The sequence below is a fragment of the Mycolicibacterium austroafricanum genome, assembly GCF_000612725.1.
GTDB classification, from domain to species: Bacteria; Actinomycetota; Actinomycetes; order Mycobacteriales; family Mycobacteriaceae; genus Mycobacterium; species Mycobacterium austroafricanum.
This window is the reverse complement of record NZ_HG964453.1, coordinates 368,229-417,320: the sequence shown is the minus strand read 5'-3', so window position 1 is coordinate 417,320 and position 49,092 is coordinate 368,229. Positions and strand designations below refer to the sequence as shown.

Genomic DNA, 49,092 nt, shown 5'->3' with positions numbered 1-49,092 from the left:
GAAGGACTCATCGTCGGCCTGGTCACCGGCCTCGTCGGCGCCGGCGGCGGCTTCCTCGTCGTCCCCGCCCTCGCCCTGCTCGGCGGACTCCCCATGCCCATCGCCGTGGGCACCTCACTGATCGTCATCGCCATGAAATCCTTCGCCGGCCTGGCCGGCTACCTGTCCAGCGTCCACATCAACTGGACCCTCGCCCTGGCCGTCACCGCCGCCGCCGTCATCGGCGCCCTCATCGGCGCCCGACTCACCGCCATGATCAACCCCGACTCACTACGCAAAACCTTCGGCTGGTTCGTCCTGGTCATGTCCTCAGTCATCCTCGCCCAAGAAATCCACCCCGCCGTCGGCATCACCGCCGCCGCACTCACCACCCTCGCCGCAGCCACAACATTCGCCTGCCAGCGCTACGCCCACTGCCCACTGAGCCGACTCACCACACGACTCACCACACCCAAAGCAGCCGCATGACCCGGCTCGCGAAACACACCACATGACCATTGGGGACACAGGAAAGGAGGACCCGGCAATGACCGGAGAAAAGGATCCCGCCAGTGCGGTTCTCAATCGGTTGCGGCGCGCCCAGGGCCAATTGGCCGGGGTGATCACCATGATCGAACAAGGCCGCGACTGCAAAGACGTCGTCACACAGTTGGCGGCGGTATCGAAGGCGCTCGACAAGGCCGGCTTCAAGATCGTCGCGACCGGATTGCGGGAATGCGCCACCGGCACCACCGCACGCGGAGACCATCCACCGATGACCGAGGCCGAGCTGGAAAAGCTCTTCCTCTCACTGTCGTAACCCCGCCGAACGCGGGAACTCGACCCTCGATGAAAGGCCGCAGCGATGGATTCGTCTGTGTGGGATGAGCGCTACGCCAGCGTCGAACACCCTTGGGGCTCAACGCCGCCATGCGCACTGATGGCACGCTACGCAGCGCTGCGGCCTGGGCGTGCCATCGATCTCGCCTGCGGCGATGGCCGCAACGCGCGGTACCTGGCCGAGTCCGGTTGGGACGTCGAGGCGGTCGACTTCTCGCCGGTGGCCATCGAAGTGGCGAAAGGCGTGGATGACAGCGAGAACATCTCGTACACCGTCGGCGACGTCAGAAACTGGCAACCCGAGAAGCGTGCGGACCTGGTGGTCATCAGCTTCCTGCATCTACCGATCGACGAACTGGTCGCGGTCATCGCCACCGCGGCGACCTGGCTGCGCCCCGGCGGGCATCTGCTCTACCTCGGCCACGCCCTGGAGAACTTCGTCTACGGCGTCGGAGGACCGGCAGACCCCGCGATCCTGCCCGGCCTGGCCGATCTCGCGCGGGCAAGCCAGGGGCTGCGCGTCGTCGAAATGGCGCATCTGCTCAGGCCACAGGGCGACCGTCAGGCCGTCGACGTGCTCCTCCACGTCCAACCGTGGGACCCCGACCAAGGTTGGTCTCCGCAGGCGCCGGGTCAAGCGGCCACAGCGGTCACCGACACAGAATCGAAGTGAAATGACTTGACGAACAACGCAATTCCCATCGCTGCACCACGCAGATGTCCGAAGCCGACATTGAGTCTGCAATCCGCATGAAAGGAAAGGCCCGACAAATGGACGTACTTGAAGTCGATCCGACCGGGGCGACGGGGCTTGTCGACGGCGCCGGCGCCATCCTGCTCGACGTCCGCGAGGACAACGAGTGGTCAGCCGGACATGCTCCCGGCGCAGTTCACGTGCGACTGGGTGACCTCGACCCGCGCAGCTTCGACACCACCTCGCCAGTTGTCGCGGTGTGCCGGTCGGGCAACAGATCAAGTTCAGCGGCAAAGAAACTTGCGGCCGCCGGGGTCACCGTCTACAACCTCGTCGGCGGCATGAAGGCATGGCGGGAGGCAGGACGACCCGTGATCCGCGACGACGGCTCGGCCGGCACCGTCGTCTGATCGAGAAGGATCACGGTCGGCTCAGCCGAAGACGTGGTCGACGAATGCCTCCGTGTCCCCTTTCCAGGCGATGACGAAGTTGCCGACGTCGTCGCGGCTGATGGCCAGGCTGGGGCAGAACCAGCTTCCGCCGTCTTCGGTGAAGAAGTGCGGCGAGCCGACCACCCCGCGGGTGCGGCCCTCGTCCCAGTCGGCGCGGACCGCGGTGGACGTGGCCTCGGCGTCGAGCGGTTGCAGGCCGAAGCGGCCGGCGATCTCCTCGACGACCTCGGGTCGACCGATGTCGAGCCCCTCCTCGAAGACGGCGTTGCGCAACGCCAGGCCGACCTGCTCGATCAGCACGGAATCGCCGGTGCGGTCTGCCGCGGCCGTCACCGCGAACGCCGCCATCGAGGTGGTCGGGAAGGCGTCGACAGAGAACCCGGCGAACAGGTCGGGCCGTACCGACGCGCGCAGCGCGGAGATCTCCGCTTCGACGTGGTGCGGGTCGAGCGGCTTGCCGTTGATCAGCTCGAGCGGCCAGGCCCGGATCCGCAGGTGCGGTTCGGTGAGGCCGTGACGGTCGCGCCGGTCGACCAGCGTGCGCAGCCCGGCGTGGGTGAACGGACACAAGACGTCGGCGAAGACCTCGACAGTGCGCATGGCGGCGACGTTACGCGGCCGAACACCGCGCCGCGACGTCGCCCTGCCCGCCCTACCCTCCGGCGGCCCCGGATGCCCGGGGCCGCCGGATTCGGACAAGGCGGCCTCAGAGGATGTAGAGCATCTCCTGGTAGGTCGGCAGTGGCCAGAGATCGTCGGCGACAACGGTTTCCAGCGTGTCGGCGGCAGTACGGACTGCCTCCATCGCCGGTAGCAGCGCCTGCTGGGCGTGCGTGGCCTCGTCGAGCGCGGCCTCGCCGGCGTGCCCCGACAATGCGGCCTTGAGCGCTCCCAGAGCGGTGGTCAGCTCGGCGATGGGCGCCGAAACCGCCTGCAGCAGCGTGGTATCGGCATCCATGCCGGCCGCCTTGAGCGTGGCGACGTTCTGCGCCAGCTCGGTCTGGTAGCGGATCGCCGCGGGCAGGATCACCGTCGTTCCGAGCTCCAGCGCGAGCTTCGCCTCGACCGCGATCGTCAGCGCGTACTGCTCCAGACGCACCTCGTACCGACTGTGCAGCTCACGCTCGCTGAACACGCCGTAGCGCTCGAACACCTCGACGGCGGCGGGCTTGATCAGCTCGGGAATCGCGTCGAGCGTGGTCTTGAGATTCGGCAAACCGCGCTCGGCCGCTTCGATCTGCCAGTTCTCCGAGTAACCGTCCCCGTTGAACACGACCGCGCCGTGCTCGGTGATGATCTCGGTGAGCAGCGTCTGCACGGCGCTGTCGAAATCCACCCCGCCGGCAACGGCCTTCTCCAGCGCGGTCGCCATGTAGTCGAACGAATCCGCCATGATCGTGTTGAGGATGATCATCGGCACGGCGACGGTCTGACCGGAGCCGGGGGCGCGGAACTCGAACCGGTTGCCGGTGAACGCGAACGGGCTGGTGCGGTTGCGGTCACCCGGATCGGTCGGCAGCGTGGGCAGCGTGTCGACGCCGATGTGCATGACGCCCTTGCCCTTCGACGACGTCGCCGCGCCCTTGGCGATCTGATCGAACACGTCGGCCAGCTGCTCGCCGAGGAAGATCGAGATGATCGCCGGGGGCGCCTCGTTGGCGCCGAGGCGGTGATCATTGGTCGCCGAGGCCACGGAGACCCTGAGCAACCCGCCGAATTTGTGCACCGCACGGATGATCGCGGCGCAGAACACCAGGAATTGCGCGTTCTCGTGCGGGGTGTCGCCGGGCACCAGCAGTGACCCCAGGTCGGCGTTGCCGACCGAGAAGTTGACGTGCTTGCCCGACCCGTTGACACCGGCGAACGGCTTCTCGTGGAACAGGCATTCCATGCCGTGCTTCTTGGCGACCGTCTTGAACACCGTCATCAGCAGCTGCTGGTGGTCGGAGGCGATGTTGGCGCGCTCGAACATCGGCGCCACCTCGAACTGCGCCGGGGCGACCTCGTTGTGGCGGGTCTTGGCCGGGATCCCGAGCTTGAACAGTTCCCGCTCGGTGTCCATCATGAAGCCGAGCACCCGCTCGGGGACGGCGCCGAAGTAGTGGTCGTCGAACTCCTGACCCTTGGGCGGTTTGGCGCCGAACAACGTCCGGCCGGAGTTCACCAGGTCGGGCCGGGCCAGGAAGAAGTGCCGGTCGACGAGGAAGTACTCCTGCTCGGGGCCGCAGAACGACACCACCTTCTGCAGGTTGTCGTGGCCGAACAGCGCCAGGATCCGCTCGGCGTGGACGCCCATCGCCTGCTGGCTGCGCAGCAGCGGGGTCTTGTAGTCGAGTGCCTCGCCGGTCATCGACACGAACACCGTCGGGATGCACAGCGTGTTGCCGTTCGGGTTCTCCAGAATGTAGGCGGGGCTGGTGACGTCCCAGCCCGTGTAGCCGCGCGCCTCGAACGTGCTCCGCAGGCCCCCGGACGGGAAGCTCGACGCGTCCGGCTCACCCTGGATCAGCGTCTTGCCCGCGAACTCGGCGAGGGTCTCGCCGTCGGAGATGGGTTCGAGGAAGCTGTCGTGCTTCTCGGCGGTCAGGCCGGTCATGGGATAGAAGACGTGGGCGTAGTGGGTGGCCCCCTTCGACAGCGCCCAGTCCTTCATCGCCGAGGCGACGGCGTCGGCGATCGCCGGGTCGAGCTTGGCGCCCTTCTCGATCGTCGCGACGACGGACTTGTACACCGACTTGGGCAGCCGTAGCTGCATCTCGGCCTTGGTGAACACGTTGGAGCCGAAGATCTGGCCGGGCGCCTCGGTCGGGTCGAAGCTGATCGCCGGGGGAACATAGGCCTCAACGTTGTTGATCGCCTGCAGACGGACTGCATTACCGCTCAATGGACTTCCTCATCGGTGCGTCGTCCGCAGCTGCTTTCTCGGACGGTTGACCGACCCACCCTAGGAACGGTCGATGCCGAACTTGTTACGTGAGCGTCAAAGCCTCGGTCCGCGTGTTACAGCGGTCATCTCACTCCACATGTTGCCGATCCGGCTTCCCAGGTCGATGTCGGCGGCCACCGCGACGAGCGCGGCCGCCACGATCGACGTCGGCGCGCGGTCCAGTACGACCAACCCGATCGCCGGACGAGGACCGTGCTGGACCATCGGCCGCGCGGCGAAACCCTGCGGCACACCCAGCTGCGGCAGCCAAGCCGTGGAGGCGATCGTCGCCCGGCGCGAGTGCGTCAGGTGGGCGTAGAGAGCATCGACCGAGTCGGCTTCCACTGCGGGACGGTAGCTGACGCCCTCGGCGGCCATGTTGGCATCGAGGATGCGCCGGTTGCGCATCGTGGTGGTCAGTACGCACAGCTCCATCGTTGCGGCGTCCGTCCAGGTCACCTCGGGGTGCTCCATCAGCCGGTGATCCTCGGGGGCCACCAGGACGTACTGCTCCCGGTACAGCTCGACCGATCGCGTGCCCGGGGGCGCTTCGTCATCGAGATACGTCAACCCGGCATCGATCTCGAAATCGGCCAACCGCCTGGCGATCTCGCGTGACGACAGCGCCTCGATGCGCACCGAGGCCGCCGGGTTCCGGTGCAGAAACTCCGCGGTGATGAACGGACTGGCGGGCACCGCGGTCGGAATCGCACCGACCCGGGCCGTGACGGTCAACCGTCCGCGCATCCGCTCGAGGTCGGCGAGCATCTCGTCGCGTTCGGCGATGATCCGCTGAGCCCAGGTCACCACGCGGCGGCCCTCTTCGGTGAAGCCCTCGAAGCGATGCCCGCGCTGCACGATGACGATGCCCAGGTCACGCTCCAGTCGGCGGATCGCCACCGACAGCGTCGGTTGACTCACATGACAGCGCGCGGCCGCCCGTCCGAAGTGGCGCTCCGCGGCGAGCGCCAGGAGATAGTCCAGGTGCTGCAACAGCACATCGCTCCCCTTCCCGGTCCCGGAACCGATAGACAGCGTCTATCACTGCATGTGAAATACCAAACGGGGGCTCGCGTCATCCGGCCGGGGTCGGCGTTTTCGCGGGCTAAATTGGAACCATGGCCCCCTCGAAGGACGTCGACGCCGACTACAGCGAGCTGGACGTCGAGGTCAGTGGCGCCAAGGCCGAGGCCGCCGGTGTGAAGGCCGTGATGGTCAGCATGCGGCGCGCGCTGCAACAGATGGGCCCGGTCCGCACGGTGGCCGCACTGGTCAGGCTCAACCAGCGCCACGGCTTCGATTGCCCTGGCTGCGCGTGGCCCGAGGAACCCGGCGGCCGCAAATTCGCCGAGTTCTGCGAGAACGGCGCCAAGGCGGTCGCCGAGGAAGCCACCAAGCGGGTAGTCACCCCGGAGTTCTTCGCCCGCCACACCGTCGCCGAGTTGGATGCCAAACCCGAGTACTGGCTGTCCCAGCAGGGCCGGCTGACCCATCCGGTGGTGCTTCGGCCGGGCGACGACCGCTACCGGCCGATCGGGTGGGACGAGGCGTACCGGCTGATCGCCGACGAACTCAACGCGCTCGACGACCCAGACCAGGCCGTCTTCTACACGTCGGGCCGCACCAGCAACGAGGCCGCGTTCCTCTACCAACTGTTGGTGCGCAGCTTCGGCACCAACAACCTGCCGGACTGTTCGAACATGTGCCACGAGTCCTCGGGAACCGCGCTCATCGACGCGATCGGGATCGGCAAGGGATCGGTCACCGTCGACGATCTCGTCCGGGCGGACCTGATCCTGATCGCCGGGCAGAACCCCGGCACCAACCACCCGCGGATGCTGTCGGTTCTGGAGAAGGCAAAAGCCAACGGCGCCAAGATCATTGCGGTCAACCCGTTGCCCGAGGCCGGCCTCATCCGGTTCAAGGACCCGCAGAAGGTGCACGGCGTGCTCGGCGACGGCGTGCCCATCGCCGACGAGTTCGTTCAGATCCGCCTCGGCGGCGACATGGCGTTGTTCGCCGGTCTGGGCCGGCTGCTACTGGAGGCCCAGGACAAGGCCGGTCCGGGCGTCCAGATCGTCGACCGCGACTTCGTCGACGGCCACACAGCCGGCTTCGCCGAGTACGAAACCCGAACCCGCGCTGTCGATCTCGATACCGTACTGGAAGCCGCCGGCATCGACCGGGCGCAGCTCGACCGCGTCGCGGCGATGATGGCGACGTCGCAGCGCATCGTCGTGTGCTGGGCGATGGGCCTGACCCAGCACAAGCACGCGGTGCCCTCGATCAGCGAGATCTCGAATGTGCTGCTGATGCGCGGCATGATCGGCAAGCCCGGCGCGGGCCTGTGTCCCGTCCGTGGCCACTCCAACGTGCAGGGTGACCGCACCATGGGGATCTGGGAGAAGATGCCAGAGCGGTTCCTGGCCGCCCTTGACGCCCGGTTCGGCATCGCCTCACCGCGCGACCACGGCTACGACACCGTCGACGCGATCCGGGCGATGCGCGACGGGAAGGCCACGGTCTTCATGGCCATGGGCGGCAACTTCGTCTCCGCCACGCCGGACACCGCGGTCACCGAGTCCGCGCTGCGCAACTGTTCGCTGACGGTGCAGGTGTCGACGAAACTCAACCGCAGCCACCTCGTGCACGGACGCACCGCCCTCATCCTGCCCTCGTTGGGCCGCAGCGACCGCGACATCCAGGCGACCGGAAAACAGCTGGTCTCGGTGGAGGATTCGATGTCGATGGTGCACCTGTCCCGCGGAAGCCTGCACCCGCCCGGCGATCAGGTGCGCAGCGAGGTCGCGATCGTCTGCCAGCTGGCTCGCACAGTGTTAGGCCCCGACCACCCGGTGCCCTGGGAGACGTTCAACGCCGACTACGACACCATCCGGGACGCGATCGCGGCGGTCGTCCCCGGTTGCGAGGACTACAACCGCAAGGTGCGCGCCCCCGACGGGTTCCAGCTGCCGCACCCGCCGCGCGATTCGCGCGAATTCCACACCACGACAGGTAAGGCCAACTTCGCGGCGTACCCGCTCGAATGGGTCCCGGTGCCCGAGGGCAGGCTGGTGCTGCAGACCCTGCGCAGCCACGACCAGTACAACACCACCATCTACGGTCTCGATGACCGCTACCGCGGCGTCAAGGGCGGGCGCCGGGTGGTGTTCGTCAACCCCGCCGACCTGACGAGGTTCGGCCTGTCCGACGGTGATCGGGTGGACCTGATCTCCGAGTTCACCGACACCGACGGCCGGTTGCAGGAAAGGTGCGCGAAGGACTTCCGCGTCGTCGCCTACCCGACCCCGGAGGGCAACGCCGCCGCCTACTATCCGGAAACGAATCCGCTTGTCCCGCTGGACCACACCGCCGCGAAATCCAACACCCCGGTGTCCAAGGCGGTCGTGATCAGGTTGGAGCGCAGCTGACATGGGGCGGGTCACGGCGCGCCGCCGGGTACACCACGTGACGACAGGGGACGCCGTCGCACGACCCGACACGCTGGTGGTCGAGGAGCCGTTGGAGATCCGCGTCAACGGCGCGCCGATCACCGTCACGATGCGCACACCGGGCTCCGATGTCGAACTGGCGCAGGGGTTCCTGCTCACCGAGGGCATCATCAGCAGCCGCGAGGACATCGTCTCGGTGCGCTACTGCCGGGGCGCTCCAGTTCCCGTCCCCGAGTCGCTACGCTCCAGCCCGCCGGAAGAACAAGCGGCCAACACCTACAACGTCCTCGACGTCACCCTGGCACACGGGGTTCCGACGCCAGATGTGGACCCCACCCGGAACTTCTACACGACATCCTCCTGCGGAGTCTGCGGCAAGGCCTCGCTGGACGCGGTGCGGTTGATCAGCAAGCACGCCCCCGGGGATGACCCGGCGACCGTCACCGCCGAGACGCTGTCCGCCCTGCCCGACAAGCTGCGCGATGCGCAGAAGGTTTTCGCCGCCACCGGGGGGCTGCACGGCGCAGCGCTTTTCGGCACCGACGGCACCGAGCTGGTGGTCCGTGAGGACATCGGCAGGCACAACGCCGTCGACAAGGTGGTCGGGTGGGCGCTGGAGAACCGGCGCATCCCGCTCGGTGACACCGTGCTGCTGGTCAGTGGGCGGGCGTCGTTCGAGCTGACCCAGAAAGCCGTGATGGCCGGGATCCCGGTGCTCGCCGCGGTGTCGGCTCCGTCGTCACTGGCCGTCGACCTGGCCAGTCAATCGGGGCTCACACTGGTGGCATTCCTGCGGGGTGACTCGATGAACGTCTACACCCGCCCGGACCGTGTGAAGAACTGAGCGGACTATCTCCACCATTTCTCCACACAACCTCCAAGCACCGGGACCGCGTCACCGGCGAGCATCGACGCCATGCCGGAGATCCTCATCGCGACATGCCCACCCGTCGGACACCTCTCGCCGCTGCTGAACGTCGCCCGCGGGCTCGTCGCCCGCGGCGACCGCGTCACCGTCCTCACCAGCGCCCGCCACGCCGACAAGATCAGAGCGGTCGGCGCCGAGCCCCGACCGCTGCCCCACGCCGCCGACTACGACGACTCCACGCTCGACGCCGACCTGCCGGGCCGGGCCGCGACAGCAGGCCTGGCACGGATCAACTTCGACATCGAGAGCATCTTCGTACGCCCGCTACCGCACCAGTTCAGCGCGCTACAGGAACTGCTGGTGACCGACCGCTTCGACGCCGTCATCGCCGACGCGCTCTTTCTCGGTACCCTGCCGCTGTTACTCGGCGACCCCGCCAAACGTCCGCCGATCCTGTCCTACTCCACCACACCGCTGTTCCTCACCAGCCGGGACACCGCCCCGGCCGGGCCGGGGATCGCACCGATGCCCGGGATGATCGGCAGGTTCCGCAATCGCGTGCTGGCACGTGCCACCCAGTCGGTGTTGCTGCGCCCGGGCCAGCGCGCGGCGGAGCGGATGCTCGAAGCGATGGGCCTGCCGGAGCTACCGGTGTTCATCCTGGACTCCGCGGTCCTCGCGGACCGGGTGATCGTCCCGACGGTCCCCGAGTTCGAGTACCGTCGCAGCGATCTGCCCTCCCATGTCCGATTCGTCGGCCCGGTCAGTCCGCTGCCCGGCAGCGACTTCGTCGCCCCGCCGTGGTGGGGTGAGCTCAACGCCGGCAGGCCCGTCGTGCACGTCACACAGGGCACCATCGACAACGCCGACCTCACCCGGCTGATCGAACCGACCATCGAGGCACTGGCGGACGAAGACGTCACGGTCGTAGCCACCACCGGGGGACGTCCGATCTCTCAGATTCGAATTCCTCTACCCGCCAACACCTTTGTCGCCAAGTACGTGCCACACGACGTGCTGCTGCCGATGGTCGACGTGATGGTCACCAACGGTGGTTACGGCGCCGTCCAGCGCGCGCTGTCCGACGGGGTGCCGGTGGTGGTCGCCGGGCATACCGAGGACAAGCCCGAGGTGGCCGCGCGGGTCCGGCATTTCGGCGTGGGAATCGATCTGCGCACCGGCACACCGACTCCGACCCAGGTGCGCCGCGCTGTGCGGAAGGTGCTGCACGACCCGGGATTCCGCACCAAGGCCGGGTGGCTGCGCAGCGCCTACGCCGCCTATGACAGCGTCGCCGAGATCGCGAAGCTCGTCGACCAAGCAGTCGCGCAGCGGACGCAACCCCTCCAGTCGGCCTGAGGCAGCACCGATGGCCGCCGTCCTGATCGCCGTGCTGTCACCCATCGGGCACGTCGAACCGCTGTTCGCCGTCGCCGAGGATCTGGTCTCCCGCGGAGACCAGGTGACCGTGATGACCGGTGCGGCGCATACCGATTCGATCCGCGCGATCGGGGCGCATCCGCACCCGCTACCGCGGTACGCGGACTTCGACGACGCGCCGTTCGACACCGGTCAGCGCGCCGCGACCTCCGGAATCGACGCGCTCAGCCGGGCCGTCATCCGACTCTTCCTCACGCCGATGCCCCTCCAGGCGGCCGAACTGCGCAGGGCGCTGGCCGATCGGCACTACGACGCGGTGATCGTCGACTATCTGTTCCTCGGCATCCTGCCGTTGCTGCTCGACGACACGGTCCGCACACCGCCGGTGCTGCACTACACGCCCACGCCCATGATGCTGTCCAGCCGTGACACCGCGCCGGTTGGTCTGGGTCTGCCTCCGGCCCGCACCGCGGCCCGCCGGGCGCTGTACCGCGCCCTGACGCTGCTGTCGCAGAAAGTCCTGCTGCGCAACGCCCAACGCACCGCCGACCGGATGCTGACGTCCATGGGTGTGCCACGGCTACCGGTGCCGCTGCTCGATGCCGGGAGGCTGGCAGACCGGTTGATCGTGCCGACGGTGCCGAGCTTCGAGTACCCGCGCAGTGACCTGCCAGAAGGGGTGCGGTTCGTCGGACTGGTCCGGCCCCGCTCGGCGGACCGCTTCGTGACCCCACCGTGGTGGGAAGTGCTCGACGCGGACCGACCCGTCGTGCACGTCACGCAGGGCACCGTCGACAACCGCGACCTGTCACGTCTGATCGAGCCGACGATCACCGCACTGGCCGACACCGACGTCACGGTGGTGGTCAGCACCGGCGGCCGCACCCGGGACTCGATCCGGGTGCCCATCCCCGCCAACACCCATGTGTGCGAGTACATCCCACACGACCGACTGCTGCCCAAGGTCGACGTGATGGTGACCAACGGTGGCTACGGCGGGGTGCAGCGCGCACTGGCCGCAGGGGTGCCGCTGGTGGTCGCAGGCAGCACCGAGGACAAGCCGGAGGTGGCCGCCCGGGTGGCGTGGTCGGGGGCCGGAATCAACCTCGACACGGGTACACCCTCGGCCGACGCCATCCGGTCGGCGGTCGCACTGCTGCGCAGCGACGACCGCTACCTTCGCAACGCCCGCCGATTGGAGGCGGCGTTCGCCCGCCAGGACGGAATCGCCGAGATCGCCGCACTCATCGACGAGCTCGTCGGCGTACGCCGGACAGCGGCCACATGAATGCGTGCACCTGCCCCTACCTGCCACCGACGGACAGCCCGGTCCGAAATCCACGTGGCCGGCTACCCGTGTCCACCGGCGGTCCGACCGGAAGGCTCGAAGCATGTTCGCCAACCTTCAGTTCATCGCCGTCACCGCATTCCTGCTGTGGGGTCTGGCCAGCGCACTGTGCGACGTGCTCCCCGACGACGGAGCCCGCAGGGAACGAAAATGCGCTGAGGGCCGTCAGTCCTCTGGACTGAACGGCCCTCAGCGCAATATCGGTGACAGCAGCTAGGCGCTCTTGTCGCGACGCTCGGTGCGGGACGGCTTGCGCGGCACGATGGTCGGCAGCACGTTGTCCAGCACGGTCTCCTTGGTGACGACCACCTTGGCGACGTCGTCGCGGCTCGGGATGTCGTACATCACCGGCAGCAGGACTTCCTCCATGATGGCGCGCAGACCGCGGGCGCCGGTGCCACGGTGGATGGCCTGATCGGCGATCGCCTCCAGCGCGTCTTCGGCGAACTCCAGCTCCACACCGTCCATCTCGAACAGCCGGGTGTACTGCTTGACCAACGCGTTCTTCGGCTGGGACAGGATCTGCACGAGCGATTCCTTGTCCAGGTTCGTCACCGACGCGACGACCGGGAGCCGGCCGATGAACTCGGGGATCAGACCGAACTTGATCAGATCCTCGGGCATCACCTCGGCGAAGTGGTCCTGGGTGTCGATCTCGGCCTTGGACTTCACCTCGGCGCCGAAGCCCAGGCCACGCTTGCCGACGCGGTCGGACACGATCCGCTCCAAGCCGGCGAACGCGCCGGCCACGATGAACAGCACGTTGGTGGTGTCGATCTGGATGAACTCCTGGTGCGGGTGCTTGCGTCCGCCCTGCGGGGGCACCGACGCCTGCGTGCCTTCCAGGATCTTCAGCAGCGCCTGCTGTACACCCTCACCGGAGACGTCCCGGGTGATCGACGGGTTCTCGCTCTTGCGGGCGATCTTGTCGACCTCGTCGATGTAGATGATGCCCGTCTCGGCGCGCTTGACGTCGTAGTCGGCGGCCTGGATCAGTTTGAGCAGAATGTTCTCGACGTCCTCACCGACATAGCCGGCTTCGGTCAGCGCCGTCGCATCCGCGATCGCGAACGGGACGTTGAGCATCTTGGCCAGCGTCTGCGCGAGATAGGTCTTGCCGCAGCCCGTCGGGCCGAGCATCAGGATGTTGGACTTGGCCAACTCGACGGGCTCCGAGCGCGAGTCGCGGGCCTTCTCGCCCGCCTGGATGCGCTTGTAGTGGTTGTAGACGGCCACGGCCAGCGTGCGCTTGGCGGTGTCCTGCCCGATGACGTAGCCCTCGAGGAATTCACGGATCTCCGCGGGTTTGGGCAGCTCATCGAGCTTGACGTCGTCGGCGTCGGCGAGTTCTTCCTCGATGATCTCGTTGCACAGGTCGATGCACTCGTCGCAGATGTAGACGCCGGGTCCCGCGATGAGCTTCTTCACCTGCTTTTGGCTCTTGCCGCAGAACGAGCACTTCAGCAGGTCGCCGCCATCTCCAATGCGTGCCATGGTGCTGGGGTTCCTACTTCCTGTCGCCGTCGATACTCGGTGGTTCGGTGTGGTGCACCGGGACCGTCGTGAGGTGTAGCCCCGACGCTACCCGCTGTTTCCGTCGCCGTGCGACCGATAAAGCCGAATAGCGTCGGTGGTATTCAGGTGTGGTTGCGACAACATATCGCCTGATTCACCCCTGATGGCCACGGAACGCACCACTGTGTCTCTGGCGTGTCGCCGCTGTTACCCGACCGAGAGTACCTGGCTGCGCGCGCTGTAACCGGCGCGCGGCGAAACCGACGATCCGTCTCCGCCGCATGCTGATGGACGCACCCGGCGAAGATCACCGGGATGCGTCATCGCGTCCGTCTCAGCGCGGTCCCGGCCCCAGCGGACCCGGACCCACCGGACCCGGTCCCACCGGTCCTGGTCCCACGGGGCCGACGACGCCCCCGACCCCGACCGGACCCACCGGACCGAGGACCGGATTCGGCGGGTTCACATACACGTTCACGGCGACGCATGTCGCGGTGGCGACGTCCCAGTACGTCCCCTCGGGGCAGACCGGGTCCTGAGCCTGCGCGACCGCAGCCGTCTGGATCAACACACCCGCGGCCGCCGACGCCAACAACGCGGCCAAGGTCATACCTGGTTTCAGTCCCACCGACATCGGCGTTCCCCTCGTGTCAGGACGCAGTCGCTCCATGCGCTGACGTCTACGTCGATAATCAGCCTGACACGCGCGAACGTTACGGCGAAGACTTTTGCCGCCATCTGCCCCGACCGCCCCTCACGACGGTGTCCGACACTGACCAACCTCGTACCCTGCGATCATGACCCCGCTCGAGGACGCCTTCGCACTGGCCGTGAACGACAACGGGTTGGCTGTGGTGTCGACGCTGCGCGCGGACCTGACGATCCAGTCGTCACTGATCAACGCCGGACCACTACCCCATCCCGCGACCGGCCGACCGGCGCTCGGGTTCGTCACCTACGGACGGGTCAAACTCGCCAACCTGCAGGCGCGGCCCCAGATCGCGGTGACCTTCCGGCGGGGCTGGGAATGGGCCACCGTCGAGGGCCGCGCCGAACTCGCCGGCCCCGACCACCCCCAGCCCTGGCTGGGATCCGACGACACCCTGCCGCGGTTGCTCCGCGACATCTTCACCGCCGCGGGCGGGACGCACGACAACTGGGACGAGTACGACCGCACCATGCGTGAACAGCGCCGCGCCGCGGTGCTCGTCACGCCGACGCGGATCTACGGCAACGGCTGAAGCGTCAGGCCTTCTGCGCCGACAGCTTGCGGTACTCCAGCACGGTGTCGATGATCCCGTATTCCTTGGCCTGCTCGGCGGTCAGGATCTTGTCGCGGTCGGTGTCCTTGCGGATCTGCGCGGCATCCTTGCCGGTGTGGCGAGCGAGGGTCTCTTCCATCAGGGTCCGCATCCGCTCGATCTCGGCGGCCTGGATCTCCAGGTCCGAGAACTGGCCCTGGATGACGCCGCCCAGTGCCGGCTGGTGGATCAGGATGCGGGCGTTCGGCAGCGCCATGCGCTTGCCCGGCGTCCCGGCGGCCAGCAGCACCGCCGCGGCGGACGCGGCCTGGCCCAGGCACACGGTCTGGATGTCGGCACGCACGTACTGCATGGTGTCGTAGATCGCCATCAGGCTGGTGAACGAGCCGCCGGGCGAGTTGATGTACATCGTGATGTCGCGGTCGGGATCGAGCGACTCGAGCACCAGCAGCTGCGCCATGATGTCGTTGGCCGACGCGTCGTCCACCTGGACGCCGAGGAAGATGATGCGTTCCTCGAACAGCTTGTTATACGGGTTGGACTCTTTGACGCCGAAGCTCGAGTGCTCGATGAACGACGGCAGGATGTAGCGCGCCTGTGGCTGCAAACGGGGGTCGGTCATGAGGTCACTCCGTTGACGTTGGTGCTGGTGATGATGTGGTCGACGAAGCCGTACTCGAGGGCTTCCTGCGCCGTGAACCAGCGGTCGCGATCGGAGTCGGCCTCGATGCGCTCGATGGTCTGTCCGGTGAACTCCGCGTTGAGGCGGAACATCTCCTTCTTGATGACCGCGAACTGCTCGGCCTGAATCGCGATGTCGGCGGCGCCGCCGGTGATGCCGCCGAGCGGCTGGTGCATCAGGATGCGCGCGTGCGGCAGCGCGTAACGCTTGCCCTTGGTGCCTGCGGCGAGCAGGAACTCGCCCATCGACGCGGCCATGCCCATGGCGTATGTCGCCACATCGCACGGCGCGAGCACCATCGTGTCGTAGATGGCCATGCCCGCGCTGATCGAACCGCCGGGCGAGTTGATGTAGAGATGGATGTCCTTGGTCGGATCCTCGGCCGACAGCAGAAGGATCTGGGCGCACAGCCGATTGGCGATGTCATCGTCGACCTGCGAACCCAGGAAGATGATGCGCTCGGACAGCAACCGCTCATACACCGAGTCGACAAGGTTGAGGCCCGATGAGGCGCCACGCATGTCAGTCACGACTGGATACCTGCTTTCTTTGTGTACTACCGACGCGGTGACCGGTCTTACGAAAGACACTAACGAACCCGCGCCGCCGGGGAGTCCCCAGACGGCGCGCGTTCGCTCACAGCATCACTTGCTGTCGTCGGCCGCCTCGTCGGAATCGGCGTCGGTCTCTTCGGTGGCGTCCTCGGCCGGGGCCGCCTCGTCCTGCTCGGCCTCGGCCTGCTCACCGGAGGGTCCGAAGAACTCGGCGGTGTCGATCTCGGCGCCGTCGGTGTCGGTGACGGTGGCGCCGTGCACCACCGCGGCGACGGTCAGCCCGCGCCGGACGTCGGCGAACATCGCGGGCAGCTGGTTGTTCTGCTGCAGCATCTGCAGCAGCTGCTGGGGCTCAAGGCCGTACTGGCGTGACATCAGCACCAGGCGCTCGGTGAGGTCGTTCTGCCCGACCTGGATCTCCAGCTTGTCGGCGATGGAATCCATCAGCAGCTGGGTCTTGATGGCCTTCTCCGCGTTGGCACGGTTGTCCGCATCGAACTCCTCGCGGCTACTGCCCTGCTCCTTGAGGCTCTCGGCGAACTTGTCCTCGTCGTGATCGAGGCCGTGGATCGCGTTGTGCAGCGTGTCGTCGACCTGCGCCTGCACGACCGCCTCGGGGACCGGGATCTCGGTCTGCTCGAGCAGCACCTCGATCGCCTTGTCGCGGATGGCCTCGGCCTGCTGCACCCGCTTGAACCGGCTGATCTTCTCCTTCAGATCGGCGCGCAGTTCCTCGACGGTGTCGAATTCGCTTGCCAGCTGGGCGAAGTCGTCGTCGACCTCGGGAAGCTCACGCACCTTGATCGACTTGACGGTGACGGTCACCTCGGCCTCTTGTCCGGCATGCTCGCCGGCGACCAGCGTGGTGGTGAAGACCTTCGACTCGTCTGCCTTCAGACCGATGATGGCCTCGTCGAGGCCCTCGATCAGCTGACCGGATCCGACCTCGTGGGACAGACCTTCGGTGTTGGCCTCGGGGACGTCCTTGCCGTCGACGGTGGCCGACAGGTCGATGGAGACGAAGTCGCCGTCCTCGGCGGCGCGGTCGACACCGGTCAGGGTGCCGAAACGCTTCTGCAGCGCCTCGATCTCGGCGTCGACGTCCTCGTCGGTGACGCTGATCGGGTCGACGGTGATCTTCAGGGCGCCCAGGTCGGGCAAGTCGATGTCGGGGCGGACGTCGACCTCGGCGGTGAACACCAGCTCCTCGTTGTCCTCGAGCTTGGTCACCTCGATCTCCGGCTGGCCGATCGGCTGCAGCGACTCCGCGGTGACGGCCTCGCTGTAGCGGGCGGGCAGCGCGTCGTTGACGACCTGCTCGAGCACGGCGCCGCGTCCGACGCGGGCCTCAAGCAGCTTGCGGGGCGCCTTGCCGGGGCGGAACCCGGGCAGCCGGATCTGCTTGGCCAACTGCTTGAACGCACGGTCGATGTCGGGTTCGAGTTCAGTGAAGGGCACCTCCACGTTGATGCGAACCCGGGTCGGGCTCAACTTCTCGACGGTGCTCTTCACGATTGGTACTCCTCTATTGCTACTCGCTGTGTGGATGGGGTGCTGCTGGTCGGGGTGACAGGATTTGAACCTGCGGCCTTCCGCTCCCAAAGCGGATGCGCTACCAAGCTGCGCTACACCCCGGTCGTGGCTGCGTCGCGCGTGCGCGCAGCATCAGACCACCGGCGATCCTACGGCCTGCCCGCGCCGAAGCCTCAATTGGATTTGAGTTGGGCAGGCCCGGTACAGTCTGCCGGTACTCTCACGTTGTGCAGTACACGCGGGCGTAGCTCAATGGTAGAGCCCTAGTCTTCCAAACTAGCTACGCGGGTTCGATTCCCGTCGCCCGCTCGAGAAAGCGCCCTGGTAGCGCGGTTTTCGCAGGTCGAACGCCCATTCGGCAGGATGGGCCCGTACCGCGCTTGTACCACTAAAGCGGTTACTTGCACCTCCATGTCGCAGCGCAGTGCCATACTCCACGCGGACTACGAGTCGGAGGGATTCTGCGGGATGTTGGACTGGCTAAAAGAAGGCCTGACCATCGCAGATTCAGGCTTCGCCGTGCTGGGCGGTCTGATCGTCGCTGCCGTGTACAGCATCAAGCCTCTGCGGCGACGGTGGCAACGCAGGCCCTCGCAGGTACAGAAGCAACAGGCCGAAATTCTTGACCAGCTTGGCCTGGGTCGGCCCTTGGAGACGATTGAAGCTGCGCTGGGGTCACCTCACCTTCTCAACCGGTGGAACACCCCAGACGGTCAGAGTGAGGATCGGATCTACCGATTGCCAGGTGCCTGGGTGGTGCTGTACCCACGTGAGGGCGCAGTGGCGGCCTACTCGATCACCATCACCGACGCGGATCTGTACTACGACACCGGGAAGATCACACGCGGGATCGTTCCTGTCCGCTTAGGGCGTAGCGTGTTTGCTGACGCACGAACAGAGGGTGCCGCCGACGCTCTTGAGGTCTACGCGCACTTCATCACGTTCTATCGGTACTACGACTACGGAGCGAATGCGGCAGGCGGGCAATTCATCTGGCTGGCCTTCAACCACGCTGGCGCCGGAGACTTCGACGGAGTATCCGCCGGGGACTGGGAAAAGCACAGGACTGCCCATGAGAGAGCTGAGGCCAGTGATCTGTCCCGCATCACGGTAAACACAATCGCGATCTGCGGCTGGGACTTACAACCCACCCTGTTGAACCACGGAGTTTACGGCCCGCACCCTGACGTGATTCGCTGAACACTCGGCGTGCGCATCACACAAGTCGGCGACAAGGCGGCAAGCCGGCAACATTTCCCGTCCGAGCAGGGCCGGCTCCCAAGGGAACAGCCCCGGCTCCGAAGAACCGGGGCTGCCCTTCAAACGCGACGATTACCGCCCGCGCTTGATTGTCCACACCACGTTGCCAGTCCGGACCTTCTTGGTCTGGCCGGGCAGGACCTTCACCGTCTTTTTGATGGTGGCCATCGGTATCACCTCCAACCCGCCGGGAACTGATCGACCGGCAGGCTCAGCACGCCCTGTTGCGCGCCGATCCGAGAGAGGTACGGTTGCCACGCGGTCTTCCCCAAGAGCGCGGCAACAGCCTCACGCCGGTTAGCCCCGATGTGAGGCTGTTCCAGTCTCTGGCAAAAAATGACGCTACAGCTTGTTGGCGACAATGCATGCGAACACCACCCCTTGTGCTTCGGCGTGTCGCATCTCGGGTTCGTGATCTTGCGGAGTTATGTTGTCTTGCTCGGCTACAGACGGCGGCTATTTGTGCAGCGGGACGACGTTCGCGGGCAGGGTCGGCGTTGCCACCATCGCCCCAAAGCGGCCATCGCGTCCGTGTGATCGTCGATGTTGAAAAGGTGGGTCTAGATCGCCAACGTTGTCGTTGATTTCGAGTGGCTCGTGAACCGGCTGACTTCCAACGCGCTCAACCTCGCCGCGACGCGCAAACTCGCGAAGGTGTGCCGGTGAACCACCCCGGGTTTGATGCACACCTTCTTTCGAGGGAAGGTTGTTCGCATTATGCCGAGGAAGTACGACGACGAGTTCAAGGCCCGGGCGGTGCGGTTGGTCACCGACCATGCCGAGGAGTACGACAGCCGCACGGCCTGTATCAGCGCGGTGGCCAAGCGGTTGGGGGTGTCCTACGAATCGCTGCGCCGCTGGGTGAACCAGGCCGAGGTGGATACCGGGGTCCGTGACGGTGTGCCCACCGATACGGTGCGCGAGTTGCGCGAGCTCAAGCGTAAGAATCGTGAGCTTGAGGAAACCATCGAAATCCTCAAGGCGGCAACAAGTTTCTTCGTGCGGGAGAGCGACCCGCGACACCACTGATCTGTGCGTTCATCGCCGAGCATCGTGCTCGGTTCGGGGTCGCTCCGATCTGCCGCGTGCTCACCGAGCACGGCTGCCAGATTGCCCCGAGAACCTTCTATGCCTGGCTGACCCGACCCCCGTCAGCGCGGACCCTCTGGGACACCGTGATCACCGAAGTGCTGGCCGGCTTCTACGAACCTGACGAGCACGGCCGCCGGAAACCTGAGTCGTTGTACGGCGCCACCAAGATGTGGGCTCACCTGCAACGCCAGGGCATCGCCGTGGCCCGTTGCACCGTGGAACGCCTGATGCGGGCCAACGGCTGGCGTGGGGTCACCCGCCGCAAAAAGGTTCGCACCACGATCGCTGACCCGGCCGCGGCGCGGGCAGCCGATCTGGTCAAACGCCAGTTCCGGGTGCCCGCCCCCAACGTACTGCTGGTGGCGGACTTCACTTACGTCCGCCTGGCCAGCGGAGCGTTCGTATACACCGCGTTCGCCATCGACGCCTTCGCGGGCCGGATCGTCGGGTGGACCTGCTCAGCCAGCAAGGAAGACAGGTTCGCGCGCCAGGCGATCCACCATGCCGCACAACTCCGAATAAACGAAGGTAATCCGTTGTTGGGCAATACTATTCACCACAGCGATGCAGGCTCGCAATACACCTCCGTGCGGTTCGGCGAGACCCTGGCGCTGTCCGGACTGGTGGCGTCGATCGGCACAGTCGGGGATGCCTTCGACAACGCTCTGGCCGAGACGACGATAGGGCTCTACAAGACCGAAGCCGTCCGCGACGACTCACCGTTCCGGCGAGGTCCGCTGCACCGCCTGACCGACGTCGAACTGCTCACCGCTGAGTGGGTGCACTGGTACAACACCGACCGGCTCATGCACCGCCTGGGCCGCATCCCACCGACCGAGTACGAGACCATCCACTACGCTACAAACACAGCCCAGCCAGAGGCTGCACACCAGTAACCAGGTGTGCATCAAACCCGGGGCGATTCACCGGAGCGGTGCGAGGCGAGCCTTGAGGGTAGTGCTGCGGCCTTGTCCCTCGACACCGTCGCGGCCCGAATACCCCGCGCTACCACGTGAGTTCTCATAGGGGCCTGGGCGAGTCCCGCCCCGAGCCGTGTATGCCGACCCCGCAGACGGCGGCATTACGTCGTGCGGTCCCCCGACATCGTCGACCCATCGCGCAGGGCTCGCCGAGGTGAAGCCAGGGGCAACCCAGGCAACACCGTGGCCTAATGAGCAGGGCGGTGACGGGCGGCCCAGCGGCGCCCGTTACCGGCCCCTAGTCAGCCCGGTCGCGGGTGGGACGTCCTTTGGGCCCACGACCTGCTGCCCAAGTCAAGGCAGGTCGCCGCGCCGAGAGTACCGCCGCACCAAGACGTAAGCGCATCAGGTAAATCAGGTCGCCTTCTTGGCGGGTGCTTTCTTAGCTGCGGCCTTCTTGGCGGGTGCTTTCTTGGCGGGTGCTTTCTTGGCGGTTGATTCCTTCTCAGATTTCCGCACTGCCATCAATGCGGCAAGCTTTTGTTGTCCAGCGGAAGTGAGCCGCAGATACTTGTTGGTATCACTTGGAACTCGCTTCTTTTGGCCAGACTCTATGACTCCGAGGGTCCGGAAGTGAACAATGATTGTCTCAAAGTCCCTCTGCTGCATGGAGAGTCGCTTATTCTTGATCTTTTTTACAGCGGCCTCGTCGCTCAGCTCTCCCCAGTAGAGAGCAAGTTCCAATTTATCCTCCACCACTTCTTCGGTGGCTTCGTCGATGAGAGACGGTCCAATCCCTTCTAGAATGTCGTTCCAGCTCACCTTTGCTTGAACCCACATGCTCGAATCGTCGTTGTAATTGGCAGAATAGATTCGCAGCGGCACGCTGATCTTGTCCTCGCCGTCCGCCAGCGTAGAGGGATCCACCTGGGCAACCCGCTCTGCGACTAGCGTCTGTGACTTCGCAGTCGCTTCGGCCAATTGGGCTCGGAGGGTAAGTATCTCGCGTTCAGCATCGTGGCTGAGGATGGCATCTCCACGAACCCAACCGACGCGCGGATCGTTGTCTATGAGGTTCATAAGACTCATCGCCACCTGACCTCCGAGTTCCGCCGCGCTGGTGAAGTACTGCACGGGCAGGCCCTCCACCTTCTTCCGGAACGCCGTAAGTTTCTCTCGCGCCTCGTCGTTCTGATCGGTTTTGCCTGCTGGGATTTTCTCGGGGTCTTTATGAAGGAAACCGATCACCGGCGTGTTGGTCTTCACCGCGTAGTCGTACTCGCGCTCCGTGTAACTGATGCCCGACGCTTCGTCCATCGCGCCGTAGCGGTGAGTGTGGTCACCTGACCTGGCCCCACTTTGGCCGTTGTTCTTCACGAATGTTGGCCCCACCGGGGTGGTGATCATTGCCGGCGGGGTGGGGCGGTGTGTCGTCACGAATGTTGGCCCCACCCTCGTTCAGATCGTTCCTGTCGCCCGTCGTTCCTGGCGGTCGCGTTCAGGGAGGGTCGGTCAGGATGCGGTCACGCGTGGAGTTGTTCGAGAAGATCAGGAGGGATCGACGGGTTGAGGGCCTGTCGATCCGCGAGTTGGCCGACCGGCACGGCACGCATCGTCGGACGGTGCGCCAAGCCCTTGATGACGCGGTGCCGCCGCCGCGCAAGGCCTATCCGGGGCGTCCGCGTCCAGCGATCGATCCGTGGGTGACGGTGATCGACGCCTGGCTGCACGCTGATCGGGAGGCGCCGCGCAAGCAGCGCCATACCGCTCGGCGGATTTGGCAGCGTCTGGTCGCCGAACACGGGGCGACGTGCTCGGAGGTGACCGTGTCGCGCTACGTCGCGCGACGCCGATCCGAGCTCGGACTCATTGACAACGAGGTGTCGGTGCCCCAGACCCACGAGGCTGGTGCGGAAGCCGAGGTCGACTTCGGTGAGTTCTTCGCCACGATCGCCGGGCTGGTGGTGAAGTGCTGGATGTTCGTGATGCGATTGTCACACTCGGGCAAAGCCTTTCACGTCGCGTTCGCCACCCAGGCCCAGGAGGCGTTCCTGGAGGGCCACGTGCTGGCCTTCGAGCACTTCGGTGGCGTTCCGGGCAGGATCCGCTACGACAACCTCAAACCCGCTGTCATTCGGGTTCTCAAGGGCCGCGACCGGGCCGAGTCCGAACGGTTCATCGCCCTGCGCAGCCACTACGGCTTCGACTCGTTCTTCTGCCGCCCGGGCCTGCAAGGCGCCCATGAGAAGGGCGGTGTGGAGGGCGAGATCGGACGCTTCCGACGTCGCCACCTCGTCCCGGTTCCGGCGGTGACCTCGCTGGCCGAACTCAACGCTCTGATCGCTGCCGCTGATGATCTCGACGACGACCGGGTGATCACGGGGCGTCCGATCACCGTCGGCGCGGCGTTCGCCGCCGAGCACGACTCGTTGATGGGGCTGCCGGCCGAGGCGTTCGACTGCGCCCGTCTGCTGACCGCCCGTGTCGACAACCGCGCCAGAGTGTCTGTGCGGCAGTGCTTCTACTCCGTGCCGGCACGCTACGCTGGTCGACGGCTTCCGGTGCGGCTGAGTGCTCGCGGTGTCGAGGTGTACGACGGGCCGCGGCTGGTTGCCCGCCACGACCGAGCGGTCGGACGCCACGTCGAGGTGCTGTGCCTGGACCACTACCTGGAGGTGCTGGCGACCAAACCCGGCGCGCTGCCGGGAGCGACCGCACTGGCCCAGGCCAAGGCGCGCGGAGTGTTCACCGCCAGCCACCAGGCCTACTGGGATGTCGCTCGCACCGCGCGCGGTGACGCCGCCGGAACCCGCGCCCTGATCACCATCCTGTTGGCCCACCGCACGATGGCCGCTGCGGCGTTGATCGCCGCGATGGACCGAGCCGTGGCCGCGGGGTGCCTGGACCCCGAGACCGTCCTCATCGACGCTCGCCGCGATACGACGGCGATCGCGCCGGTGGTTCCGATCGGAGCGCTGGCCCGCTACGACCGTCCCGCGCCGTCGTTGACTGATTACGACGACCTGCTCACCGGAAGCGAATCATGACCACCACCGACGCCGCGGCCGCAGGCAAGCCGGTGACCACCGATGCCGCCGCGCAGGCCTCGATCGGGGCTGCGGCCCGTGAGTTGCACCTGCCCACCGTGCGCACCGAGGCCGCCCGACTGGCCGAGATCGCCGCACGGCAGCGTCACACCCATCTGCGCTACCTGGCCGAGGTCCTGGCCGCAGAGGTCGACGACCGCACCGAACGCCGCCGAGCTCGCCGCGTAAACGAGGCAAAATTCCCCAGGCTGAAACGGTTGGCGGAGTTCAACATCGACGCCGTGCCCGGTATCGCACCCGCAACTCTGGGGCAGCTCGCCGCCGGGCACTACATGGACGCCGGCGAGCCCGTCGTGCTGCTCGGCGACTCCGGCACCGGCAAAACCCACCTGCTCATCGGACTCGGGCTGGTGGCCTGCGAGCAGGGACGTCGGGTCCGCTACGTCACCACCGCCCAGCTGGTCAACGAACTCGTCGAAGCCGCCGATGAACGTGTCCTCTCCCGCGTCGTCGCTCGGTACGGGCGTTTGGACCTGCTCTGCCTCGACGAACTCGGATACGTCCAAATCGACTCCCGCGGAGCGGAACTGCTGTTCCAGATCATCACCGAACGTGAGGAACGCGCCTCGGTGGCGATCGCGACCAATCTGCCGTTCAGCGAGTGGGGCACCGTGTTCCCCGACCCGCGCCTGGTCGCCGCGATCGTCGACCGCATCACCTTCAACGCCCACATCATCGAGACCGGCACCAAGTCCTACCGGCTACGCACCAGCAAGATGACCAACCGCACCAAACGCACCACCTGATCCACGGTGGGGCCAAAATTCACGACGACAGTGGGGCCAAGCCACTTGACGAAACCCATAGCGGCCTCCGACTACAACGATGTAGTAGTCGCTCTCGTCTATCACGCGCTGAATGAGCCTCCACTGATCCTCGTTCGCGGCCGGGAACATCTCCATACCCGCCGGGAAGTGATTGAGGTTGAGAATCATCTGGATAACAGCGGCACGCTCATCCGTGAGGTCTTTGTAAGTCGAACTCACGAACACTTGGTACCGCTTCTTCATGTCCAGCATTCTCCCAGCGACCAGCGACAGAACTCGGCGTGTCGGCATGCGTGTCTCGCCAATGCGTTCGACGGCTGACCGCTGTACCGCGCCCTGTACCGCCGATCAAAGCAGACCGCACCCGAACCACGGACGTACCCCTTGACGAGCTGCAAGTGGCTGAACCCAAACATAGATATGCGTTTTGGTTCCACATCGGCGCTGGTCGGCGCAGTTTCTAGCGAACTCGAAAAGGGGCCGGACAAGCCTTCCAAACTAGCTACACGGGTTCGATTCCCGTCGCCCGCTCCACGCAGCCTCGTACAGGTCAACATGGTTGACGCGTTGGTTGACTTGCTGGGACGGTGTGGAAATCCCGCCTCCGTCCGCCTACGCACCATTTCGCCGTCCACGAAGAGCGCAACGTTGTTTGCTGCGCCAGATGTCACCGCGGCGACGTGGCCAAGCGATCGGAACCATCCGCAACCCCGTCGGCGACCGCAACGATGCGTGATGCGGCTTCCACGGCCGCGGCACGCCGCTGCGCGATTCGGCCGGCGTCCTCGGTGACGCTGCGCGGATCGGGCCAGTACGCCCACGCCAAGCCCAGACCGAACAACAGGATCAGCAACTCCTCGGGATCCCAGCGGGTGTCCACCAGGCCGTCACGCTGGGCCGTCCGGACCGCATCCACAGCCTCCGCGGGCGCCGTGCGCCCATCATCCCCGGCCGGCGGATAGAGGCTGACGCCCTCCAACCGCCCCCAGTTGATCATCCGGAAGTGCTCGGGATGACTCAGCGACAGATCGAAGATGTCTCCGACGAACTCTGGCACCGAATCCGGGCGCACGGAGACCGCAGCGAAGAACTCGGCACCGTCTGCGGCCAGCACCTCGCGAAACAGCGTCTCCTTGTCCCGGAAGTGCGCATAAAGCCGCTCCTTGCTCGCCGCAGCCGCCTTGGCGATGCGGTCGATGCGGGCACCGGCCAACCCGAATTGGGCGAACTCCGCCCGGGCCGCCACCAGGATCGCGTCACGCAGTTCACCCGTACTTCTCACAGGAACATCATAGCCATACAAACCAGTTCGTTTGGTAGCCTGGTAGCAACATCCCGAACCACTCCACGAAGGACTACGCGACGATGACAAGCGCGCGGCACACCACCGAAATCATGAACCACCCTGCACGCGTCGAGGCGTTGCGCGGCCCCGTCAATGTGCTGACCCGCGCCATCGAGCCCCTCGTCGATCTGTATCGGCCCTACGTCGACGGGCTGGAGAACCTGCCTCGCGACGGCCGATTCCTGTTGGTGGGCAACCACACTCAATCAAGCGTCGAGGGCCCGCTCATCCCGCACTACGTGCGCCGCGAGATCGGCACCCGGGTGCGGCCCCTGACCGAGCGGATGATGGCCAACTTCCCAAGGCCCGTCGGCGACCTGCTGGCCGCTTACGGTGCGGTGGTCGGCTCGCGCGAGGGAACCCGCGAGATGATGCGCCACAACGAGACGATCCTGGTGTTCCCCGGCGGCGGCCGTGAGATCAACAAGTTCAAGGGCGAGGAGTACACCCTGCAGTGGCAGGGCCGTTCCGGGTTCGCGCTGCTGTGCGTCGAGAACGACTACCCGATCGTCCCGGTCGCCCTTGTCGGCGGCGACGACGTGTACACCAACCTCATCAGCCGGGGGAGTTCCCTGGCCAACCTGACCATGTCGCTCAGCGAGAAGATCTTCGGCCGCGGCGACATGGTCCCGGCGATACTGCACGGAATCGGCCCCACGCTCATCCCGCGGCCACAACGGATGTACCTGCGCTTCGCCGAACCCATCGACACCACCAAACCGGCCCGCGTCTCCACCGAGAAGTGGATCGCAACGGTCAAGGACCGCACCCAGCGATCGCTGGAAGCCGCCATCTCGGAGTTGCAGCAACTCCGCCAGGACGACCCCTACCGGGAGCTCAACCCACTGGCCTGGCGCAACGCACTTGAGCCAGGTTCGCCGGCGCCGACGCCGGCATGAGGCTGCCCGCGCGCGATAAGCCCGAAGTCTGTCGGCCGGTGTCGACAGGATGAAGCAGGCGCTGCGCCCGCAGTGCTTGTGACCTGGGGTGTCCGATCTCTGTCGGTACGCTGTGAGCCATGGATGGCGCACTGCTCGTTCTCATCGTCCTGGTCGTCGCGGCGATCGGACTGGCCGTCTATGCGACGTCGAAGTCGTCGCAGAAGCGCAATGCCGCGTCGCTGGCCGACGCCAAGGCCGACGCCCGCCGCACCATCGAGCGCCTCGGCGGGCAGGTGTTCGCCCTGACGGGCATCGACGACGCGTCCAAGCAGGCGCTGGCCGACGCGTCCGAGCGGTACACGGCGGCGTCGTCGCAGATCGACCAGGCCACCACCGCGCGCCAGGCCGAGCTGGCCAAGGAGAGCGCGATGGAAGGGCTGTACTACGTGCGCGCCGCCCGGCTGGCGCTGGGCATGGATCCCGGTCCCGAGCTGGAAACACTGGCAGGGCAACGGACTGCGGGCACCGTCACCGAAGACCGCCGCGTCCAGTTCGAAGGACGTGAGATCGAGGCGTCGCCGACGCCGTCGCAGCGCACCCCGAACTACTACCCCGGCGGCCGGGTCGCGGGCCGGCCCGTGCCCGCGGGCTGGTACTCCGAACCGTGGTGGAAGCCTGCCCTGGTCGCCGGCGCGTGGGGCCTGGGTTCGGCACTGCTGTTCAGCAGCCTCTTCTCCGGCATGGCCGGGGTCGGCTACGACGCCCAGGCCTTCGAGAGCGGCTACGGCGACGGCTTCCAGGACGGTCTCGACCAGGGCCAGCTCGAAGGCGGCGACGCCGGTGGCGGCGACTGGGGCGGCGGCGACGCCGGCGGTGGCGACTGGGGCGGCGGCTGGGATTCCGGCGGTGGCGGCGACTGGGGCGGCGGCGACTTCGGCGGCTTCGAGTTCTAGAAGCGGCTCTCCAGCCGCGCGGACACCCCGGCCTCCTGCAGGTCGAGCCGAACCAGCATGGCCCGCACCGCCTCTTCGTCGATGCGGCCGGCGTCCCGTTCACCGATGAGCGCCACCCGCTGTGCCGCCAGCACGTCGCGGTAGAGCTGACCGAACACCTCGGCACGCAACGTCGGCGCCTCGGGGTCGGGCATTTCGTCGGCGTCCTGGGAGTGCCGCGCGACGATGCCACCGATCTCGGCGAGCACCCGGGGATCGAGCCCGTCGGGCGGGTTGGCCCGGAACTCGGCCAACACCTCGTCGGCGGCCGCATGAACCACCTGTTCGGCTTTCTGGGTCTCGGCCGACGTGTAGGCCTGGTCGGCGTCGGCGGACAGCTTGAGCCGGCGGATCAGCAGCGGCAGCGTCCACCCCTGCAGCAGCAGAGTTCCGACGCTGACCACGAACGCGATCGCCTGGATCGTGGCGCGCTCGGGAAACGGCGCACCGGCCGCTGTGGTCGCCGGGATCGCCGCGGCGGCCGCCAGCGTCACCACACCGCGCATGCCCGTCCACGACACGACGACGTTCTCCTGCCAGCTCAGGGCGCGGTTGTCGATGCGGGACCGCCACTTGGCCGGCGGCTGCGATTGCCGGCGCACCCCCAATGCCCCCCGGCCGCCGCCCTCGGGAATCGGGACGCTGAGCCGTCGTTCGACCTGTCGGGCCAGCACTCCCCGACCGAACATCGCGAACACCGACAACGGCCGGATCACCAACACGATCAGCAGCACGACCGCTGAGGCCACCGCCACCTGGGTCAGTGACTCGTGCGCCTGCTGCAGATCCTCCAGCACGAAACGCAGGTGCAGACCGATGTAGGCGAACACGAACACTTCGAGCAGCACGTCCACCGAGTTCCACACGAACCGTTCCTGCAGCCGGGTCTGGTATCCGGCGTCGACGGTGCCGCTGCCCACCACGAATCCGGCCACCACCACGGCCAGGACGCCGGAGGCGTGCATCTCCTCGGCCAGGATGAACGCCGCAAAAGGCACCATCAGCCCCTGCACTGTCTCGAGTGCGGGGTTGGCCAGCCGCCTGCGGATCCACAGCGTGATGTATCCCAGCGCGGCGCCGACCAGCGGACCGAGCACCGCGCTGTAGGCGAACAGCAGAAGCGGGTTCTCGATGAACGTGTGGCTGCCTGCCACCTGCGCCACCGCCACGGAGAACAGCGCCAGCGCCGCCGCGTCGTTGATCAGGCTCTCCCCCGTCAGAATCGACATGACACGTTTGGGAAGGCCGAGCTTGCGGCCGACCGCGACCGCGGTGACGGCGTCGGGAGGCGCCACCACCGCGCCGAGCACCAGCGCGGTCGCGAACGTCAACGGGACGACGACGAGCCAGGACGACACTGCGGCGACGGTGAACGCGGTGACCACCACCAGGCCCACGCCCAGACCCAGGATCGGCTTGATGTTGCGCAGGAACGTCGGGAACGAGAAATCCAGGGCGGCCGAATACAACAGCGGCGGCAACACCACCGACAGCAGGATGTGCGAGTCCAGCTCGGGCGCCTCGAATCCGGGGACGAACGACACCGCGATGCCGACGACGACGATGATCAGCGCCGGCTCGAGTCCGCGCCGTTGCGCGATCGCTGTGACGACGATCGCGCCCACGACTACCAGGATCAGTTCCACGCGCAGATTCTCCCGGCAATCCCACCGGATTTCGCGCCGAGCCGCCTCAGGTCTGGCAGGCCGGGCACCAGAACAGGTTTCGCCCCTCCAGTTCGACCGTCCGGATCGGGGTCGCGCACACCCGGCAGGGGTCACCGGCGCGGCGGTACACGTAGGTGCGGGGACGGCCTTCCCGGTACGACGGTGCGCCATGGTCGTGCTCGGGTGCCACCACCACGATCTTGCCGCGCCGCACCCCCACCTTCATCAATGCGACGAGATCGGTCCACATCTCGGCGAACTCATCTGAGGTGACGGTGGTACCGGGCCGGAACGGGTCGGTACGGTGCCGGAAGAGCAGTTCGCTGCGGTAGACGTTGCCGACGCCGGCGATCACGGTCTGATCCATCAGCAGCGCGCCGATTGGCCTGCGGGACTTGCTGATCCGTCGCCACGCCAGCTCGGGGTCGGCATCGCTGCGCAGCGGGTCGGGCCCGAGCCTGGCCACCACGTCGGCGACGTCGGGCTCCTCGATGACCTCGCACACCGTCGGCCCGCGCAGATCGGTGCCGTACTCGGCGCCCAGCATCCGCATCCGCACCTGCCCGACGGGCAGGGGCTGTGTCCGGTCGTCGGGCAGCGGCCACTCGGTGAACGTCCCGTACAGGCCGAGATGCACGTGCACGACGCGACCGCCCTGGTAGTGGTGGAAGAGATGCTTGCCCCACGCACTGGCCTTCTTGAACACATGGCCGTTGACCGCGGCGGCCCCGTCGACGAACCTGCCCTGCGGGCTGGACACGATCACCGGCGCGCGACCGAATCGGCGCTGATGTTGCCGCGCCAACCGGTGCAGAGTGTGTCCTTCGGGCATCCGCTAAGTCTGTCGCACCGCCCCCGACGCCAACGCGGAGGTCCAGCTGCCGTAGCCGCTGATGTCGACACCCTGCACCGAAGCGTCGCAGCCGAACGCGGTGCGCCAGCTGCCGTCGGCGAACTCGACGGCGCCCAACTGCATGGGCGCGGGCAGCGCGGCCAGGAACGATCCCAGGGCGGCGGGTGACAGCAGCCAGCGGTGCCCGGACAGCGCGGCGCCCTCGACACCGTCGGGCACCCGGGTGACGCCTGGTTTGGGCGGCGTGGTCGGCAGTGCGGTCATCCGGTACCGGGGCGCGGTGGTGATCTCCCCGGCGAAGCGGGCGCCGCGGTCGGTGAGCTGGTGGACCAGCGGGCCCCCGCGAAGGTGCGCGCCGAACACCACGAGCTCGACCGTCTCGGCGGCGGCGAGTGGCCACGGCGACGCCGACGGGGCCTCGTCGACGAGCAACGCGGCGACGTCGAGCGCCACGGCATCCTCGAAGGCCCTGGCCAACACCGTGACGCCGAACTGCGCGCCGCCCGCCGTTCCGGCGGGAACGGCGACCGCGCACATGTCGAACAGATTGCAGAAGTTCGTGTACGTGCCGAGCCGGGCGTCGAGCCCGACGGAGTCGGCCGCCGCGTCGGCGATGGTCGGGTGCACGGGCGCCGTCGGCACGAGAAGCACATCCGTCCCTGCGAGGGCGGCCATCGCACGGTCGCGCAGGCGACTCACCTCGGCGCGGTCGCAAAGTAGGCGGTGGGCGGGCACGTCGCGGGCGGCGGTGATGATGTCGCGCACCGTGGGGTCGAGCGCGGCGGCCGGCTGCCGATCGACGAATTCGCCTACGGCAGCGTAGCGTTCGCTCACCAGCGCGCCGTCGTGGAGAAGCGTGGCGGCCGTAAGGAATGGCTCGATCTCGACGGACACGACCCGGGCTCCGCGCGCCACGAGGGTGTCCACCGCGGCGTCGAACGCGACACGCCACTGGTCGTCGAGGTAGGGCAGTTCGTCGGGAATCGCGATCACCGGCACCGGCGGGGCCGCGAGCTTGACGTCGGTGGGCCACGGCCGGGCAGGCGCCCCCGCGGCCAGGACCGCCATCGCTGTGTCGGCGAGGTTCAGCGTCGCCGCGAGAATGGTGATGCAGTCATAGGATTCGCTTGCCGGAACGACACCGTCAGTGCTGATCACTCCGACGGTGGGCTTGATCGCCGCGATGCCCTGCAGCGCCGCCGGAATGCAGCCGGTGGCATCCGGGGCGATCGCGATGTCGGCCTCACCGGTGGCCACGGCCACCGCCGATCCGGAACTCGGTCCGCCACTGATGAATTCGGGCCTGCGACTGTCGGGCACGGCACCGTACGGCGAGCGGGTACCGACCAGCCCGGTGCCGAACTGGTCGAGGTTGGTCTTGCCCACCACCACCGCGCCCGCGCCGCGCAAGGCAGCGACGGCGGCCGCGTCGGAGTCGGGGAGGTAGGCGAACTGGGGACAGCCAGCGGTCGTGGGCAGTCCGGCGACCTCCACGTTGTCGTTCACCGCGAGCCGAACACCCGCTAAATGGCCGGCGGCGCTTCGGCTTTCGCTGAGTTCGGCGGCGACGTCAGGACCTCGCCGCCGGCTGATCCAGACCGCCACCGGCCCATCCTAACCGGTTTTGTATACAATCCGCATCCGGAGGCGAAGCCCACCGGAGCGACGCGGCCCGCCGGATCGCCTGATCAGGCTCCGGGAACCGGCGGGGCGACGTGCGTCTTCTCGTACTCGGCGAGGATGTCGATGCGGCGCTGGTGACGCGGCGCCTCCGACCACTTGGTGGTCAGGAAGGCGTCCACGATCGCGAGTGCCTCTTCGGTGGAATGCATGCGGCCGCCGATGCCGATGAGTTGAGCATTGTTGTGCTCGCGGGCGAGCGACGCGGTCTCGGGGCTCCACGCCAGCGCGCACCGCGCCCCCGGCACCTTGTTGGCCGCGATCTGTTCACCGTTGCCCGAGCCGCCGAGCACAATGCCAAGGCTGCCCGGGTCGGCAACCGTCTTTTGCGCGGCCGCGATGCAGAACGCCGGGTAATCGTCCTCGGCGTCATAAGTGAACGCCCCGCAGTCGACCGGCTCGTGGCCGGTCGCTTTCAGGTGCTCGACGATGGTCTGCTTGAGTTCGTATCCGGCGTGGTCAGCCCCGACGTAGACGCGCATGGCGGACACCCTACCTCCCGCCCCAGGCGCGGCGAGAAAGCGTGTTTGTGCAGGAACACACCCCTGCCCAATCGTCGGCTCAGCCGACCCCTGCCCAATCGTCGGCTCAGCCGACCCCTGCCCAATCGTCGGCTCAGCCGACCCCTGCCCAATCGTCGGCTCAGCCGACCCCTGCCCAATCGTCGGCTCAGCCGACCCCTGCCCAATCGTCGGCTCAGCCGACGGTGATCGCGTCGAGGCGTTCCTTGATGAAATCCGCCGACGTCACCGGCGCCAGCCCCGACACCCGGCCGACCGGCGGATCCAGCGGGGTGACGAGCGCGTCGTGGTTGGCTTCGTAGAAGTAGATCAGCGACACCAGATCCTCCTCGGGGGCACCCGGCTGCGGAGGGAGCACCCGATGCCGGCCCGACGGCCACCGCCGACCGCTCCAGTACTCGAGCAGGTCACCGATGTTCACCGTCAACGCGTCCGGGTCGTACGGGGCGTCCTGCCAGCCGGCGTCCTCCGAATACACCTGCAGCCCACCGGCGCCGGGCTCACGATCGAGAATCGTGACGGTGCCGAAGTCGGTGTGCGGCCCGATGCGGAACTGGCCCGGCTCGGGCTCGCCGACCACACTCACGGGCGGGTAGTGGTTGATGTTCATCGTCCACGTCGGTGTGCTGGCCAGCTCGGCGAACGGATTGGCGGGCAGCTTCAGGGCGTGGGCGAACAGCGCGAGCAGATCGTCGGCGACACCTCGCATCTGCGCGGTGTACTCGGTCAGCAGCGGCTCCAGCGCGGGCACCTCGCGGGGCCACACATTGGGCGCGAACCAGATCCGGTCGACCTCCGCGTCGCCGGTCGCGGTCTCCGCGCCCAAACTGAACGTCTCCTTGAGGTCTGGGGGCGTCTCGGTCCCCTCGGCGTAACCGTTGGCCTCCGCACCCGGACCGATCCAGCCATGTCCGCCGACCGGTACCGAGTACCCGGACTTCACCTCGTCCGGCAGTGCGAAGAACTCGCGTGCCGCCGCGCGCAACTCGCGCGCCAGCGACGCCGAGACGCCGTGACCGCTCACCAGGATGAAGCCTGCCCGTTGCAGGCCCTCGTCGACGTCGGCCGCGACCGCGTCGGCGGCCGCGCCGCCGGCACGCCAGCGCGAGAGGTCAACTGTGGCAATCACACTCATTCTCCGATGTCCTCCGCCCACAGGTCGGGATTGGCGGCGATGAAATCGCGCATCATCGTCACGCACCGTTCGTCGTCGACGATGGTGACGTCCACGCCGTTGTCGGCCAGCCAGTCGTGCCCACCGGTGAAGGTCCGGCTCTCCCCGATCACGACCGCACCGATGTTGAACTGGCGCACCAGACCGCTGCAGTACCAGCACGGCGAGAGCGTGGTGACCATGATCGTCGAGCGGTACCCGCGCTGCCGCCCCGCGTTGCGGAACGCATCGGTCTCGGCGTGGACGGACGGGTCCCCGAGCTGCACGCGCCGGTTGCGGCCGCTGCCCAGCAGCGCACCGTCGGTGGAGAACAGCGCGGCACCGATGGGGATACCGCCCTCCGCCAACCCTTTTCGAGCCTCCTCGACGGCGACCTCGAGCATCTCCTGCGGCGTGGCCACACCTTCTCGGCGGTGATCTTGGAGCGACACACCACCAAGTATGCGGATCACCGCATCACATTCGCCCCGGGGCGGCCCGCCCGCAACCGGCGCAACCAACCGTTAACAATCCGGCCGGACAGCTCAGTCGAAGACCGGCGCCTCGGTGCGGGAGCGCTTGAGCTCCCAGAAGTGCGGGTAGGACGCGAAGATCACCGACGCGTCCCACAGCTTGCCCGCGTCTTCGCCGCGCGGGATACGGGAGAGCACCGGCCCGAAGAACGCGACGCGGTTGACGTGGATGGTCGGGGTGCCGACGTCGTCGCCGACGGCGTCCATGCCGGCGTGGTGACTTTCCCGCAGCGCCACGTCGTAGAACGTCGACGTGGCGGCCTCGGCGAGTTCGGCGGGCAGCCCGACCTCGTCGAGGGACTCCCGGATGACGCGGGAGAAGTCCGGGTCGGAGCCCTGGTAGCCCTGATTGTGGATCCTGGTGCCCATCGCGGTGTACAGCGGGCCGAGGATCTCGGGGCCTTTCGCCTGCTCTGCGGCGATCGCCACCCGCACCGGTCCCCACGCCTTCTGCATCGCCTCGCGGTACGCCTCGGGCACGTCCTTGCCCTCGTTGAGCACGGCCAGGCTCATCACGTGGAAGTTGACCTCGATGTCGCGCACCTTCTCGACCTCAAGCACCCAACGGGAGGTGATCCAGGCCCACGGGCACAGCGGATCGAACCAGAAATCTGTGCGGGACTTCTCAGACATGGGGCGGTCCTCTCTTCGACCTCGCGTTGTGATGTGACAGACGTCCGTTCAGCACAACGGCTGACGCCCGTCCCGTCTTCCCGCCATGAGGCTAGTGTTGACGAGCGTGGCACTTCCTAACCTGACCCGCGACCAGGCCGCCGAGCGCGCCGCCCTCGTGACCGTCGACAGCTACCGCATCCACCTGGATCTGACCGACGGTGCGGGCAAGCCCGGCGAGCGCACCTTCCGGTCGGTGACGACCGTCGAGTTCGACGCCGTCGCCGGCGCCGACACCTACATCGACCTCGCCGCCGACTCGGTGCGCAGCGCCACGCTCAACGGCACCGAGATCGACGTTTCGGGCTACGACGAATCCACCGGCATCCCGCTGACAGGGGTCGCCGGGCACAACGTGCTGGTTGTCGACGCGGCCTGCCGCTACTCGAACACCGGCGAGGGGCTCCACCGCTTCGTCGACCCGGTCGACAACGAGGTGTACCTGTATTCACAGTTCGAAACCGCGGACGCCAAGCGGATGTTCGCGTGTTTCGACCAGCCCGATCTGAAGGCCTTCTTCGACGTCACCGTCGTCGCACCCGGGCACTGGGAGGTGGTTTCCAACGGTGCCACCGTCGAGGTCGAAGAGCTCGATTCGGGCGCCAAACGCCACACCTTCAAGGCGACGCCCCGGATGAGCACCTACCTGGCGGCGCTCATCGCCGGACCGTACGCCCGCTGGGACGACGTATACTCCGACGACCACGGCGACATCCCATTGGGAATCTTCTGCCGCAAGTCGCTGGCCGAGTACATGGACGCGGAGCGGCTGTTCACCGAAACCAAACAGGGATTCGCGTTCTACCACAACAACTTCGGCGTCCCGTACGCCTTCGGCAAGTATGACCAGCTGTTCGTCCCGGAGTTCAACGCCGGCGCCATGGAGAACGCCGGTGCGGTGACCTTCCTCGAGGACTACGTGTTCCGCTCCAAGGTCACGCGCTACTCGTACGAGCGCCGCGCCGAGACCGTGCTGCACGAGATGGCCCACATGTGGTTCGGCGACCTGGTCACCATGCAGTGGTGGGACGACCTGTGGCTCAACGAGTCGTTCGCGACGTTCGCGTCGGTGCTGTGCCAGGCCGAGGCCACCGAATACACGCAGGCGTGGACGACGTTCGCCAACGTGGAGAAGTCGTGGGCCTACCGGCAGGATCAGTTGCCCTCGACCCACCCGGTGGCCGCCGACATCCCGGACCTGCATGCCGTGGAGGTCAACTTCGACGGCATCACCTACGCCAAGGGCGCCAGCGTGCTCAAGCAGCTGGTCGCGTACGTCGGGTTGGACGCGTTCCTGGCCGGGCTGCGGGACTACTTCCGCGATCACGCGTACGGCAACGCCACCTTCGGCGACCTGCTCGGGGCGCTGGAGAAATCCTCCGGTCGCGACCTGTCCGGCTGGGGCAGGCAGTGGCTCAAGACCACCGGCCTGAACACGCTGCGCCCGAACTTCGACGTCGACGCCGACGGCAGGTTCACCCGGTTCGCCATCGAGCAGGAAGGTGCCAAACCGGGCGACGGCGAGACCCGCGTGCACCGGCTGGCTGTCGGCGTCTACGACGACGACAGCTCCGGCAAGCTGGTCCGGGTGCACCGCGAGGAACTCGACGTCGACGGATCGGTCACGGAAGTACCTGCTCTGCAGGGTGTTTCGCGCGGAAAGTTCATCCTGGTCAACGACGACGACCTGACGTACTGCTCGCTGCGGCTGGATCCCGCGTCGCTGCAGACGGTGCTCACCCGCATCGCCGACATCGCCGATCCGCTCCCCCGCACGCTGGCGTGGTCGGCGGCCTGGGAGATGACCCGCGACGCGGAGCTGCGTGCCCGCGACTTCGTCGCGCTGGTGATCGGCGGGCTGCACGCCGAATCCGAGGTCGGCGTCGCGCAGCGGCTGCTGCTGCAGGCGCAGACGGCGCTGGGTTCCTACGCCGATCCCGCGTGGGCGGCCGAGAACGGCTGGCCGGCCTTCGGCGACGCGCTGCTGGATCTGGCCCGCGAGTCGGCTCCCGGCTCGGATCACCAGCTGGCGTTCGTCAACGCGCTGTGCACGTCGGTGCTCTCGCCCAACCATGTCGCGGTGCTGTCGACGCTGCTCGACAACGAACCCGCCGCGGTGAACCTGCCTGGCCTGGTGCTCGACACCGATCTGCGGTGGCGCATCGTCACCGCGCTGGCCCGCGCCGGAGTGATCGACGCCGACGGCACGCAGACACCGTTCATCGACGCCGAGGCCGCCAACGACCCCACCGCGGCAGGACGGCGGCAGGCCGCGGCGGCGTCGGCGGCGAGGCCGCAGGCGGCCGTCAAGGCGGGTGCCTGGGAGCAGGTCGTCGAGGACGACACACTGGCCAACATCACCGCCCGGGCCATCATCGGTGGCTTCGTGCAGCCCGGCCAGGGCGAGCTGCTGGCACCGTTCCGGGAGCGCTACTTCGGCGCGATCTCCGGCGTGTGGGAGCGGCGCTCCAGCGAGGTTGCACAGACCGTCGTCATCGGGCTGTACCCGTCGTGGGACATCAGCGGTGAGGCGTTGGACGCCGCCGACCGGTTCCTGTCGGACCCCGACGTACCGCCTGCGCTGCGCCGGTTGGTGCTGGAAGGCCGGGCGGGCGTCGAACGCTCGCTGAAGGCCCGCCAGTTCGACGTCACCTGACCCGGCCTGCGGCCACTGCAGCGCGAGCCTGCGGCCACTGCAGTGCGAGCGTGCGGCCACTGCAGTGCGAGCGTGCGTGTCTGCGGGCGACACACCGGGGACTTGGCCGATTTCACGCACGCTCACACCTCATGCTCTTGGGGTGGCGGTCAACAACAGTCGCAGGGCGCGCGCGGCGCGACGACGCAAGCGGCGGGTCGCGGCCGTCGTCAACGACCTCACCGACGAGCAATGGGCTGCGATCAGGGCCGCGTGGAACGGCTGCGCCTATTGCGGCAAGACCGCGGGCACGATGCAGCGGGACTGCGTGATGGCCATTTCGCGGGGCGGCCGCTACACCGTCGACAACGTGGTGCCGGCCTGTGCGGCCTGCAATGCCAGCAAGTGCAATGACGAGGTCACCGGCTGGCTGCGGCGTAAACGCCTCGACGAGCGGCTGTTCCTCGAACGCTATGTCCGCATCCGCGCCGAGCTCGTTGGCGAGCGAGAAGCCGGGGCTGTGGATCAGAGCTGATCGGCGACCAGGAACCCTATTCCGCCGAGGGCATGTCGGGGCAGAGCTCGCCGAGGGCGCCCGCGGCGTCATTGATCGGCGTGAACACCTCAAGCATCTCCTCGGGCGTCTCCGGGGGCTCGGCGCCACCGGAGACATCGAGTTGAGACATCGCGAGCCGATCTGCCGCTGCGGCCCAATCGGTCAGGTAGCTCTTGATCTCGGGTGTCGTCACAGAATCGGCGGCGGTCTGCACCATCGTCGCCATCTGGGTGTATTGCTCGTCGACGTACTCGTCACTCGGCCCGGTAGCCCCCTGAATCGGAGTCAAAGCCGCTACCGCTGTCTGCCATCGGCGGACAGTCTCTGCGACGATCACGCAATCTGCCTTTCTCTCCGGAGAGTCTGGTTCCGCGGCGAGCCACCCGGCCACCAACACTGCCGCCGCTGAGACAGCCGTGATGCTCACTATCCAGATCCAGCGCGCCCGAACGGATCTCTGCAGGACGTTGAAATTCATCACGGTCCGGATGCCGCAGGTCGATCAGGGTCGAGTTCGAGAACGCTGCCAGACGGATCCGGGATGTAGAGGGTTAGGCGTGGGTTGTCCACCTGCAGTTGGTAAATGTCCTTGATGTCGATGGGCTCCCAGGTATGGTCTCCCAACGGCACAGAGACGTTGCCGGTGAGTTGCTGTAGATGGTTTGCCTCAAGCTCATAGTCGATCCACTGGGCCTGATACCAGCTGCCGTCGCGCTGTATCCACCGTAGATGACCGTCACCATCTCTAAAGCCCTCGCCAGTCACTCTGAACTCATAAGACTCCTGCAAGACGAGCGGCGGCCTCACACCCACACCGTTGGGTGGGGGCGTGACAACATCCTCCAAGCCCGAACCACCACCTTTCACCGGCGGATCGATACTGCGATGCCAAGGTTTCGGCGCCGGGATAGGCCCCATCGGAGGACCGCCACCCGGGCCCGGCGGGTAAGCCTGGCCGAGTTCCCACCTGCCGCCCCCGGGCGCGGAGTCCGGGGGTGCGGGCGGATCGAACGGATAGGTCCATGGCTCGTTCTCGTTGGACACGGCAAGTCGGGGTTCATCGCCGGGCTCAGCGCCTCCCGCCGGCTCGGCGCCGTCGCCCACCCCGAGCTCTGTGCCCTCGCCGAGCGCCTGGTACTCCGACGCGATCGCCTCGATGCGACCGGCGATCATGTTCAGGTCGGTGTGGGAGCGTTGCACGATGTCGACGATCTCGCCACTGCCCCGGCTGATGGCCGGGTACAGCATGCTCTCACCCTCCGGCGTCGGCGGCACACCGGCGGCGGCCTCGCTCACGCGCCGACGCACCGCATCCAATTCTCGCCTGCCGGCCCGGACGACCTCCGCCGACCGGTCGATTTCGGCGCGGAGCCGACGGTCCAGAAGGGCGGTCTCACCCAGCACCGAGGCGTGCCGTTCATTGGCCGATGCGTACCCGTCCGAAGCCGACCCGATCCATGTCTCGCGCGGCGCGGCACCGCGAACCTCGTCCTGCAGGCGTGTCAGCGCCGGACTGGCGTCATAGACCGATCCGTCCTGCGGCACGCCGTCACCGAAAGTCCCGCGCGCTTTGGACCAGATCGCCATGAAGGCATCGAGCACAGCCACCGGTCAGCGTCCCTCCACGCCATTGATCGTAGGGCGTGCTACGGACCGTCCCGTGCACCTTTTGCGCGGGCCGGCGAACGGGTCAGCGGGGCGAGACGCCGGCGGAGAGCACCCGGATACCGCTGATCAGGCCGTCGATCAGGTTGCCCTCTTTGAAGGACGCCGCGGCGGCGGAGACGCCGAGCGGAGCGGCCTCCTCGATACCGCGGCCCCTGACCTCGGACCCATAGACGACCTCGATCGCCCGCTGGTCCGGCGACACGGCCAGCAGCACGGCGTTGTCCGGTGTGGGAACCTTCGCGAGGATCTCGCGGGCCGTGGCCGCGGTGTCGGCGCCGAGGTCACCGATGTACACGGCGAACCGCGCCTTGGCTGCCCGGGAGCCGTACTTCAGCGCGTTGTCGAGAACCACCAGGTCCTTGATCGGGAACGGGTACTGCACCGACAGCACACCGGGCTCGGTGACCGCCGAGATCCGTCCGCTGGAGGTGATCGCCGATCCGTGCGGCAGTTCGGCCAGCTCGAGCGTGCCTGCTCTCGTCACTTCACCACTTGCCACTTGCGCCACCTCCGATGGTCAGGTGCGAACCGTGGCCGCCATGGCCGTGATCCGCCGGTTCGTCAGCCGCCCACAGGATGGGCTCGTGCGTCCACTTCTCGGACATGTCGAACGTCGCGGGATGCGGGCCCTTCTTGGTGAAGATGAACAGCGACAGAAGCCCGGCAAGCGCCAGCGGTATGACTACAAAGCTTGCATGCACAAGAGCTGTTGAGTTCACGCGCAAACCGTATCCCACGGCCCGGTCAGGCCGCTCCCTCACCCAGATATCGCACCCAGGCCGGATCGAGTTCCTTGACGCTGGACAGCAGCCGCCAGTGCTGCCCCTTCGGCGGCAGCGGCGTGGTGTGCAGCGACCAACCCAGTTCGGAGAGCAGCCGGTCGGCCTTGCGGTGATTGCACGCCGAGCACGCCGCGACGCAGTTCTCCCACGAGTGGGCACCGCCGCGGCTGCGCGGGATGACGTGGTCGACGGTGTCGGCCTTGGCGCTGCAGTACGCGCAGCGGAACCGGTCGCGGTGCATCAGCGCCGCCCGCGTCATGGGGATGCGCGCCCGGTAGGGCACCCGGACGAAGGTGCGCAGCCGGATGACGGTCGGGACGGCGATGGACCGTGTCGCCGAGTGGATCACCGGGCCCACCGGATCGTCGTGGACGACGTCGGCCTTGCCGCACATCAGCATGATCACGGCCCGGCGCAGCGGCAGGGCCGTCAGCGGTTCGTAGGTCGAGTTCAGCAGCAGCACACGCCGGCGGCCCCACACCGATCCGTCCTGTGGTGCCGGAGTCAGGGTGTCGACAGAGGGAGCCACGCTGTGCAGCGCGCGCGAGGTTGTGGCCGATGTCGACCCGGATGTACCCGCCGCGGTCCGGTGATGCCGGTGGCCGCGTCCATTCTTGCGCTGCGCCATACGTCCTCCGACGGACAGTCCACCACGGATTTCCGTCGATCGCACGGCAATTCCGCTAGTGTTCGCTGGTCAGTCCGATGAACATCGCGTGACCGGCCGCCTCGTCGCGCCGTCTCCACCAGGGAACACGGAGGGCGCGCGCGGAAAAGACAGGTAGCGCGTTACCTGTGCCGGACCCGTCCGGGGTGGCCACACTTGTCGCATGAACGACGGGGGAACGCCGACTCCAGCCATCGGCTATCTGCACTACGACGAGGACCTTGCCGCCTGGCCGGCCGCCGAGGACGCGCTGATCGCCGACATGATCGAGGCGCTGCGCAAGAACAACGAACATCAGTACGACAAGAGCAAGAAGAACCGCAGGCTCTGGCGCAACGGCAAACCCCACGCCGTGCGCGACGCCCATTCCAAGAGCTGCGCCATCCTGCGGGGGGAACTCACCGTCAGGGCAGACCTGCCCGTGCAGTACCGGCAGGGCATGTTCGCCGAGCCGGGCAGGACATATCCGGTGATCGCCCGGATCTCGACGACCTCAGGCGCAATCCGCTCCGATCAGGTGCGCGGGGTGCGCGGGCTGGGTCTGAAGGTGCTCGGCGTGCACAGCCCGTCGGGTAGACGTGCCTGTGACAGGTTCAGTGCCGACGCAAACCAGGACTTCGTGTTCGTCACCGAACCGGTGTTCCTGTTCCGCGACGCCGCGCACTATGCGGGCGCCGGCATGCGCACCGCCAAGCTCCTCTCCCACCTGCCCGACGCCGGGATGATGTTCCTCAACAGGGTGCTGCGCGGAGCCCGACGGGTCGCCACGCTGGCCGGCCGGCAACTGCCGAGAAACCTGCGGGTGTTCGCCGATCCGAACTATCACGTGCTGGGCCAGACGTTCTACACCGCGGCGCCGATCCGATTCGGTGCATATGTGGCAAAGCTGAGCGTGTCGCCCGCGTCGAAGGCGGTGACGGATCTGATCTCGACGACGATCCCCCGCCACGACCCGGAGGCCCTGGCCAAAGTGGTGAAAGACCACTTCCGTAGCAACGGTGCCGATTACGTCGTCTCCGCCCAGTTGTGCACCAACACCGACGACATGCCGATCGAAGATGCCACGGTGGAGTGGTCGGAGGCGGATTCCCCCTACCAGCCGGTGGCGGTCATCCACTATCCCCCGCAAACTGCGCACAGCGACGCGTTGGCGCACTTCGGCGACGACGAGCTGACGTTCAACTCGTGGCGGGGCATCGACGAGCACCGTCCGCTCGGCAGCATCAACCGGCTCAAGCTAAGGGTGTACGAGGAATCGAGCATCTTCCGGCACGAGGCAAACGGCGCCGAATATCTCGAGCCGGCCGACCTTTCGGCGTTTCCGCAGTGAAGCAATACGCCGCAACTACGGCGAAAGCCCTGGTTATTGCCGAGAATTGACGCGCGCAGCGATCTACACTCCACGGCATGGCGCCGATTTGGCAGATCGTCGATCGCCCTGCCGAGTTCGGTGCGGTCCGATCTGCCCTGACCGGTAACGAATCCTGCGGTGTCGTGCTCGTCGGCGACCCCGGCGTCGGTAAGACGACGCTGGCCCGCGCCGTCGCCGGATCGCTGCGCTCCCAAGTGCACTGGGTGGCCTCGACGCAGTCGTCGCGCAGCATCCCGCTGGGCGTCTTCGCCCATCTCGTCGGCACCTCGGTGTCCCGCGACGCCACCGCCCTACTCGCCTCTGCCCGGGAATCGCTTGTCTCCCAGGGTGAATGCGTCGTCGGCGTGGACGATGCGCACCTGCTCGACGAGCTGTCGGCCACCCTGTTGCACCAGATCGCGGTGGACCAGTCGGGCCGCATCCTGGCCACCGTCCGCTCCGGCGAGCCGGTGCCCGACGCGGTGACGTCGCTGTGGAAGGACGGGTATCTGCGCCGGATCGAGTTGCAGCCGTTCTCCAAGGAGCAGAGCGTCAGGCTGGTCGAGTCGGTGGTGGGCGGGCGACTTGAGGGGCTGTCCGCCGACCTGATGTGGGAGTCTTCTGGCGGTAATCCGCTGTTCCTGCGTCATCTGGTGGAGGGGTCGATCGACGCGGGCACCCTGAGGAAGGTCGGCGACGTCTGGCAGCTGCGCGGCCCGACCGCCGTTCCTTCGGGCCTGGCCTCGCTGCTGCAGGACCGCCTCGACCACGCCGGGCCCGACGTACTCAATGCGCTGCGCCTGCTGGCGCTGTGCGAGCCGCTCGACATTCACGCGCTGACCGAACTGGCCGGCGACGACGCGGTCGACGCCGCCGAGGCATGCGACCTGATCCGGTTTCAGCAGGACGGCACGGTGCTCAACGCCCGCTTCAGCCATCCCCTGGTCGGCGACGTCGTGCGCGACAAAATCGGGCACGCCACCGAGCGCAGGCTCAAAGGTCAGCTCGTCGAACTGCTGCGCCGCCGGGAACTGAGCACCGCCGCGAGCCGGATCCGGATGGCGCAGTTGTCGATCGACAGCGACCAACTCCTCGACATCGACCTGTTGATCAGCGCCACCAAGGACGCCATCTACCTGTTCAACATGCCCCTCGGGCAACGCCTGGCCAAGGTGGCGTTCGACCGGACCGGCAGTCTCGAGGCGGCCGAGCTGCTCTCCCGCACCCTGCTGTGGCAGGGCCGGCCCGCCGCCGCGGAGGCGATTCTGGCCAGGTTCAGCCCCGATGACCTCGACGAGCTGCAGCTCGTCCGCTGGGGTACCCCGCGGGCGTCCCACCTCTTCTGGGCGATGGGCGACGTCGAACGGGCCCACGAGGTGATCTCGCTGGTGCGGGAGCGCACGACACATCCGTCGCTGAGGCTGTTCGTCGAGGCCGCCGCCGCGGCGATGGCCGTGCACGAGAACAGGATCGACGAGGGCATCGCGGCGGCGCTTCAGGTCCTGGACAACCCGCTGGCTCCCGGGCAGGCGGTCGAGTTCGCCGCGTTCGCCGCCGGACTGGCCATGCCCGTCGCCGGCCGCGGCGACGAGTTCGAGCCGATCGCGGCACGCTGCCGAGCGGATCAGAAGCCGACCGACGGGATGATCCGGGTGATGGTGCGGTACTGCGACGTGCTGGCGCTGACCCATCTGGGCGAGCTGGATCTGGCAGGCAGACGGGCCGCGGAATACGCGGACTTCTCGTCGGTGGGCCAGTTCCTGGCATGGGCGATCGCCAAGATCATGGCCGGGGTGGTGGCGACGGCCAGGGGTGAGTTCCCGGACGCCGTGACCTGCATCGAGCAGGCCCTGGCGGCGCTGAACGCCGAGACCTCGCTGCCCTGGCAGCTGCCCGGCCGGCTGCTGCTGGCGCGCGCCTACGCCGCGCTGGGCCGGACCGACGAGGCCGAGCGGGTCCTCAACGACGCCGCCGAGCACTCGGGGCCCTCCGCGGCGATCCACGAACCGCAGCGGCTCATCTCCAGGTCCTGGTACGCCGCGGCGAAGGGGATGGAGCGCCGCGCCCTCGAGCTGGCCAGGGCCGCCGCCGAAATAGCCCGCCAGTCCGGCCAGTACGCCCTGGAAGCGGAGGCGCTGCACCACGCCACGCGGTTCGGTGACCGCAGCACGGCGCCGCGCCTGGCGGAGCTCACCGGGGTGGTGCACGGCTCGGTCGTGGGCCTGCTGGCCCGCCACGCGGCGGCGTTCGCCGCCGGCGACGCCGCGGCGCTGGACGTGGTGAGCGCGGACTTCGAGAGCGCCGGCCTGATGTTGTCCGCCGCGGACGCGGCCGCGCAGGCCGCCCTGCTGCACGACAGCGCGGGTGACCGGCGCCGGACCAACGAATCGGGCGCCAACGCGCTGCGCCTGGCCGAGAAGTGCGGCGGCGCCACCACGCCGGCGATCAAGGCGGCGGCGCGACCGCTGCCGTTGACGCCACGTGAGCGTGAGATCGCCGAGCTGGTTGCCGCCGGGCTGTCCAACCGGCACATCGCCGAGCAGCTCGTGCTGTCGGTCCGCACGGTGGAGGGGCATGTGTACCGCGCCTGCTTCAAACTCGACGTCGCCGACCGCGATGAGCTGGCCAAGCTCATCAGGAAGAAGTCCTGACCGCAGGCGGGTCCCGGTGATGGCCCACAATGGAGCCGATGGACGCGCAGAGCAAGCAGCAGTCGTTCTACGACGCGGTGGGCGGGCACGACACGTTTCGCACCATCGTCTCGCGGTTCTACCAGCTGGTACGCGACGACGAGATCCTGCGCCCGCTCTACCCGGAAGACGACCTCGACGGCGCTGAGGAACGGCTGCGCATGTTCCTCGAGCAGTACTGGGGCGGCCCACGCACCTACTCCGATCAGCGCGGTCACCCGCGGCTGCGGATGCGTCACGCGCCGTTTCGGATCGGCTATCTGGAACGGGACGCCTGGTTGCGGTGCATGCACACCGCGGTCGCCGAGATCGACTCCCGCACGCTCGATGATCGGCACCGCCAGGAGTTGATCGCCTACCTGGAGATGGCCGCCGACTCGATGGTCAACTCACCCTTCTGACAGGGCCGGGTGAGCGGGGTGGGGCGCCTTTCCCTCGCGAGCAGACACAAAATCGCACGGTTCCGGTCGTATGAGCGCGAGTTTGCGTCTGCTCGCGGGCGGAGCTCAGCGCAGCACCACCGCGGGGTTGCCGCGGCGCCGGTACACCGTGCCGAAGCGGGCGTCCACGCGCAGCCAGGACGGTGTCGCGCGGACCAGCACCACCTCGTCGTCGCCGACCGAGTCCGGGGACTGCGGCAGAAAGCCCATCGCGGTCAACGCGAACACGCAGCGCATCGGGATGCCGACGCTGCCCTGCGGCGACGTCACGGCCACCACGTCCTGATCGAGCAGCGACGCGGGCGGGCCGTGCGCACTGGAATGCTGCCTGGCCAGGCTCGCCCCGCGCTGCGCCAGATCGAGCACGGCACGGGCCGGGACGTCGTCGAGGTGGACGAAGCCGGCGTCGGGCGGCAGGACGCCGCGCCAGGCGGAGTCCATGGCGAAACCGGGGTCGACGTGTCCGTCGGCGGCGACGGAGTTCAGGCCCGCCAGCAGCGCGTCGGCTGCGGCGCACAGGTCGGTGGGCGCGGTCCGGCCCGCCACCACCCGGCTGGCGAGGACGTCGAATCCGGTCGCGAACCAGGCCACCAACATCCCGTCACCGCGTTGGCGCAGCCGCACCACGCCGGCCTGGTCCAGGCGCAGTGCCCGCTCGGCGAACGTCGCGAGGTTCTCCCGCTGGGCAGCCCGGGATTGCGGGTCGAGCCACACTCCCCGCTCGCCGCCGGTCACCGGGTCCAGCGCTGCAGAAACTCGCGCTGCGCGCCCGAAAGCCGTTGCAGCCGTTGCTCCTCGATATGCACCGCGGCAAGTTGGGTGTCGGCGATGACCGCAGGCTTCGAGTCGGGCGGCGCGCCGACCGAGCGCACCTCGTAGCCGACCGTGAAGTCGACCGCACGGACCCGCTTGGTCCACATCGTCACCTGTAGCGGCGAGTCCACCAGGAGCAGCTGAGCCTTGTAGGAGATGTTGACCTCCGCGATCAACAATCCGATCGTCGTGATCTCCTCGCCGAAAGGCTCGCGCAGGAAGGGAATCCGGGCTTCCTCAAGGATGGTGACCATCGTGGCGTGGTTGATGTGCTGATACATGTCGATGTCCGACCACCGCACATGCACCGGGGCCGTGAAGCCTCGTCGATCCGTCACCCGCTCGATCCCGTTCCACTCGTCCTGGTCATGCTTCGGATCTGACGGGCCGCCACCGACAGCGTGGCCAGATCGTGCTCACCGCTCTCGTACAGCTCGGCCAGCGTGCGCCGAGCCCGGCTGACGCGTGAGCTGTTCGTGGTCTCCCACTCGGCGATCTTCTCGACGCCGTCCTCGTCGGGCTCCCCCACCGCCAGCACATCGAAGCAGAGCGCCCGCAGTGACCCGTAGATGTCGTCACGGATCGCCAACCGCGCCAACGAATGCCACCGGTCATAGCGTGACAACCGGGACACCGCGGTGAGCAGCCCGTCGGTGCCGAGGTGATCCATCAGCGCGAAATAGGCGTCGGCGACCTCGGCCGGATCGCGGTCGACGATGTCGGCGATGTCGATGACGTCGAGCAGGCTGAACTGATACAGCCCGGAGGCGACCATGTACGCGACGTCGTCGGGGACACCCTGGGAGCTGAACTCCGCGGCCTCCTTGGCGACGATCGCCTTGTCGTCGCCCCGCAACCAGTCCGGCATGCGCGGCGTCAACGCCGCCACCTTGTCGGCGAACCGGTTGATCTCGGCGCCCACGGCCAGCGGCTGCGGACGGTAGTTCAGCAACCACCGCGCGGCCCGGTCGATGAGGCGGCGCAGATCGAGCGTCATCCGATCGGTGACCGCGACCGGCACGCCGTTGGCGCCCGCTTCCCGGATCTGGCGCCACACCCGGCCCACACCGAAGATGGCGTCGGCGGCGACGAAGCTGCGTACCGCATCGACGGGGGCGACCCCGACGTCTTCGGTGACCCGGTAGGCGTACGAGATGCCCGCGGTGTCGACGACGTCGTTGACCAGCATCGTGGTGACGATCTCGCGACGCAGCTGGTGCGCGCGGATCTCCGGGCTGAACTGGTCACGCAGCGTGGCCGGGAAGTAGGAGGGCAGCCGCGACGCGAACACCTCCTGGTCCGGGAGGTCACCGGCCAGCAGATCGTCTTTCAATGCCAGCTTCACATGGGCCATCAGCGTCGCCAATTCCGGTGACGTGAGCCCGATTCCGGCTTCCTCGCGGCGGCGGATCTCCTTCTCCGAAGGCAACGCCTCGAGTTCGCGGTTCAGTCCGCGCTCTTCGACGAAACTCCTGATCATCCGGCCGTGCACGTTCAGCAGGCTGGCGGCGTTGGCCCGGCTGGTGCCCATCAGGTCGTTCTGGCTTTCGTTGTCGGCCAGCACGAGTCGGCCCACTTCGTCGGTCATCGACGACAGCAACGCAGACCGCCCGCTCTCCTCCACCTTGCCGGCCGTGACCAGGGAGTCGATCAGGATCTTGATGTTGACCTCATGGTCGGAGCAGTCCACCCCCGCCGAGTTGTCCATGGCATCGGTGTTGATGCGACCACCGCACAGGTCGAACTCCGTTCGGCCCCGCGAGGTCACGCCGAGGTTGCCGCCCTCGCCGATCACCTTGGCGCGCACCTCGTTTCCGTTCACGCGGACGGCGTCGTTGGCGCGGTCGCCGACGTCGGCGTCGGCCTCCGTCTCCGCCTTGACGTAGGTGCCGATACCGCCGTTCCACAACAGATCCGCGGGCGCCTTGAGGATCGCCTTCATCAGGGCGGGAGGCGTCAGATCCGTCACCTGGTCGTCGAGGCCCAGGGCGGCGCGCGCCTGCGCGCTGACCGGGATGGACTTCTGCTCCCGGCTGTACACCCCGCCGCCGGGGCTGATCAGCGACGTGTCGTAGTCCTCCCAGCTGGACCGCGGCAGCTCGAACAGACGCTTGCGTTCCTCCCACGACGACGCGGCGTCCGGGGTGGGATCGATGAAGATGTGCCGGTGGTCGAACGCGGCGAGCAGACGGATGTGCTTGGACAGCAGCATCCCGTTGCCGAACACGTCGCCGCTCATGTCGCCGACGCCGACCACCGTGAAATCCTCGGACTGCGTGTCCACCCCCATCTCGCGGAAGTGCCGCTTCACCGACTCCCACGCGCCCTTGGCGGTGATTCCCATCGCCTTGTGGTCGTAGCCGACCGACCCGCCGGAGGCGAACGCGTCACCGAGCCAGAAGCCGTACGACTTCGCGACGTCGTTGGCGATGTCGGAGAACGTCGCGGTGCCTTTGTCCGCGGCCACCACCAGATATGCGTCGTCTCCGTCGCGCCGGACGACGTCGGCGGGAGCGACGATGCCTCCGGTCACCTTGTCGACGTTGTCGGTGATGTCGAGCA

The 49,092-nt window shown here is 67.4% G+C and carries 47 protein-coding genes and 2 tRNA genes (1 of these 49 cut by a window edge); 22 read left to right on the top strand and 27 right to left on the bottom strand.

Annotation, left to right across the window (positions count from 1 at the left end; translation table 11 throughout):
• The 4 genes from BN976_RS15790 to BN976_RS15775 form a co-directional block, all read left to right on the top strand.
• Positions 1-468, top strand: a 468-nt coding sequence (locus BN976_RS15790) for a sulfite exporter TauE/SafE family protein (RefSeq protein WP_036372302.1), incomplete at its 5' end; no start/stop codon positions are given.
• Between the two features lie 58 nt (positions 469-526).
• The gene (locus tag BN976_RS15785; protein WP_011781182.1) at positions 527-799 is read left to right on the top strand and encodes a metal-sensitive transcriptional regulator; all 273 of its coding nucleotides are present in this window, start codon (positions 527-529) and stop codon (positions 797-799) included.
• A 120-nt stretch (positions 800-919) separates the two neighbouring features.
• Complete coding sequence (locus BN976_RS15780) at positions 920-1,492, top strand: class I SAM-dependent methyltransferase (RefSeq protein WP_322787921.1); 573 nt, start codon at positions 920-922, stop codon at positions 1,490-1,492.
• Between the two features lie 98 nt (positions 1,493-1,590).
• Positions 1,591-1,923, top strand: a complete 333-nt coding sequence (locus tag BN976_RS15775; RefSeq protein ID WP_036371853.1) for a rhodanese-like domain-containing protein — start codon at positions 1,591-1,593, stop codon at positions 1,921-1,923.
• 21 nt (positions 1,924-1,944) lie between these two features.
• Here BN976_RS15775 and BN976_RS15770 read toward each other — a convergent pair whose 3' ends face one another.
• The 3 genes from BN976_RS15770 to BN976_RS15760 all read right to left on the bottom strand — a co-directional run bounded on the left by BN976_RS15770 (position 1,945) and on the right by BN976_RS15760 (position 5,890).
• On the bottom strand, positions 1,945-2,565 hold the full coding sequence (locus tag BN976_RS15770) for a DsbA family oxidoreductase (protein ID WP_011781185.1): 621 nt from the start codon (positions 2,563-2,565) through the stop codon (positions 1,945-1,947).
• Positions 2,566-2,671: 106 nt separating this feature from the next.
• Positions 2,672-4,849 carry a glutamine synthetase III family protein gene (locus tag BN976_RS15765; RefSeq protein ID WP_036371851.1) on the bottom strand — a complete coding sequence of 726 codons (2,178 nt, stop codon included), beginning with the start codon at positions 4,847-4,849 and terminating at the stop codon, positions 2,672-2,674.
• Positions 4,850-4,945: 96 nt separating this feature from the next.
• Positions 4,946-5,890, bottom strand: a complete 945-nt coding sequence (locus BN976_RS15760) for a LysR family transcriptional regulator (protein WP_199558956.1) — start codon at positions 5,888-5,890, stop codon at positions 4,946-4,948.
• A 119-nt stretch (positions 5,891-6,009) separates the two neighbouring features.
• On the opposite strand from BN976_RS15760, the gene BN976_RS15755 reads away from it, so the two are divergent.
• The 5 genes from BN976_RS15755 to BN976_RS33790 all read left to right on the top strand — a co-directional run bounded on the left by BN976_RS15755 (position 6,010) and on the right by BN976_RS33790 (position 12,156).
• Positions 6,010-8,322: an FdhF/YdeP family oxidoreductase gene (locus BN976_RS15755; protein ID WP_036371846.1), complete on the top strand. Its 2,313-nt coding sequence runs from the start codon at positions 6,010-6,012 to the stop codon at positions 8,320-8,322.
• A gap of 1 nt (position 8,323) precedes the next feature.
• Positions 8,324-9,187 carry a formate dehydrogenase accessory sulfurtransferase FdhD gene (fdhD, locus tag BN976_RS15750; protein ID WP_011781189.1) on the top strand — a complete coding sequence of 288 codons (864 nt, stop codon included), beginning with the start codon at positions 8,324-8,326 and terminating at the stop codon, positions 9,185-9,187.
• Positions 9,188-9,259: 72 nt separating this feature from the next.
• Positions 9,260-10,570 (top strand): glycosyltransferase, encoded by a 1,311-nt coding sequence (locus tag BN976_RS15745; RefSeq protein WP_036371845.1) that lies wholly within the window; start codon positions 9,260-9,262, stop codon positions 10,568-10,570.
• 10 nt (positions 10,571-10,580) lie between these two features.
• Positions 10,581-11,879 (top strand): nucleotide disphospho-sugar-binding domain-containing protein, encoded by a 1,299-nt coding sequence (locus BN976_RS15740; RefSeq protein WP_036371843.1) that lies wholly within the window; start codon positions 10,581-10,583, stop codon positions 11,877-11,879.
• A 103-nt stretch (positions 11,880-11,982) separates the two neighbouring features.
• Positions 11,983-12,156, top strand: a complete 174-nt coding sequence (locus BN976_RS33790; RefSeq protein ID WP_158013710.1) for a hypothetical protein — start codon at positions 11,983-11,985, stop codon at positions 12,154-12,156.
• Here the strand turns inward: BN976_RS33790 and clpX are convergent.
• The gene (clpX, locus tag BN976_RS15735) at positions 12,153-13,433 is read right to left on the bottom strand and encodes an ATP-dependent Clp protease ATP-binding subunit ClpX (protein ID WP_011781192.1); all 1,281 of its coding nucleotides are present in this window, start codon (positions 13,431-13,433) and stop codon (positions 12,153-12,155) included. The genes BN976_RS33790 and clpX overlap by 4 nt on opposite strands.
• Positions 13,434-13,788: 355 nt before the next feature.
• A complete protein-coding gene (locus tag BN976_RS34050) occupies positions 13,789-14,088 on the bottom strand; it encodes a hypothetical protein (RefSeq protein ID WP_036371836.1) in 300 nt (99 codons plus the stop codon).
• A 163-nt stretch (positions 14,089-14,251) separates the two neighbouring features.
• Here BN976_RS34050 and BN976_RS15725 point away from each other — a divergent pair, with 163 nt between their 5' ends.
• Positions 14,252-14,695: a TIGR03618 family F420-dependent PPOX class oxidoreductase gene (locus BN976_RS15725; protein ID WP_036371833.1), complete on the top strand. Its 444-nt coding sequence runs from the start codon at positions 14,252-14,254 to the stop codon at positions 14,693-14,695.
• Between the two features lie 4 nt (positions 14,696-14,699).
• On the opposite strand, the gene clpP2 is transcribed toward BN976_RS15725, so the two are convergent.
• The 4 genes from clpP2 to BN976_RS15705 all read right to left on the bottom strand — a co-directional run bounded on the left by clpP2 (position 14,700) and on the right by BN976_RS15705 (position 17,587).
• The gene (clpP2, locus tag BN976_RS15720) at positions 14,700-15,338 is read right to left on the bottom strand and encodes an ATP-dependent CLP protease proteolytic subunit ClpP2 (RefSeq protein ID WP_011781195.1); all 639 of its coding nucleotides are present in this window, start codon (positions 15,336-15,338) and stop codon (positions 14,700-14,702) included.
• Positions 15,335-15,919: an ATP-dependent Clp protease proteolytic subunit gene (locus BN976_RS15715; protein ID WP_011781196.1), complete on the bottom strand. Its 585-nt coding sequence runs from the start codon at positions 15,917-15,919 to the stop codon at positions 15,335-15,337. Before BN976_RS15715 ends, clpP2 begins: the two co-directional genes overlap by 4 nt.
• A 123-nt stretch (positions 15,920-16,042) precedes the next feature.
• On the bottom strand, positions 16,043-17,464 hold the full coding sequence (tig, locus tag BN976_RS15710; RefSeq protein ID WP_011781197.1) for a trigger factor: 1,422 nt from the start codon (positions 17,462-17,464) through the stop codon (positions 16,043-16,045).
• Between the two features lie 46 nt (positions 17,465-17,510).
• Positions 17,511-17,587: transfer RNA gene (locus BN976_RS15705), tRNA-Pro, on the bottom strand.
• A 136-nt stretch (positions 17,588-17,723) separates the two neighbouring features.
• Between BN976_RS15705 and BN976_RS15700 the strand changes: the two genes are divergently transcribed.
• The 3 genes from BN976_RS15700 to BN976_RS15685 all read left to right on the top strand — a co-directional run bounded on the left by BN976_RS15700 (position 17,724) and on the right by BN976_RS15685 (position 20,733).
• Positions 17,724-17,794 (top strand) — tRNA-Gly (locus tag BN976_RS15700).
• 159 nt (positions 17,795-17,953) lie between these two features.
• Positions 17,954-18,685 carry a hypothetical protein gene (locus tag BN976_RS15695; protein ID WP_145977955.1) on the top strand — a complete coding sequence of 244 codons (732 nt, stop codon included), beginning with the start codon at positions 17,954-17,956 and terminating at the stop codon, positions 18,683-18,685.
• A 777-nt stretch (positions 18,686-19,462) separates the two neighbouring features.
• Positions 19,463-20,733 (top strand): IS3 family transposase gene (locus tag BN976_RS15685; RefSeq protein ID WP_109489571.1). Its coding sequence is split into 2 segments (ribosomal slippage): positions 19,463-19,736 and positions 19,736-20,733, totalling 1,272 coding nucleotides; the frame shifts between segments, so codons are not numbered across the junction.
• 438 nt (positions 20,734-21,171) lie between these two features.
• On the opposite strand, the gene BN976_RS33580 is transcribed toward BN976_RS15685, so the two are convergent.
• Positions 21,172-22,164 carry a DUF4062 domain-containing protein gene (locus BN976_RS33580; RefSeq protein WP_036371829.1) on the bottom strand — a complete coding sequence of 331 codons (993 nt, stop codon included), beginning with the start codon at positions 22,162-22,164 and terminating at the stop codon, positions 21,172-21,174.
• Positions 22,165-22,274: 110 nt separating this feature from the next.
• Here BN976_RS33580 and istA point away from each other — a divergent pair, with 110 nt between their 5' ends.
• Positions 22,275-23,804: an IS21 family transposase gene (gene istA / locus BN976_RS15675; RefSeq protein WP_036371827.1), complete on the top strand. Its 1,530-nt coding sequence runs from the start codon at positions 22,275-22,277 to the stop codon at positions 23,802-23,804.
• A complete protein-coding gene (gene istB / locus BN976_RS15670) occupies positions 23,801-24,610 on the top strand; it encodes an IS21-like element helper ATPase IstB (protein ID WP_036371824.1) in 810 nt (269 codons plus the stop codon). Before istA ends, istB begins: the two co-directional genes overlap by 4 nt.
• Here the strand turns inward: istB and BN976_RS34770 are convergent.
• Positions 24,566-24,874, bottom strand: coding sequence for a DUF4062 domain-containing protein (locus BN976_RS34770; protein WP_084182310.1), 309 nt, complete (start codon positions 24,872-24,874; stop codon positions 24,566-24,568). The two genes, istB and BN976_RS34770, sit on opposite strands and share 45 nt — an antisense overlap.
• Before the next feature lie 424 nt (positions 24,875-25,298).
• A complete protein-coding gene (locus tag BN976_RS15665; protein WP_036371823.1) occupies positions 25,299-25,913 on the bottom strand; it encodes a TetR/AcrR family transcriptional regulator in 615 nt (204 codons plus the stop codon).
• Between the two features lie 83 nt (positions 25,914-25,996).
• Between BN976_RS15665 and BN976_RS15660 the strand changes: the two genes are divergently transcribed.
• Together BN976_RS15660 and BN976_RS15655 are read left to right on the top strand one after the other, a co-directional pair.
• Positions 25,997-26,875, top strand: a complete 879-nt coding sequence (locus BN976_RS15660) for a lysophospholipid acyltransferase family protein (protein ID WP_036371822.1) — start codon at positions 25,997-25,999, stop codon at positions 26,873-26,875.
• A gap of 119 nt (positions 26,876-26,994) precedes the next feature.
• Positions 26,995-27,810: a hypothetical protein gene (locus BN976_RS15655; protein ID WP_011781205.1), complete on the top strand. Its 816-nt coding sequence runs from the start codon at positions 26,995-26,997 to the stop codon at positions 27,808-27,810.
• Here the strand turns inward: BN976_RS15655 and BN976_RS15650 are convergent.
• The 7 genes from BN976_RS15650 to BN976_RS15620 all read right to left on the bottom strand — a co-directional run bounded on the left by BN976_RS15650 (position 27,807) and on the right by BN976_RS15620 (position 34,889).
• The gene (locus BN976_RS15650) at positions 27,807-29,495 is read right to left on the bottom strand and encodes a cation:proton antiporter (protein WP_011781206.1); all 1,689 of its coding nucleotides are present in this window, start codon (positions 29,493-29,495) and stop codon (positions 27,807-27,809) included. The genes BN976_RS15655 and BN976_RS15650 overlap by 4 nt on opposite strands.
• Before the next feature lie 46 nt (positions 29,496-29,541).
• Positions 29,542-30,348: an Fpg/Nei family DNA glycosylase gene (locus tag BN976_RS15645; RefSeq protein ID WP_036371820.1), complete on the bottom strand. Its 807-nt coding sequence runs from the start codon at positions 30,346-30,348 to the stop codon at positions 29,542-29,544.
• Between the two features lie 3 nt (positions 30,349-30,351).
• Positions 30,352-31,974: an allophanate hydrolase gene (atzF, locus tag BN976_RS15640; RefSeq protein ID WP_036371816.1), complete on the bottom strand. Its 1,623-nt coding sequence runs from the start codon at positions 31,972-31,974 to the stop codon at positions 30,352-30,354.
• Positions 31,975-32,057: 83 nt separating this feature from the next.
• On the bottom strand, positions 32,058-32,531 hold the full coding sequence (locus BN976_RS15635) for a ribose-5-phosphate isomerase (RefSeq protein WP_011781209.1): 474 nt from the start codon (positions 32,529-32,531) through the stop codon (positions 32,058-32,060).
• Positions 32,532-32,745: 214 nt separating this feature from the next.
• Positions 32,746-33,705, bottom strand: coding sequence for an isopenicillin N synthase family dioxygenase (locus tag BN976_RS15630; RefSeq protein WP_036371810.1), 960 nt, complete (start codon positions 33,703-33,705; stop codon positions 32,746-32,748).
• Positions 33,702-34,127 (bottom strand): nucleoside deaminase, encoded by a 426-nt coding sequence (locus BN976_RS15625; protein WP_036372300.1) that lies wholly within the window; start codon positions 34,125-34,127, stop codon positions 33,702-33,704. The genes BN976_RS15630 and BN976_RS15625 overlap by 4 nt, the downstream gene beginning before the upstream one ends.
• A gap of 141 nt (positions 34,128-34,268) precedes the next feature.
• A complete protein-coding gene (locus BN976_RS15620) occupies positions 34,269-34,889 on the bottom strand; it encodes a mycothiol-dependent nitroreductase Rv2466c family protein (RefSeq protein WP_036371809.1) in 621 nt (206 codons plus the stop codon).
• A gap of 106 nt (positions 34,890-34,995) precedes the next feature.
• Here BN976_RS15620 and pepN point away from each other — a divergent pair, with 106 nt between their 5' ends.
• Both pepN and BN976_RS15610 read left to right on the top strand, forming a co-directional pair.
• Positions 34,996-37,584 (top strand): aminopeptidase N, encoded by a 2,589-nt coding sequence (gene pepN / locus BN976_RS15615; RefSeq protein WP_036371807.1) that lies wholly within the window; start codon positions 34,996-34,998, stop codon positions 37,582-37,584.
• 142 nt (positions 37,585-37,726) lie between these two features.
• Entirely contained in the window at positions 37,727-38,098 is a 372-nt protein-coding gene (locus tag BN976_RS15610; protein WP_199558955.1) for an HNH endonuclease, read from the top strand.
• A 16-nt stretch (positions 38,099-38,114) separates the two neighbouring features.
• On the opposite strand, the gene BN976_RS33575 is transcribed toward BN976_RS15610, so the two are convergent.
• The 5 genes from BN976_RS33575 to BN976_RS15585 form a co-directional block, all read right to left on the bottom strand.
• On the bottom strand, positions 38,115-38,408 hold the full coding sequence (locus tag BN976_RS33575; RefSeq protein WP_133167779.1) for a hypothetical protein: 294 nt from the start codon (positions 38,406-38,408) through the stop codon (positions 38,115-38,117).
• A 188-nt stretch (positions 38,409-38,596) separates the two neighbouring features.
• Positions 38,597-39,727: an EspA/EspE family type VII secretion system effector gene (locus BN976_RS15600; RefSeq protein ID WP_036371802.1), complete on the bottom strand. Its 1,131-nt coding sequence runs from the start codon at positions 39,725-39,727 to the stop codon at positions 38,597-38,599.
• A gap of 82 nt (positions 39,728-39,809) precedes the next feature.
• A complete protein-coding gene (locus BN976_RS15595) occupies positions 39,810-40,286 on the bottom strand; it encodes a DUF5130 domain-containing protein (protein WP_011781217.1) in 477 nt (158 codons plus the stop codon).
• Positions 40,273-40,506: an aa3-type cytochrome oxidase subunit CtaJ gene (gene ctaJ, locus BN976_RS15590; protein WP_011781218.1), complete on the bottom strand. Its 234-nt coding sequence runs from the start codon at positions 40,504-40,506 to the stop codon at positions 40,273-40,275. The genes BN976_RS15595 and ctaJ overlap by 14 nt, the downstream gene beginning before the upstream one ends.
• Before the next feature lie 25 nt (positions 40,507-40,531).
• Positions 40,532-41,197 carry an HNH endonuclease gene (locus BN976_RS15585; RefSeq protein WP_011781219.1) on the bottom strand — a complete coding sequence of 222 codons (666 nt, stop codon included), beginning with the start codon at positions 41,195-41,197 and terminating at the stop codon, positions 40,532-40,534.
• Positions 41,198-41,399: 202 nt separating this feature from the next.
• Here BN976_RS15585 and BN976_RS15580 point away from each other — a divergent pair, with 202 nt between their 5' ends.
• The 3 genes from BN976_RS15580 to BN976_RS15570 all read left to right on the top strand — a co-directional run bounded on the left by BN976_RS15580 (position 41,400) and on the right by BN976_RS15570 (position 45,678).
• Entirely contained in the window at positions 41,400-42,566 is a 1,167-nt protein-coding gene (locus BN976_RS15580) for a catalase family protein (protein ID WP_036371797.1), read from the top strand.
• Between the two features lie 77 nt (positions 42,567-42,643).
• Positions 42,644-45,238, top strand: a complete 2,595-nt coding sequence (locus BN976_RS15575) for a LuxR C-terminal-related transcriptional regulator (protein WP_036371795.1) — start codon at positions 42,644-42,646, stop codon at positions 45,236-45,238.
• A 29-nt stretch (positions 45,239-45,267) separates the two neighbouring features.
• Positions 45,268-45,678, top strand: coding sequence for a globin (locus BN976_RS15570; RefSeq protein ID WP_011781222.1), 411 nt, complete (start codon positions 45,268-45,270; stop codon positions 45,676-45,678).
• Between the two features lie 105 nt (positions 45,679-45,783).
• Here BN976_RS15570 and BN976_RS15565 read toward each other — a convergent pair whose 3' ends face one another.
• The 3 genes in view from BN976_RS15565 to BN976_RS15555 are tightly spaced (at most 53 nt apart) and all read right to left on the bottom strand, a layout consistent with a single transcriptional unit that may run on beyond the window.
• Complete coding sequence (locus tag BN976_RS15565; protein WP_036371791.1) at positions 45,784-46,452, bottom strand: DUF8185 domain-containing protein; 669 nt, start codon at positions 46,450-46,452, stop codon at positions 45,784-45,786.
• Positions 46,449-46,811 carry an acyl-CoA thioesterase gene (locus tag BN976_RS15560; protein ID WP_049778248.1) on the bottom strand — a complete coding sequence of 121 codons (363 nt, stop codon included), beginning with the start codon at positions 46,809-46,811 and terminating at the stop codon, positions 46,449-46,451. Before BN976_RS15560 ends, BN976_RS15565 begins: the two co-directional genes overlap by 4 nt.
• A gap of 53 nt (positions 46,812-46,864) precedes the next feature.
• Positions 46,865-49,092, bottom strand: partial view of an NAD-glutamate dehydrogenase gene (locus tag BN976_RS15555; protein WP_011781225.1) — the end only. The gene runs 2,656 nt beyond the window's last position; 2,228 of the gene's 4,884 nt are visible here — the last part of the coding sequence; its start codon lies beyond the right edge, outside the window; it ends in the stop codon at positions 46,865-46,867.

Bases quoted from the DNA above. Each gene is read 5' to 3' on its own strand.
- BN976_RS15560 (WP_049778248.1), bottom strand. From the start codon at position 46,811: ATGTATCAGCACATCAACCACGCCACGATGGTCACCATCCTTGAGGAA.
- BN976_RS15655 (WP_011781205.1), top strand. From the start codon at position 26,995: ATGGATGGCGCACTGCTCGTTCTCATCGTCCTGGTCGTCGCGGCGATC.
- BN976_RS15725 (WP_036371833.1), top strand. From the start codon at position 14,252: ATGACCCCGCTCGAGGACGCCTTCGCACTGGCCGTGAACGACAACGGG.
- BN976_RS34770 (WP_084182310.1), bottom strand. From the start codon at position 24,874: ATGAAGAAGCGGTACCAAGTGTTCGTGAGTTCGACTTACAAAGACCTC.
- BN976_RS15660 (WP_036371822.1), top strand. From the start codon at position 25,997: ATGACAAGCGCGCGGCACACCACCGAAATCATGAACCACCCTGCACGC.
- BN976_RS15570 (WP_011781222.1), top strand. From the start codon at position 45,268: ATGGAGCCGATGGACGCGCAGAGCAAGCAGCAGTCGTTCTACGACGCG.
- BN976_RS34050 (WP_036371836.1), bottom strand. From the start codon at position 14,088: ATGTCGGTGGGACTGAAACCAGGTATGACCTTGGCCGCGTTGTTGGCG.
- BN976_RS15695 (WP_145977955.1), top strand. From the start codon at position 17,954: ATGTTGGACTGGCTAAAAGAAGGCCTGACCATCGCAGATTCAGGCTTC.
- BN976_RS15715 (WP_011781196.1), bottom strand. From the start codon at position 15,919: ATGCGTGGCGCCTCATCGGGCCTCAACCTTGTCGACTCGGTGTATGAG.
- istB (WP_036371824.1), top strand. From the start codon at position 23,801: ATGACCACCACCGACGCCGCGGCCGCAGGCAAGCCGGTGACCACCGAT.
- BN976_RS33790 (WP_158013710.1), top strand. From the start codon at position 11,983: ATGTTCGCCAACCTTCAGTTCATCGCCGTCACCGCATTCCTGCTGTGG.
- BN976_RS15785 (WP_011781182.1), top strand. From the start codon at position 527: ATGACCGGAGAAAAGGATCCCGCCAGTGCGGTTCTCAATCGGTTGCGG.
- BN976_RS15625 (WP_036372300.1), bottom strand. From the start codon at position 34,127: ATGCTCGAGGTCGCCGTCGAGGAGGCTCGAAAAGGGTTGGCGGAGGGC.
- BN976_RS15635 (WP_011781209.1), bottom strand. From the start codon at position 32,531: ATGCGCGTCTACGTCGGGGCTGACCACGCCGGATACGAACTCAAGCAG.
- fdhD (WP_011781189.1), top strand. From the start codon at position 8,324: ATGGGGCGGGTCACGGCGCGCCGCCGGGTACACCACGTGACGACAGGG.
- BN976_RS15775 (WP_036371853.1), top strand. From the start codon at position 1,591: ATGGACGTACTTGAAGTCGATCCGACCGGGGCGACGGGGCTTGTCGAC.
- BN976_RS15645 (WP_036371820.1), bottom strand. From the start codon at position 30,348: ATGCCCGAAGGACACACTCTGCACCGGTTGGCGCGGCAACATCAGCGC.
- BN976_RS15770 (WP_011781185.1), bottom strand. From the start codon at position 2,565: ATGCGCACTGTCGAGGTCTTCGCCGACGTCTTGTGTCCGTTCACCCAC.
- BN976_RS15780 (WP_322787921.1), top strand. From the start codon at position 920: ATGGCACGCTACGCAGCGCTGCGGCCTGGGCGTGCCATCGATCTCGCC.
- BN976_RS15630 (WP_036371810.1), bottom strand. From the start codon at position 33,705: ATGAGTGTGATTGCCACAGTTGACCTCTCGCGCTGGCGTGCCGGCGGC.
- istA (WP_036371827.1), top strand. From the start codon at position 22,275: ATGCGGTCACGCGTGGAGTTGTTCGAGAAGATCAGGAGGGATCGACGG.
- BN976_RS15620 (WP_036371809.1), bottom strand. From the start codon at position 34,889: ATGTCTGAGAAGTCCCGCACAGATTTCTGGTTCGATCCGCTGTGCCCG.
- BN976_RS15580 (WP_036371797.1), top strand. From the start codon at position 41,400: ATGAACGACGGGGGAACGCCGACTCCAGCCATCGGCTATCTGCACTAC.
- BN976_RS15740 (WP_036371843.1), top strand. From the start codon at position 10,581: ATGGCCGCCGTCCTGATCGCCGTGCTGTCACCCATCGGGCACGTCGAA.
- BN976_RS15755 (WP_036371846.1), top strand. From the start codon at position 6,010: ATGGCCCCCTCGAAGGACGTCGACGCCGACTACAGCGAGCTGGACGTC.
- clpP2 (WP_011781195.1), bottom strand. From the start codon at position 15,338: ATGACCGACCCCCGTTTGCAGCCACAGGCGCGCTACATCCTGCCGTCG.
- BN976_RS15745 (WP_036371845.1), top strand. From the start codon at position 9,260: ATGCCGGAGATCCTCATCGCGACATGCCCACCCGTCGGACACCTCTCG.
- clpX (WP_011781192.1), bottom strand. From the start codon at position 13,433: ATGGCACGCATTGGAGATGGCGGCGACCTGCTGAAGTGCTCGTTCTGC.
- BN976_RS15585 (WP_011781219.1), bottom strand. From the start codon at position 41,197: ATGGCGCAGCGCAAGAATGGACGCGGCCACCGGCATCACCGGACCGCG.
- BN976_RS15575 (WP_036371795.1), top strand. From the start codon at position 42,644: ATGGCGCCGATTTGGCAGATCGTCGATCGCCCTGCCGAGTTCGGTGCG.
- BN976_RS33580 (WP_036371829.1), bottom strand. From the start codon at position 22,164: ATGATCACCACCCCGGTGGGGCCAACATTCGTGAAGAACAACGGCCAA.